This window comes from Ramlibacter sp. PS4R-6, assembly GCF_037572775.1.
Taxonomy (GTDB): Bacteria; Pseudomonadota; Gammaproteobacteria; order Burkholderiales; family Burkholderiaceae_C; genus Ramlibacter.
Genome location: NZ_JBBHKA010000001.1, coordinates 3,325,085 through 3,380,794, shown reverse-complemented (window position 1 = coordinate 3,380,794; position 55,710 = coordinate 3,325,085). Strand labels below are relative to the sequence as shown.

52 protein-coding genes and 1 tRNA gene (2 of these 53 only partly in view) are annotated in these 55,710 nt (G+C 68.3%); 26 read left to right on the top strand and 27 right to left on the bottom strand.

Annotated elements, in window-relative coordinates; genetic code table 11:
- A protein-coding gene (locus WG903_RS16760; protein WP_340077498.1) for an undecaprenyl-diphosphate phosphatase crosses the window boundary here: on the top strand, positions 1-733 show its 3' portion. 92 nt of this gene lie to the left of the window's left edge; 733 of the gene's 825 nt are visible here — the last part of the coding sequence; the start codon falls outside the window, past its left edge; it ends in the stop codon at positions 731-733.
- Positions 721-1,608 carry a dienelactone hydrolase family protein gene (locus WG903_RS16755; RefSeq protein ID WP_340077496.1) on the top strand — a complete coding sequence of 296 codons (888 nt, stop codon included), beginning with the start codon at positions 721-723 and terminating at the stop codon, positions 1,606-1,608. Before WG903_RS16760 ends, WG903_RS16755 begins: the two co-directional genes overlap by 13 nt.
- Here WG903_RS16755 and WG903_RS16750 read toward each other — a convergent pair.
- The 5 genes from WG903_RS16750 to mutS all read right to left on the bottom strand — a co-directional run bounded on the left by WG903_RS16750 (position 1,605) and on the right by mutS (position 8,002).
- The gene (locus WG903_RS16750) at positions 1,605-2,363 is read right to left on the bottom strand and encodes an alpha/beta hydrolase (RefSeq protein ID WP_340077494.1); all 759 of its coding nucleotides are present in this window, start codon (positions 2,361-2,363) and stop codon (positions 1,605-1,607) included. The two genes, WG903_RS16755 and WG903_RS16750, sit on opposite strands and share 4 nt — an antisense overlap.
- 81 nt (positions 2,364-2,444) lie before the next feature.
- Entirely contained in the window at positions 2,445-3,386 is a 942-nt protein-coding gene (locus tag WG903_RS16745; protein ID WP_340077492.1) for a CAP domain-containing protein, read from the bottom strand.
- Positions 3,387-3,444: 58 nt separating this feature from the next.
- Entirely contained in the window at positions 3,445-4,560 is a 1,116-nt protein-coding gene (locus tag WG903_RS16740) for a hypothetical protein (RefSeq protein WP_340077490.1), read from the bottom strand.
- Positions 4,561-4,565: 5 nt separating this feature from the next.
- Positions 4,566-5,387 carry a proteasome-type protease gene (locus WG903_RS16735; RefSeq protein ID WP_340077488.1) on the bottom strand — a complete coding sequence of 274 codons (822 nt, stop codon included), beginning with the start codon at positions 5,385-5,387 and terminating at the stop codon, positions 4,566-4,568.
- Entirely contained in the window at positions 5,384-8,002 is a 2,619-nt protein-coding gene (gene mutS, locus WG903_RS16730) for a DNA mismatch repair protein MutS (protein WP_340077486.1), read from the bottom strand. The genes WG903_RS16735 and mutS overlap by 4 nt, the downstream gene beginning before the upstream one ends.
- A 101-nt stretch (positions 8,003-8,103) precedes the next feature.
- Between mutS and WG903_RS16725 the strand changes: the two genes are divergently transcribed.
- Positions 8,104-9,696 (top strand): M20/M25/M40 family metallo-hydrolase, encoded by a 1,593-nt coding sequence (locus tag WG903_RS16725; protein ID WP_340077484.1) that lies wholly within the window; start codon positions 8,104-8,106, stop codon positions 9,694-9,696.
- On the opposite strand, the gene WG903_RS16720 is transcribed toward WG903_RS16725, so the two are convergent.
- Positions 9,697-10,614, bottom strand: coding sequence for an inositol monophosphatase family protein (locus WG903_RS16720; RefSeq protein ID WP_340077482.1), 918 nt, complete (start codon positions 10,612-10,614; stop codon positions 9,697-9,699).
- Positions 10,615-10,695: 81 nt separating this feature from the next.
- Here WG903_RS16720 and WG903_RS16715 point away from each other — a divergent pair, with 81 nt between their 5' ends.
- Positions 10,696-11,421 (top strand): RNA methyltransferase, encoded by a 726-nt coding sequence (locus WG903_RS16715; RefSeq protein ID WP_340077480.1) that lies wholly within the window; start codon positions 10,696-10,698, stop codon positions 11,419-11,421.
- Between the two features lie 26 nt (positions 11,422-11,447).
- Positions 11,448-12,218 (top strand): serine O-acetyltransferase, encoded by a 771-nt coding sequence (cysE, locus tag WG903_RS16710; RefSeq protein WP_340077478.1) that lies wholly within the window; start codon positions 11,448-11,450, stop codon positions 12,216-12,218.
- A 6-nt stretch (positions 12,219-12,224) separates the two neighbouring features.
- Here the strand turns inward: cysE and WG903_RS16705 are convergent, their stop codons facing one another.
- The 3 genes from WG903_RS16705 to yjgA are packed head-to-tail and all read right to left on the bottom strand — an operon-like array spanning position 12,225 to position 14,005.
- On the bottom strand, positions 12,225-12,743 hold the full coding sequence (locus WG903_RS16705; RefSeq protein ID WP_340077476.1) for a Crp/Fnr family transcriptional regulator: 519 nt from the start codon (positions 12,741-12,743) through the stop codon (positions 12,225-12,227).
- A 40-nt stretch (positions 12,744-12,783) separates the two neighbouring features.
- Complete coding sequence (gene mog / locus WG903_RS16700; RefSeq protein WP_340077474.1) at positions 12,784-13,395, bottom strand: molybdopterin adenylyltransferase; 612 nt, start codon at positions 13,393-13,395, stop codon at positions 12,784-12,786.
- A complete protein-coding gene (gene yjgA / locus WG903_RS16695; RefSeq protein ID WP_340077472.1) occupies positions 13,370-14,005 on the bottom strand; it encodes a ribosome biogenesis factor YjgA in 636 nt (211 codons plus the stop codon). The genes mog and yjgA overlap by 26 nt, the downstream gene beginning before the upstream one ends.
- A gap of 26 nt (positions 14,006-14,031) precedes the next feature.
- Here yjgA and pmbA point away from each other — a divergent pair, with 26 nt between their 5' ends.
- Positions 14,032-15,405 (top strand): metalloprotease PmbA, encoded by a 1,374-nt coding sequence (gene pmbA / locus WG903_RS16690; protein WP_340077470.1) that lies wholly within the window; start codon positions 14,032-14,034, stop codon positions 15,403-15,405.
- Here pmbA and WG903_RS16685 read toward each other — a convergent pair.
- From WG903_RS16685 to nirB, 8 genes are all read right to left on the bottom strand, one after another.
- Complete coding sequence (locus tag WG903_RS16685) at positions 15,402-15,848, bottom strand: GatB/YqeY domain-containing protein (protein WP_340077468.1); 447 nt, start codon at positions 15,846-15,848, stop codon at positions 15,402-15,404. The two genes, pmbA and WG903_RS16685, sit on opposite strands and share 4 nt — an antisense overlap.
- A 76-nt stretch (positions 15,849-15,924) precedes the next feature.
- Positions 15,925-16,137 carry a 30S ribosomal protein S21 gene (rpsU, locus tag WG903_RS16680; RefSeq protein ID WP_012346814.1) on the bottom strand — a complete coding sequence of 71 codons (213 nt, stop codon included), beginning with the start codon at positions 16,135-16,137 and terminating at the stop codon, positions 15,925-15,927.
- 135 nt (positions 16,138-16,272) lie between these two features.
- Positions 16,273-18,153, bottom strand: coding sequence for an acyl CoA:acetate/3-ketoacid CoA transferase (locus tag WG903_RS16675; RefSeq protein WP_340077466.1), 1,881 nt, complete (start codon positions 18,151-18,153; stop codon positions 16,273-16,275).
- 49 nt (positions 18,154-18,202) lie between these two features.
- On the bottom strand, positions 18,203-18,988 hold the full coding sequence (cobA, locus tag WG903_RS16670) for a uroporphyrinogen-III C-methyltransferase (RefSeq protein ID WP_340077464.1): 786 nt from the start codon (positions 18,986-18,988) through the stop codon (positions 18,203-18,205).
- Positions 18,985-19,911 carry a DNA-binding protein YbiB gene (gene ybiB, locus WG903_RS16665; RefSeq protein ID WP_340077462.1) on the bottom strand — a complete coding sequence of 309 codons (927 nt, stop codon included), beginning with the start codon at positions 19,909-19,911 and terminating at the stop codon, positions 18,985-18,987. Before ybiB ends, cobA begins: the two co-directional genes overlap by 4 nt.
- A 35-nt stretch (positions 19,912-19,946) precedes the next feature.
- Positions 19,947-22,712: a nitrate reductase gene (locus WG903_RS16660; protein ID WP_340077460.1), complete on the bottom strand. Its 2,766-nt coding sequence runs from the start codon at positions 22,710-22,712 to the stop codon at positions 19,947-19,949.
- 1 nt (position 22,713) lies between these two features.
- A complete protein-coding gene (nirD, locus tag WG903_RS16655) occupies positions 22,714-23,082 on the bottom strand; it encodes a nitrite reductase small subunit NirD (RefSeq protein WP_340078269.1) in 369 nt (122 codons plus the stop codon).
- A gap of 2 nt (positions 23,083-23,084) precedes the next feature.
- Positions 23,085-25,532, bottom strand: coding sequence for a nitrite reductase large subunit NirB (gene nirB / locus WG903_RS16650; RefSeq protein WP_340077458.1), 2,448 nt, complete (start codon positions 25,530-25,532; stop codon positions 23,085-23,087).
- A gap of 44 nt (positions 25,533-25,576) precedes the next feature.
- On the opposite strand from nirB, the gene WG903_RS16645 reads away from it, so the two are divergent.
- Entirely contained in the window at positions 25,577-27,271 is a 1,695-nt protein-coding gene (locus WG903_RS16645; RefSeq protein WP_340077456.1) for a bifunctional protein-serine/threonine kinase/phosphatase, read from the top strand.
- Positions 27,272-27,278: 7 nt separating this feature from the next.
- Here the strand turns inward: WG903_RS16645 and WG903_RS16640 are convergent, their stop codons facing one another.
- Positions 27,279-28,535 carry an MFS transporter gene (locus tag WG903_RS16640; RefSeq protein WP_340077454.1) on the bottom strand — a complete coding sequence of 419 codons (1,257 nt, stop codon included), beginning with the start codon at positions 28,533-28,535 and terminating at the stop codon, positions 27,279-27,281.
- A 190-nt stretch (positions 28,536-28,725) separates the two neighbouring features.
- Here WG903_RS16640 and WG903_RS16635 point away from each other — a divergent pair, with 190 nt between their 5' ends.
- Positions 28,726-29,970, top strand: coding sequence for a type IV pili methyl-accepting chemotaxis transducer N-terminal domain-containing protein (locus WG903_RS16635; protein WP_340077452.1), 1,245 nt, complete (start codon positions 28,726-28,728; stop codon positions 29,968-29,970).
- A 15-nt stretch (positions 29,971-29,985) separates the two neighbouring features.
- On the opposite strand, the gene WG903_RS16630 is transcribed toward WG903_RS16635, so the two are convergent.
- The 7 genes from WG903_RS16630 to WG903_RS16600 all read right to left on the bottom strand — a co-directional run bounded on the left by WG903_RS16630 (position 29,986) and on the right by WG903_RS16600 (position 37,431).
- On the bottom strand, positions 29,986-30,444 hold the full coding sequence (locus tag WG903_RS16630; protein ID WP_340077450.1) for a chemotaxis protein CheX: 459 nt from the start codon (positions 30,442-30,444) through the stop codon (positions 29,986-29,988).
- Positions 30,445-30,448: 4 nt separating this feature from the next.
- Positions 30,449-30,820, bottom strand: coding sequence for a response regulator transcription factor (locus tag WG903_RS16625; protein ID WP_340077448.1), 372 nt, complete (start codon positions 30,818-30,820; stop codon positions 30,449-30,451).
- A 16-nt stretch (positions 30,821-30,836) separates the two neighbouring features.
- Positions 30,837-32,942, bottom strand: a complete 2,106-nt coding sequence (locus tag WG903_RS16620; RefSeq protein WP_340077446.1) for an ATP-binding protein — start codon at positions 32,940-32,942, stop codon at positions 30,837-30,839.
- A gap of 45 nt (positions 32,943-32,987) precedes the next feature.
- Positions 32,988-33,824: an ABC transporter ATP-binding protein gene (locus tag WG903_RS16615; protein WP_445263612.1), complete on the bottom strand. Its 837-nt coding sequence runs from the start codon at positions 33,822-33,824 to the stop codon at positions 32,988-32,990.
- A gap of 12 nt (positions 33,825-33,836) precedes the next feature.
- A complete protein-coding gene (gene ntrB / locus WG903_RS16610) occupies positions 33,837-34,697 on the bottom strand; it encodes a nitrate ABC transporter permease (RefSeq protein ID WP_340077444.1) in 861 nt (286 codons plus the stop codon).
- 10 nt (positions 34,698-34,707) lie between these two features.
- Entirely contained in the window at positions 34,708-36,021 is a 1,314-nt protein-coding gene (locus WG903_RS16605) for a CmpA/NrtA family ABC transporter substrate-binding protein (RefSeq protein ID WP_340077442.1), read from the bottom strand.
- A 195-nt stretch (positions 36,022-36,216) separates the two neighbouring features.
- Entirely contained in the window at positions 36,217-37,431 is a 1,215-nt protein-coding gene (locus tag WG903_RS16600; RefSeq protein ID WP_340077440.1) for a nitrate- and nitrite sensing domain-containing protein, read from the bottom strand.
- A gap of 41 nt (positions 37,432-37,472) precedes the next feature.
- On the opposite strand from WG903_RS16600, the gene tsaD reads away from it, so the two are divergent.
- A complete protein-coding gene (gene tsaD / locus WG903_RS16595) occupies positions 37,473-38,534 on the top strand; it encodes a tRNA (adenosine(37)-N6)-threonylcarbamoyltransferase complex transferase subunit TsaD (protein WP_340077438.1) in 1,062 nt (353 codons plus the stop codon).
- Positions 38,535-38,537: 3 nt separating this feature from the next.
- Here tsaD and WG903_RS16590 read toward each other — a convergent pair whose 3' ends face one another.
- On the bottom strand, positions 38,538-38,897 hold the full coding sequence (locus tag WG903_RS16590) for an Hsp20 family protein (protein WP_340077436.1): 360 nt from the start codon (positions 38,895-38,897) through the stop codon (positions 38,538-38,540).
- Positions 38,898-39,002: 105 nt separating this feature from the next.
- Between WG903_RS16590 and WG903_RS16585 the strand changes: the two genes are divergently transcribed.
- Positions 39,003-40,265: a branched-chain amino acid ABC transporter substrate-binding protein gene (locus tag WG903_RS16585; protein WP_340077434.1), complete on the top strand. Its 1,263-nt coding sequence runs from the start codon at positions 39,003-39,005 to the stop codon at positions 40,263-40,265.
- Here WG903_RS16585 and WG903_RS16580 read toward each other — a convergent pair.
- Positions 40,262-40,981 carry a hypothetical protein gene (locus tag WG903_RS16580; protein WP_340077432.1) on the bottom strand — a complete coding sequence of 240 codons (720 nt, stop codon included), beginning with the start codon at positions 40,979-40,981 and terminating at the stop codon, positions 40,262-40,264. The two genes, WG903_RS16585 and WG903_RS16580, sit on opposite strands and share 4 nt — an antisense overlap.
- A 67-nt stretch (positions 40,982-41,048) precedes the next feature.
- On the opposite strand from WG903_RS16580, the gene WG903_RS16575 reads away from it, so the two are divergent.
- From WG903_RS16575 to nuoI, 16 genes are all read left to right on the top strand, one after another.
- A complete protein-coding gene (locus WG903_RS16575) occupies positions 41,049-42,200 on the top strand; it encodes a pyridoxal phosphate-dependent aminotransferase (protein WP_340077430.1) in 1,152 nt (383 codons plus the stop codon).
- 95 nt (positions 42,201-42,295) lie between these two features.
- Positions 42,296-42,559 carry a 30S ribosomal protein S15 gene (gene rpsO / locus WG903_RS16570; protein ID WP_340077428.1) on the top strand — a complete coding sequence of 88 codons (264 nt, stop codon included), beginning with the start codon at positions 42,296-42,298 and terminating at the stop codon, positions 42,557-42,559.
- Between the two features lie 201 nt (positions 42,560-42,760).
- Positions 42,761-45,106 (top strand): polyribonucleotide nucleotidyltransferase, encoded by a 2,346-nt coding sequence (gene pnp / locus WG903_RS16565; RefSeq protein ID WP_340077426.1) that lies wholly within the window; start codon positions 42,761-42,763, stop codon positions 45,104-45,106.
- The gene (locus WG903_RS16560) at positions 45,103-46,092 is read left to right on the top strand and encodes an NAD(P)H-quinone oxidoreductase (protein WP_340077424.1); all 990 of its coding nucleotides are present in this window, start codon (positions 45,103-45,105) and stop codon (positions 46,090-46,092) included. The genes pnp and WG903_RS16560 overlap by 4 nt, the downstream gene beginning before the upstream one ends.
- A complete protein-coding gene (gene tpiA, locus WG903_RS16555; RefSeq protein WP_340077422.1) occupies positions 46,089-46,844 on the top strand; it encodes a triose-phosphate isomerase in 756 nt (251 codons plus the stop codon). The genes WG903_RS16560 and tpiA overlap by 4 nt, the downstream gene beginning before the upstream one ends.
- A gap of 19 nt (positions 46,845-46,863) precedes the next feature.
- On the top strand, positions 46,864-47,277 hold the full coding sequence (gene secG, locus WG903_RS16550; RefSeq protein ID WP_340077420.1) for a preprotein translocase subunit SecG: 414 nt from the start codon (positions 46,864-46,866) through the stop codon (positions 47,275-47,277).
- A 112-nt stretch (positions 47,278-47,389) separates the two neighbouring features.
- Positions 47,390-47,474: transfer RNA gene (locus tag WG903_RS16545), tRNA-Leu, on the top strand.
- Positions 47,475-47,529: 55 nt separating this feature from the next.
- The gene (locus WG903_RS16540; protein WP_340077418.1) at positions 47,530-47,901 is read left to right on the top strand and encodes an NADH-quinone oxidoreductase subunit A; all 372 of its coding nucleotides are present in this window, start codon (positions 47,530-47,532) and stop codon (positions 47,899-47,901) included.
- 27 nt (positions 47,902-47,928) lie between these two features.
- Positions 47,929-48,408 (top strand): NuoB/complex I 20 kDa subunit family protein, encoded by a 480-nt coding sequence (locus WG903_RS16535; protein ID WP_340077416.1) that lies wholly within the window; start codon positions 47,929-47,931, stop codon positions 48,406-48,408.
- Positions 48,408-49,034: an NADH-quinone oxidoreductase subunit C gene (locus tag WG903_RS16530; protein ID WP_340077415.1), complete on the top strand. Its 627-nt coding sequence runs from the start codon at positions 48,408-48,410 to the stop codon at positions 49,032-49,034. Before WG903_RS16535 ends, WG903_RS16530 begins: the two co-directional genes overlap by 1 nt.
- Positions 49,035-49,036: 2 nt before the next feature.
- Positions 49,037-50,290 carry an NADH-quinone oxidoreductase subunit D gene (locus WG903_RS16525; RefSeq protein ID WP_340077413.1) on the top strand — a complete coding sequence of 418 codons (1,254 nt, stop codon included), beginning with the start codon at positions 49,037-49,039 and terminating at the stop codon, positions 50,288-50,290.
- Positions 50,287-50,784: an NADH-quinone oxidoreductase subunit NuoE gene (nuoE, locus tag WG903_RS16520; protein ID WP_445263611.1), complete on the top strand. Its 498-nt coding sequence runs from the start codon at positions 50,287-50,289 to the stop codon at positions 50,782-50,784. The genes WG903_RS16525 and nuoE overlap by 4 nt, the downstream gene beginning before the upstream one ends.
- Entirely contained in the window at positions 50,781-52,133 is a 1,353-nt protein-coding gene (gene nuoF, locus WG903_RS16515; protein ID WP_340077411.1) for an NADH-quinone oxidoreductase subunit NuoF, read from the top strand. Before nuoE ends, nuoF begins: the two co-directional genes overlap by 4 nt.
- Positions 52,130-54,265 (top strand): NADH-quinone oxidoreductase subunit NuoG, encoded by a 2,136-nt coding sequence (nuoG, locus tag WG903_RS16510; protein ID WP_340077409.1) that lies wholly within the window; start codon positions 52,130-52,132, stop codon positions 54,263-54,265. The genes nuoF and nuoG overlap by 4 nt, the downstream gene beginning before the upstream one ends.
- Positions 54,262-55,338, top strand: a complete 1,077-nt coding sequence (nuoH, locus tag WG903_RS16505; RefSeq protein ID WP_340077407.1) for an NADH-quinone oxidoreductase subunit NuoH — start codon at positions 54,262-54,264, stop codon at positions 55,336-55,338. Before nuoG ends, nuoH begins: the two co-directional genes overlap by 4 nt.
- 1 nt (position 55,339) lies before the next feature.
- On the top strand, positions 55,340-55,710 hold the 5' portion of the coding sequence (gene nuoI / locus WG903_RS16500; RefSeq protein ID WP_340077405.1) for an NADH-quinone oxidoreductase subunit NuoI. Its footprint extends 142 nt past the window's final position; only the first 371 of its 513 coding nucleotides appear in the window; the start codon lies at positions 55,340-55,342; the stop codon falls past the right edge of the window.

The window sequence follows — 55,710 nt, the reverse complement described above, 5'->3', positions numbered from 1 at the left end:
CCTTGCGGGCGCACTGCTGGGCTTCGACGACGAGAAGGCCAAGGTCTTCGACATCGCGATCCAGACCGGCGCCATCCTCGCGGTGATCATCGTGTACTGGCAGAAGATCCGCGAGACGCTGGTGCAACTGCCTTCACAGGAGAAGGCCCAGCGCTTCGCGCTGAACGTGCTCATCGCCTTCATCCCCGCCGTGGTACTGGGCCTGCTCTTCGGCAAGGCGATCAAGGCGCACCTGTTCAACGCCTGGGTGGTGGCGACCACCTTCATCGTCGGCGGCTTCATCATCCTGTGGGCCGAGCGGCGCCAGCAGGCCACCGCGCGCATCCAGGACGTGGACGACATGCGCTGGACCGACGCGCTGAAGGTGGGCCTGGTGCAGTGCCTGGCGATGATCCCGGGCACGAGCCGCAGCGGCGCCACCATCATCGGCGGCATGTTCCTGGGGCTGTCGCGCAAGGCGGCCACCGACTTCTCGTTCTACCTCGCGATCCCGACGCTGATCGGCGCCGGCGCGTACAGCCTGTTCAAGGAGCGTGCGTCGCTCACGGCGGCCGACCTGCCGATGTTCCTCGTCGGCCTGGTGTTCTCGTTCCTCTTCGCGTGGCTGTGCGTGCGCTGGCTGCTGCGCTACATCTCCACGCACAGCTTCACGCCGTTCGCCTGGTACCGCATCGCTTTCGGGATCGTGGTGCTGGCCACCGCGCTCACCGGGACCGTGCATTGGGCCGACTGATCGCGTTCCTTCTCGCGCTGCTGGCCGGCGCGGCGCAGGCGGAGCCGGTCGAGTTTCCTTCCGCCGACGGCAAGCTGCAGTTGCAAGGCGAGTGGTACCGCGCCAAGGGCACGGCGCCGCGGCCGGCGGTCCTCGCGCTGCACGGCTGCAACGGCATGCGCGATGCGCAGGGGCGCGTGGACTTGTCGCGGCGCCGCTACGCGGCGTATTTCAATGCGGAAGGCATGCACGTGCTGGCGCTCGACAGCTTCACGCCGCGCGGGCTGCGCTCGATCTGCGCAACGCCGGAACGCCAGCGCACGGTGAACGAGGAAGACAGGCGGCGCGACGTGTACTCGGCGCTGCAATGGCTGGCGGCGCAGCCGGGCGTCGACGCGACGAAGCTCGCCATCGTGGGCTGGTCGCACGGGGCGCAAGCGGTGCTCAGTTCGCTCGATGCGACCGAACAGCTTGTACAGTCCCAGCCCGTGAAGCCGCGCGTGGCGGTGGCGTTCTACCCGGGCTGCATCAAGTTCAACCGCATGCTGCGCTACGAACTGGCCGCGCCGCTGCTGGTCCTGATCGGCGAGGCCGACGACTGGACACCCTCGGCACCGTGCGTGCAGCTTCATAGCCGACTCGGCGGCTCGGGTGCGATGCCGTTCGAGCTGAAGGTCTACCCGGGCGCGTACCACGGCTTCGACGGCACGGCGCCCGTCACGGTCCACGAAGGTCTGGGCAACGTGAGGTTCGGCAAGGCGCACGTGGGGGGTGACCCGGAAGCGCGGGCGCAGTCGCATGCGCGCATGTTCGAGTTCCTGTCGGCCCAGTTCGGGCAGCCGCTGCTGCTCTCGCACGACGAGCGGCTGCAGCTGAAGGCAAAGCCGGCGCGCTAGGCGCGGCCGAGGCGCTCGCGGCGCTTGAGCGGCCGCCACGTGCCCTCGGGCTGCGCGAGACGGTTGGCGATGATGCGCAGCACTTGCGGGTGGGTCACCATGCCCAGGTGGCTGGCGTGCACCTCCACGCTTTCGGAAGCGGGGCCGCGCTTTTCGATGCAGCCTTGCCAGCAGACGATGCCGTCGGACTTGCTGTAGACCGAGGTCGTGGGCACCGGCGGGCAGTCGCTGATGCGTTCCTGCATGTCCGGCGGCAGGTGCGCGCGGTCGCGGTTGAGGATCTTGAAGACCGTGCCGGCATGGTTGCCGTGCGCGAGTGCGTTGAACGGCGTGCCCAGCGTGATCACCTGCCGCACCGATTGCGGGCTGCGCTTGGCGAGCTCGCGGGCGTACACACCGCCCAGGCTCCAGCCGATGAGGCTGACCTTGCGGCCGTGCAGCGCGTGCAGTTGCTGGACGCGCTCTTCGAGTGAGCCGAGCCAGTCGTCGAACACGCCTTCGGGGCCGGTGTTCACGCCGCCCTCCCAGTCGTGCACGGAGAAGTTGCAATCCTTCAGGAAGCGGCGCAGGTGCGACGTGGTGATCGCGCCGCCACCCAGTCCCGGGTAGACGATGACCGGATGGCCGTCACCCTGGGGCTTGGGTACCGAGGCGACGCGGGATGCGCAATAGTCGAGCGCGGCGCGCAGCGGCTCGGTCGCGAGAAGGCCGAGCGAAGGCGCGCGGAAGGCGGTGAGCGCTTGAGTCGTTTGCATGCATCCGACTTTGGCCGAGGTCGTGCCTCGGCCGCTGTGGGTGCATGAGGGGCACGCCTGTAGGACGGCGCCACCCGGGGCTTACTGCGCGCTGAACGACCAGTTGCGCGCGACGGCCACGCCGTCCACCGTGCCGGTGAAATGCACGTCATAGGTGGTACCCGGGACCAGCGCCGACAGCGGGATCGCCGCAGCCGCCGACGTGGGCGTGTTGCCGTCGGTGGCGTGCGTCAGGAGGCGCGTGGCCAGCGCGGCGCCCCCGCGCGGGGTGATCGTGAGCGCCTGCACGGTGAGCGTGGAGCCCAGGTTGCCGTGCACGCTCACGGGGTAGCCCACGCGGTTCTGGCCGGGGACGGGGTCGGGCGACTCCTGGTCGCTGTTCACGCTGGCGGGCACGTCGGACTGCCCGTTGAACGGGTACACCGCCACGTTGCCGCGCGACAGGATGCGGTCCAGCCCGTTGGCCGCGAAATCGATGGTGACGTAGGTCAGGCCGCCGCCTGCGGCCGTGCCGGACCCCGCGCCGGCTTCCTTGAACATCGGCTCGAAGACGATGAAGCGGTGGTAGATGGCGCCGATCAGGTCGTCGGCCGCGACCACGCCCTGCGTGCCGCCCTGGCTTGCGATGACCTCGCCGTACGCGTAGCCCGCGCTGGCCGACAGCGAGTAGCCCGCAGCCTGCAAGCGGTCCGCTGCGCCTGCGCCCGTGAAGCCCGCCTTGCCGGCTTCCTCGAAGTGCGTGATGGTGTTGTTCAGGCCCTGGTAGTTGGAGTGGGCCTGCGCTGCGCGGTCGATCGCGGCGTTGCGCGACACCGCCAGCAGGCCGATCTGCTGGCGCCGCCAGTTGAAGCGGTTGATCGCGTCGGTGGCCGTGTCGCCCGTGACCGCGGGCGCGTTGGGATCGGTGGCACCGCTGACCGGCTGCGTGGCGACTGCGGCAGTGGAGTCACCGCCGCCGCCGCATGCGGCGAGTGCGAGCGAGAGTGCGGTGGCACAGGAGAGGGCGAGGTACCGATACTGCATGGTCGGCGCAGGATAAGGGACGCGCCGCCTGTAACTGAAAACCCCGTGCCGCGATTTGTTAGTGCATGCAACTGCTGTTGGTCCACGCGGCGACCTGGCAGATGGCGAGGAACACCGCACCCACTGCAGCGCCACCGACGGTACCGCCCGCCATCTTGGCGCGCTGCACCAGCGTGAGCGAGCCGCCGCGCTCCTGCAGCGAGCGCTGGATCGCCAGCGCCCCGGCGTCGTTGCCGATCAAATGGCTTTCCGCATAAGCGGAGTGGCCGCCGCCGAAGCCCTTGTTCGGGTCGGCGCCGGCGTCCAGCAGGATGCGGATGTTCTCGGCCTTGCGCGAGTGCACGGCGAAATACAGCGGCGTGCCCCACGGGGCGGGCTTGAAGCGCAGGGCGTCCTTGCCGGTGCCGAGCCGCACGCCGGGGAGCGACGCGATGTCCTGGTTCGGGTCCGCGCCCAGGGCCAGGAGCGCGCGCAGGCACTGCGTCGATCCGTGCGCGGCGCCGTGCAGCGCGGATGCCGGCTTCGCGCCGGCGGTGGCGAGGACGCGAGCGATGCCGGCCTTGTCCGTCCTGGCGTTGTCTTCCCACTGGCACGCGTGATTGAGCGCGGCTTCGAGCGAATCGACGTCGTACTTCTGCGTGGCCAGCGCTTTCGCCACATCGGCCGGGCTTTCCTCCACGGCGACGATGAGGCGATCCATGTCGGACGCGATGGCGCGAACCTTGAGCGGCAGCGATTTCGCGGGCGCGACGCCGGCATCGTTCGGGACCTCGAGTTCCACGGTGTAGTCGCCGGGCGGCAGGCGGCCCACGATGAGTTCGAACCCATTGGCCGATGCCGCGAGCGGGTTCGCGCACGGCACCGCCGGCACGCTGACCTTGATGCGGGCGCCTTCGCGGGTGAGCGACGTGCTGGGGCCGTCGGCGCAATGCCCTTCGGGCACGGCGCCCGTGATGACGCCGCCCTTGAGGCGCACGGTGTGCCCTTCGGTCGGCTGCATCGGCAGCGCCTCGATGCGCGAGAGCGAAACCGCGTAGCGCACGGACTGCAGCTTGCTGGCCTTCTCGCGTTCCGCCATGCGGCGGTAGTAGTCGCCGTCGACTGCGCGCACTTCCTGCGCCGCGGCACTCATTGCCGCGAACAGCGAGAGGGCGAAGACCAGTGCGCGGCGCACGGCTTTCAGATCAGGCGTTCGTCCGGGCGTGTGATTTTTTTCAGCGGCGGGGTGCGGCCAGCCGACTTCAGCGGGATGTCGGTGTGCTTGTCGTCCCACACCGGGTCTTCCAGGCTGTCGAACACCTCGCGCAGCTTCTGCCCCCAGCTGGTGTGCAGCATGCGGTAGTAGGGGTTGGCCGAATCGATGCAGACGACCTGGTCGGTCTGGAAGGCATTGACCTGGTAGACCACGAGGTCCAGCGGCGGGCCCACCGACAGGTTGGACTTCATCGTCGAGTCCATGGACACCAGCGCGCACTTGGCGGCTTCGTCCAGCGGCGTGTCGGGCGTGATCACGCGGTCGAGCACCGGCTTGCCGTACTTGTACTCGCCGACCTGGAAGTAGGGCGTCTCCGCCGTGGCCTCGATGAAGTTGCCCGCCGAGTACACCTGGAACAGGCGCATGCCTTCGCCGCGGATCTGGCCGCCGAAGATCAGGTTGACGTTGAACTCCACGCCCGCGCGCTCCAGCGACTTGGCGTCGCGGTCGTACACGTGGCGCACCGCGTTGCCCAGCACGCGCGCGGCATCGAACATGCTCTTGGCGTTCCAGATCGTGAGCGTCTCGTCGTTGCCTTCCTTCAGCTGCTCGACCTGCAGGATCTCGCGCACCGACTGCGAGATGCTCAGGTTGCCGGCGGACAGCAGCACCATGAAGCGGTCGCCCGGCTTCTCGTAGACGATCATCTTGCGGTAGGTACTGATGTTGTCCACGCCCGCATTGGTGCGCGAATCGGACAGGAACACGAGCCCCGCATTGAGCTTGATGCCGACGCAATAGGTCATGGTTTCGTGTCTCCTAGCTTCTTCTTCAGCGCATAGAGCGCATCCAGCGCCTCGCGCGGGCTGAGCGCGTCGGGATCGAGCGCGCCCAGGGCCGCTTCCACGGCGCTGGGCGCCGGCGCCTGCGCGGCGGGAGGCGGCGCGAACAAGTCTACCTGCTCGCGGCTTTGTTCCTGGTGTTTCTCCAATGCCGACAGCGCGTGGCGCGCGTGGTTGACCACGCCCGTGGGCATGCCGGCCAGGCGCGCCACCTGGATGCCGTAGCTGCGGCTGGCCGGGCCCGGCTGGATCTCGTGCAGGAACACGATGTCCGCGCCCGATTCGACGGCGCTCACGTGCACGTTCACGGCGGCGTGGTGCTTGGCCGGGAACTCCGTCAGCTCGAAATAGTGCGTCGCGAACAAGGTGAAGGCCTGGGTCTTGTCGTGCAGGTGCGCCGCGATGCCCGATGCAAGAGCCAGGCCATCGAAGGTGGAGGTGCCGCGGCCGATCTCGTCCATCAGCACCAGCGATTGCGCCGTGGCCGAATGCAGGATCTGCGCGGCCTCGGTCATCTCCAGCATGAAGGTCGACTGCGCATTGGCCAGGTCGTCGGCGGCGCCGATGCGCGTGTGGATCGCGTCCATGGGCCCCAGGCGGCAGCTCGCCGCCGGCACGAACGAACCCATGGAGGCCAGCAGGCAAACGATCGCCACCTGGCGCATGTACGTGGACTTGCCGCCCATGTTGGGGCCCGTGATGACCTGCATGCGCTGTTTCGGGCCCAGGCGCGTGTCGTTGGGGATGAAGGCGCCGGCGCCGGTTTCGGCCAGGCGCGCTTCGACCACCGGGTGGCGGCCCTTGTCGATCTCGATGCCGGGCTCCTTCATGAACTGCGGGCGGCACCAGTTCAAGGTCAGGGAGCGTTCGGCCAGCGTCGCAAGCGCATCGAGCGAGGAGATGGCGCGGGCGAGGCGGCCCAGCGCCGGCACGTGGGCCTGCAGCTCGTCGAGCAGCTGCTCGTACAGGAATTTCTCGCGGGCCAGCGCGCGGTCCTGCGCCGACAGCGCCTTGTCCTCGAAGGCCTTGAGCTCCGGCGTAATGAAGCGCTCGGCGTTCTTGAGCGTCTGGCGGCGGCGGTAGTCCGCCGGCACCTTGTCCAGCTGGCCCTGCGTGACCTCGATGTAGAAGCCGTGCACCTTGTTGAACTGCACGCGCAGGTTGGCGATACCCGTGCGCGCACGCTCGCGGCCCTCCAGGTCCAGCAGGAAGCCGTCGCAGTTGTCCGCGATGGCGCGCAGCTCGTCGAGCTCGCCGTCGTGGCCGGTGGCGATGACGCCGCCGTCGCGCACCATCGCCGCGGGTTCTTCCATCAGCGTGCGCTTGAGCAACTCCTCGCAGCCCGCGGGCGGCGTGAGGTGCGCGCGGATCTCGGCCAGCAGGCCGTCGCGTGCCTCCAACCGGTGGGCCAGGGCCGTGGCCTTCTCCAGCGAGTAGCGCAGGCCGACGAGTTCGCGCGGGCGCACCTGGCGCAGGGCAATGCGTGCGGTGATGCGCTCGACATCGCTGCAGCCCTTCAGGTCGTTGCGCAGCACCTGCCACAGGCCTTCGCGCAGCACGTCGATCGCGTCGTGCCGCTGCGTGGCTTGCGAGCGCTCGCGGCGCGGCTCGAGCAGCCAGCACTTGAGGGCGCGGCTGCCCATGCCGGTCATGCAGGTGTCGAGCAGCGAGAACAGCGTGGGCGAATCCTCGCCGCGCAGGGTCTGCACGAGCTCCAGGTTGCGGCGCGTGGTGACGGGCAGGTCGATGAGCTCGTCGTCGCGCTGCACCTGCAGGCTTTGCACGTGCGAGAGCGCGCGTCCCTGCGTGTGCTCGGCGTACGAGAGCAGGGCGGCCGCGGCGGCGTGCGCGCAGAACATCTCGTCGGCGCGCCACGCGGTGAGGGTCGCGCTATTGAGCTGCTCCAGCAGCTTGCGCAGGCCCAGGCCCTCGTCGAAGCTCCACGCGGGGCGCTGGGCCAGGGAGAAGCCGCCGTTCGACTTAGCGGTCTTCAGCCGCTGCTCGAACGTGGGCGTTGCATCGGCGCTGTAGAGGACTTCGCTCGGCCCGATGCGGGCGATCCACGATTCCAGCTCGTCGCCCGCGCACTCGGCCAGTTGCAGCGCGCCTTGCGTCACGCTGAGCCACGCCAGGCCCAGCTTGTGGCGCGAGCCCTGGTGGACGGCCAGCAGCATCGCCTCGGCCTTGTCGTTCATCAGCTCGGTGTCGGTGAGCGTGCCGGGCGTGACGACGCGCACCACCTTGCGTTCGACCGGGCCCTTGCTGGTGGCGACGTCGCCGACCTGTTCGCAGATCGCGACCGATTCTCCCTGCTTGATCAGGCGCGCGAGGTAACCCTCGACGGAATGAAACGGCACGCCGGCCATCACCACCGGCTCGCCGCCCGACGAGCCGCGCTTGGTCAGCGTGATGTCCAGCAGGCGCGCGGCCTTTTCGGCGTCGCTGTAGAACAGCTCGTAGAAATCGCCCATCCGGTAGAAGACGAGCGTGTCGGGATGCTCCGCCTTCACCCGCAGGTACTGCGCCATGACGGGCGTGTGCTGCGGCTGCGGGGGCGCCGCGAGGTCGGTGGCTTTCATGCGGAAACGGGCGTAGGCTTTCCGGAATCTATCAGTTGCGGGCGCCGGCCCGGTCAAGGGCCCGCTGCCGGCGTGACGGACTTGTCTTCGAGGAGGGGTGGATGAAACGCGTGGTGGCCGCAATTTGCGCGGCCTTGCTGGTTGCGTGCAGTGCGGTGCCGGGCGGGCCGGCGCCGGCGCCGGCGGTGCGCATCGACCCGGCCGCGCTCCTGGCCCACATCGAAACACTGGCGTCCGGGCGTTTCGGCGGACGCCGGCCGGGCACCGAGGGCGAGGAGCTCACGGTGGCCTACCTGGCCGACACCTTCCGGCGCTACGGCCTGGCCCCGGGCAACCCCGACGGCACCTATGTGCAGGAGGTGCCCATCACGGGCATCCGCTCGACGGTCACGGCTTCCATTGCGGTGGGCGGCGGGCGCATCGACTGGGAACCCCGGCGCGACTTCGCGGGCGGCTCCGCGCAGCCGCGCGAGCACGTCGCCGTCGGCGCGTCGGAGCTCGTGTTCGTGGGCCACGGCATCGTGGCGCCCGAATACGGGTGGGACGACTACAAGCAGGCCGACGTGCGCGGCAAGACGGTGGTGTACCTGCTGGGCGAACCCGCCTTCCGTCCCGACCGCCGCACCTACTACACCACCCGCGACCACAGGCGGCGCATGGCGCTCGAGCGCGGCGCGGTGGCCTCCATCGCGGTGCACGAGCTGCAGCGCGCGGGCGGCGTGCCTTTCAGTGCCTTCGCCAGCCAGGTGGGCACGGAAAGGCCGGTGCTCATGCCGGCGGCGCAGCAGGAATTGCAGGTGGAGCTGGTCGTTCCCGTCGAACGCGTGCGCGAGCTTTTCGCCCGCGCCGGCCACGACTTCGAGGCGCTGCACGCGGCCGCGCAGCGCAGGGACTTCGCGCCGGTGCGGCTCGGCGCCGCGGTGGACTTCGACGTGCGCTCGACCTTGCGCACCTTCACCTCGCGCAACGTCGTCGCGCGCGTCGAAGGCCGCGACCCGCGGCTCAAGGGCGACGTGGTGATCTACACGGCGCATTGGGACCACCTGGGCGCCGCTGCGGCCGGCGGCATCTACCACGGCGCGCTGGACAACGCGTCCGGCACCGCGGCGATCCTGGAGATCGCGCGGGTCTTCGCGGCCTTGCCGCAGGCGCCGCCGCGCACCGTGCTCTTCATCGCGACGACGGCCGAGGAGTCGGGCCTGCTCGGTGCGAAGCACTACGTGGCCCACCCGTTCTTCCCGCTGGCGCGCACGGTGGCGGCCCTCAACCTGGACATCCTGAACGTGTGGGGACGCACCGAGGACTTCCAGGTGCCGGGCCTGGGCGACTCGGAGATCGACGACGCGCTGCACCTCGCCGCCGCGCTGCGCGGCCTGCGGGTCGTCGCCGACCGCACGCCGGAAGCCTTGTCGTACTACCGCGTCGATGCGTTCGAGTTCGCGCGCGCGGGCGTGCCCGTGGCGCACATCCGCACCGGCTACGACTTCATCGGCAAGCCGGCCGACCACCGGCAGCAAACCGTGGGCGCGTACGTCGCGAAGGACTACCACCAGGTGAGCGACACCGTCCGCGCCGACTGGGACATGGTCGGGGCCGCGGAGCACGCCGAGTTCGGCTTCGCCGTGGGCTGGCGGCTGGCGCAGGGCGGCCCCCTGCCGCAGTGGCGGCCGGGCGCCGAATTCCGGCGCCGTTGATTACTCGTCGCCCTGCGGAAGGTCGTCTTCGACCTGGGTGCCGGGCCGCGTCTTCGGGTCGACGAGGTTCAGCTTGTTCTGGCGCAGCTCGCGCTTTTCGGCGACGCTGGCGAACTTGCTGTACTTGTGCAGGATGGAAACGAGCTGCGCGTACACCTTGGGGTTGCCGGCCACGCACTCGCGCTGCTCGAAGAAATCGGGCTCGCCCGTGAAGTTGCCGATCAGGCCGCCCGCTTCGGTGACCAGCAGCGAGCCCGCGGCCACGTCCCAGGGCGACAGGCCCGTTTCGAAGAAGCCGTCGGTGAAGCCCGCGGCGACGTAGGCGAGGTCGAGCGCCGCCGCGCCCGGGCGGCGCAGGCCGGCGGTGCGCTGCATCACCTCGGCCATCATGCGCAGGTAGTTGTTGAAGTTGTCGCCGGGCCGGAAGGGAAAGCCGGTGGACACCAGGCTGTTCTTCAGGTCGATGCGCTTGGAGACGCGGATGCGCCGCTCGTTCATGTAGGCGCCGCGGCCCTTGGTGGCGGTGAAGAGGTCGTTGCGCGTGGGGTCGTAGATGACGGCCTGCTCCACGCGGCCCTTCACCTGCAAGGCGATGCTGATGCAGTAGACGGGGAAGCCGTGGATGAAGTTGGTGGTGCCGTCCAGCGGGTCGATGATCCAGATGTGGTCGCTGGACTGCTGGCCATGCGTCTTCCCGGATTCCTCGGCCCAGATCGCGTGGCCGGGGTAGGCGCCGAGCAGCGTCTCGATGATGGCCGCTTCGCTGGCGTGGTCCACCTCGGTGACGAAGTCGTTCACCTGCTTCTGCGACACGCGCACGGCTTCGACATCGAGCGCGGCGCGGTTGATGATGGCGCCGGCGGCGCGGGCGGCCTTGATGGCCACGTTGAGCATGGGATGCAGGTTGGGAGACGACATGGATTGTGGGAAGAACAAGTTGCGCCGGAGGCGGCCCGTCCACCGGCGATGCGGGGCGGCGAGAATGGGCGTGATTTTACCGTGACCTCCACCCGCTTCATCCTCATCAACACCAGCCACGCCGGCAACGTGGGCGCCGCCGCTCGGGCGATGAAGGTGATGGGCTTCGACGACCTGGTGCTGGTGGCCCCGCGCTGGCCCGATGTGCTGCAAAAGCCGGAAGCGATCGAACGGGCAAGCGGGGCGACGGACATCCTCGAAAAGGCTCGCATCGTGGGCACGCTGGCCGAGGCCGGCGACGGCATTTCGTACCTGTGCGCCACGGCGATGACGCCGCGCGACTTCGGGCCGCCGACGCAAACGCCGCGCGAGCACCTGCCGCCGCTGGCGCGGTCGCAGCATGGCGTGGGGTTCGTATTCGGCTCGGAGCGCTACGGCCTGTCCAACGAGGACGTGTACCGCTGCCACGTCGCGCTCTCGATCCCGACGAACCCCGAATACGGCTCGCTGAACATCGCCTCGGCGATCCAGGTGATCGCCTACGAGTGGCGCATGGCGCTCGGGGGGTTCGGCGTCGCCCCGTCGCCGCCGTCGCCGCACGCGGACGCCCAGGCCGTGCAGGGCATGCTCGATCACTGGGAACAGGCGCTGGTGGCCATCGGCTTCCTCGACCCCGCGGCGCCCAAGAAGCTCATGCCCCGGCTGAACCAGTTGTTCAACCGCGCGCAACCCACCCCCGAGGAAATCCACATCCTGCGTGGTGTCGCCAAGGCCATGGGCCAAGCGGGCACTAAAACAAAAAGCTAGACTGGCGTGGCATAAGCAAATACGCCATGTCCAGCATCCGTTCCGACATCCAGTGCATCCTCGACCGCGATCCTGCCGCGCGCAGCACGTGGGAGGTGATCACGTGTTACCCGGGGCTGCACGCGCTGGTCATGCATCGCATGGCGCACTGGTTCTGGACGCACGGGCTGCGCTGGCTGGGGCGCTTCACCTCGCACCTGTCGCGCTTCTTCACGGGCATCGAGATCCACCCGGGCGCCAAGATCGGGCAGGGCGTGTTCATCGACCACGGCATGGGCGTCGTCGTCGGCGAGACGGCCGAGATCGGCGACGGCTGCACGATCTACCAGGGCGTGACGCTGGGCGGCACCTCGCTGTACAAGGGCGCCAAGCGCCATCCCACGCTGGGGAAGAACGTCGTGGTGAGCGCCGGCGCCAAGGTGCTGGGCGGCTTCACGGTGGGCGACAACGCGCGCATCGGCAGCAACGCGGTGGTGATCAAGCCGGTGCCCGCGGGCGCGACCGCTGTGGGGATTCCCGCGCGCATCATCCAGGCCGAAGACACGGCGAGGCGTGAGCTGGCCGCGGCCAAGATGGGGTTCTCGGCCTACGGGATCACCGAGAACGACGACCCGCTGTCGCAGGCCATGAAGGGCCTGATCGACAACGCCGCCGGGCAGGAGCACCAGATCGCGCTGCTGTGGCAGGCGATCGAGAAGCTCTCGGAAGGTGGGCGGCAGGGCGATTGCGTGCCGGACGAAGCGGCCCTCAAGGAACACTTCCAGAAAGAGAAGCTGACGCAGCTCGTGGGCAAATAGGGGCGCTCAGCCCCCGCGCAGCTTCCGGTTTTCTTCCACCAGCTCCATCACGCGCGCATTGGTGGCGCGCAGGCGTTCCGCCACGCGCACCATCACCGCCGAGAGCAGGCCCACGGCGACGCCCGGCATCTCGTCGATCAGGCGCGAGAGCGACTGGCGGTCCAGCACGGCGATGTCCATGTCGGTGACGGCCGTGACGGTAGCCGAGCGCGGCTTGCCGTCGAGAATGCCCATCTCGCCGAACACGGCGCCGGGGCCTATCTCGCCCAGCACCACCGCCTCGCCGCTGGTGATCGCGTTGGCCACGATGGCCTCGCCCTCCAGCACCAGCGCCATGAAGCCCGTGCTGGTGACGCCCTCTTCTATGAGGACGGTGCCGGCGGCGACGTGTTCGGGCTTGAGCAGCTGCGCGATGTCCTGGGCGGCTTCGCGCTTGAGTTCGGTGAGGGCCGTCCGGGAGATCAGGAGCTCGGCGATCTCCAGCCGGGTCCATTCGCGTGTTTCGGTGACGATCGTTCCAGCCATGTGCGCCCCTCCTCTCGAGGCCGGCCCGGAACTGCTCCGGTCAGGTGCGTGCCGGGCGTAAGGCGGATTTTGGCCGGAATGCCTTGCAAACGCCATCGTCCGTTTCCAGGTACGGCCCGCCCACCAGGTCGATGCAATAGGGCACCGCGGCGAAGATGCCGGGCACCACCTGTGCGCCGCCTTCGGCCTTCAGGCCTTCCAGCGTCTCCTGGATGGACTTGGGCTGGCCCGGCAGGTTCATCACCAGGCTCTTGCCACGGATCACGGCAACCTGGCGCGAGAGGATGGCGGTGGGCACGAAGCGCAAGCTGATCTGGCGCATCTGCTCGCCGAAGCCGGGCATTTCCTTGTCGGCGATGGCCAGCGTGGCCTCGGGCGTCACGTCGCGCGGCGCCGGGCCCGTGCCGCCGGTGGTGAGCACGAGCGAGCAGCCCGCGTCGCACAGCTCCACGAGAGCCTTGCTGATCACTTCCTTCTCGTCGGGGATCAGGCGCGACTCAAAGGTGATGGGGTTCTTCAGCGCGCGCGTGAGCCAGTCCTGCAGCGCGGGCAGGCCCTTGTCCTCGTAGACGCCGCTGGAGGCGCGGTCGCTCACCGACACGATGCCGATCTTCACGGGGTCGAATTCACTCGTCGTGTTCGTCGCCGTCATGGCTCACCTCGCTCAAGTGCTGCTTGACGATCTGGAAGATGTCGCGGTACGCGCGGCCGTGGCGCGGCGCCAGGCCTTTCGACACCGCCTCCGCATCGGCCGGTGTTTCCTTGCGCGCCTGGCGCACCAGCGCGCGCAGCTGCTGCGTGTCGGTGCCGGGGTGCTGCGTGATCCAGCGCTGCACGGCCTCGTCGTCGGCGATCAGGTCGTCGCGCCACTTCTCGGCCAGGTGCAGCGACAAGGCTTCCTTCGCCGAACCCTTGTTCTGCTCCTCCAGCGCGTCGCGGATCGCCTGCAATTCTTCCGGCTCCAGCCCGCGCATCAACTTGCCGACGTACTGCGACTGGCGGCGGCGGCCCTCGAAATTGGTGATGCGCTTCATCTCGGCGAGCGCTTCGACGAGTTTTTCGGGCAACTGCAGGCGGTCGAACAGGCCGGCGCGCAGCGTGAGCAGCTGTTCGCCGAGCTTCTGCACCTCTTCGCTCTCGCGCTTGAGGTCGGTCTTGCTGGTTTCACCCTTGAGCTCAGCCTTGAGCTGCAGGTCGAGCTCGCTGCCTTCCGCGACGAAAGTGCCGCGGACCCAGTAGCCCTTCTTCGGTTTGCGTGACATAGGCGACGGCTATCATAGTCGCCGCAATGAAAACAACAGACCAGCCCGGGCGGGGATTCACCTACAGCCGCGCGCAATTCGAACAACTCGTCGACGCCGCGCTCGCGCACGCCAGGAAGCTGGGCGCCACCGACGCCGGCGCGGAAGCCTCCGAGGGCTGCGGCCTGTCGGTGTCCGTGCGCAAGGGCGAGCTGGAAAACGTCGAGCGCAACCGCGACAAGTCGCTGGGCGTGACGGTGTACGTGGGCAAGCGGCGCGGCAACGCCAGCACGTCGGATTTCTCCGCCGCGGCGATCGAGCAGACGGTGCAGGCCGCCTACGACATCGCGCGCTTCACGGCCGAAGACCCCTTCGCGGGCCTGCCGGAGGCGGGTGACATCGCGGGCGCCGACGAACAGCCCGACCTGGACCTGTTCCACCCCTGGGACATCACCAGCGAAAAGGCCGCGCAGATCGCGCTCGAATGCGAGGCCGCCGCCTTCAAGACCGACAAGCGCATCACCAACAGCGAAGGCGCCGGCGTGTCGGCGCAGCAAAGCCATTTCTTCTCGGCCCATTCGCGCGGCTTCCGCGGCGGCTATGCGAGCTCGCGCCATTCGGTGTCTGTGGCGCCCATCGCGGGCAAGGGCGACGACATGCAGCGCGACGCCTGGTACACCTCCATGCGCGACTCGCGCGAGTTGGCCGATCCGAAGGCGGTGGGCCGCTATGCGGCGGAGCGTGCGCTGTCGCGCCTGAAGTCCCGCAAGATCACCACGCGCGAGTGCCCGGTGCTGTTCGAATCGCCTGTGGCCGCTGGCCTCATCGGCGCGTACGTCCAGGGCACCAGCGGCGGGGCGCTGTACCGCCGCAGCAGCTTCCTGGTCGATTCACTGGGCAAGAAGGTCTTCCCGGACCACGTGGACCTGGTCGAGGACCCGCACGTGCGCCGCGGGAAGGGCAGTTCGGCGTTCGACGAAGAGGGTGTGCGCACCAAGGCGCGCAAGGTCGTCGACGCCGGGGTGGTGCAAGGCTATTTCCTCTCGAGCTACTCGGCGCGCAAGCTGGGGATGAAGACCACGGGCAACGCGGGCGGCTCGCACAACCTCACGCTCACGTCCAAGCGCACGCAGCGCGGCGACGACCTCGACGAGATGCTGCGCAAGCTGGGGCGCGGCCTGTTCGTCATCGAGCTGATGGGGCAGGGCGTGAACTACGTGACCGGCGACTACTCGCGCGGCGCGAGCGGCTTCTGGGTGGAGAACGGGAAGATCGCGTACCCCGTGCACGAGATCACGATCGCCGGGAACCTGAAGGACATGCTCGGCGGCATCCAGGCGATCGGTTCGGACACCTACAACTACGGCGCGAAGACCGTGGGGTCGGTGCTCGTCGGGAAGATGAAAATCGCCGGCTCTTAGCCGGCAAGCGCTGCCTTCACGGCCGCCGACACCTGCCCCATGTCGGCCTTGCCGGCCAGGCGCTGCTTGGCGGCGCCCATCACCTTGCCCATGTCGCCCGGGCCCTTGGCGCCGACTTCCGCGACGATGGCCTTGACCTCGGCGGCGACTTCCTCGGCCGACAGGCGCGCGGGCAGGTAGGCCTGCAGGACGGCGGCTTCGGCCTTTTCCTTGTCGACCAGGTCGGTGCGGCCGGCCTTCTCGAAGGCCTCGATCGAGTCCTTGCGCTGCTTGAGCATCTTGTCCACGATGCCCACGATGGCGGCGTCGTCCAGCGTGATGCGCTCGTCCACTTCCTTCTGCTTCATCGCGGCCGTCAGCAGGCGGATGGCGCCCAGGCGATCGGTGTCCTTGGCGCGCATGGCGGCCTTCATGTCGTCGGTGATGCGGTCCTTGAGGCTCATGGTCATCCTTGGCTGAAAAGAAAAAACCTGCCGCGAGCGTCCCCGGGGCAGGTTTCCTGGGGCAGGGCCCCGGTGCTTAGTAGAGCTTCTTCGGAAGCTGCATGCTGCGAACGCGCTTGTAGTGGCGCTTCACGGCGGCCGCCTTCTTGCGCTTGCGCTCGGCGGTGGGCTTCTCGTAGAACTCGCGGGCGCGCAGTTCGGTCAGCAGGCCCAGCTTCTCGATGGTGCGCTTGAAGCGGCGCAGCGCCACGTCAAACGGCTCGTTTTCCTTCACTCGAATGGTCGTCATTCAAATCCTGAATTCAGTGCGCCGGGGGGAAGATCGAGGAACCCCGGCTGGGGGTCCCCACCACATGATCGATCGAGGCCGGTGGGGGATTGCCAGCAAAGCCCGAGATTATAGCCGCAGCGCGGCAGCCGGCAACTAGGCCTCCAGCTTGGCCTTGAGGAACCCGCCGTGGCCGTACCGGGTGACGGCGCTGTAGTAGCGGGTCGTCAGCCGGTCGACCATGGCCGACCAGGCGTCCACCAGGCCGGGCGAGATCGTGAAATTGTCATAGTTCACGACGGCGGCCACCTTGTCCTCGGGCGTCTTCACCACCGGGTCGAGCAGCTGCTGCACGGCCGCCTCGACCTCATCCACGCCCGAATGGGTGTGGACGGACATGCCTTCGAAATCGATGAAGAGCATCTTCTGCGCATCGTCCAGCTGCAGGCGCTGGGCCAGGGGCTTGGCCAGCAGCCGGTCGCGCAGGCCCAGCGGCGCCGAGCCGAAGATGGCGAAATCCATGGGCTTCATCTGGGGGCTCACGGCCGGCTTGAAGGCCATCTTGGCCAGGATGTCGCGCTCCAGGTCCAGGCCCGGCGCGATCTCGATGAGCTCCAGCCCGCCTTGGGGCGCCAGCTGGAAGACGCAGCGCTCGGTCACGTACAGCACGCGCTGGCCGCGGCGCAGGGCCTCGCGGCCGCTGAAGGTGCGGTGCTCGACCTCCTTGACGAACTTCGGCTGGTCGCCGGCGAGGAAGGTGCCGACGAAACACACGGTCTTGGCGTTCTGGCTGATGTTGATGAAGCCACCGGCGCCCGCGAGACGCTTGCCGAACTTGCTGACGTTCAGGTTGCCCTCGGCGTCGGCCTGCGCCAGGCCCAGCACCGCCAGGTCCAGCCCGCCGCCGTCGTAGAAGTCGAACTGGTTCGGCTGGTCGATGATGGCCTGTGCGTTGACGGCGGCGCCGAAGGACAGGCCGCTGGCGGGGATGCCGCCGATCACGCCCGGTTCGGCGGTGAGCGTGACGAGGTCGATCACGCGCTCCTCCGCCGCGACGGAGGCCACGCCCTCGGGCATGCCGATGCCCAGGTTCACCACGCTGTTCGCCTTGAGCTCCAGCGCGGCGCGCCTTGCGATGACCTTGCGCTCGCTCATGGGCATGGGCGCGAGCGTGTCCATCGGCACGCGGATCTCGCCGGCGTATGCGGGGTTGTAGGGCTCGGCGAAGGTCTGCATGTGGTGGGCCGGGTCGGTGGCGACCACCACCGCGTCGACCATCACGCCGGGCACCTTGACCTGCCGCGGGTTGAGCGTGCCGCGCTCGGCGATGCGCTCGACCTGCGCGATGACGATGCCGCCGCTGTTGCGCGCGGCCATGGCGATGGCCAGCGCCTCCAGCGTCAGCGCCTCGCGCTCCATCGTGAGGTTGCCGTCGGGGTCGGCGGTGGTCGCGCGGATGATCCCCACCGAGATCGGGAAGGCCTTGTAGAACAGGTACTCCTGCCCGTCGATCTCCATCAGCCGCACGATGTCGCCCGTCGTGCGGGCGTTGATCTTGCCGCCGCCGTGGCGCGGGTCGACGAAGGTGTCCAGGCCCACGCGCGTGAGCGTGCCGGGCTTGCCGGCCGCGATGTCGCGGAACAGGTGCGCGATCACGCCCTGCGGCAGGTTGTAGGCCTCGATCTCATTGGCCACCGCCAGCTTCTGCAGCGCCGGCACCAGGCCCCAGTGCCCGCCGATCACGCGCTTGACCATGCCGGCATGGCCGAAGTGGTTGAGGCCGCGCTCCTTCCCGTCGCCCTGGCCTGCGGCGTAGACCAGCGTCAGGTCGCGCGGCGATCCCGTGCCGGTTTCGGAGCTGGCCGCGAGGAAGCGCTGCTCCAGCGCCACGGCGATCTCCTCCGCGAAACCGATCCCCACGAAGCCGCCGGTGGCCACGGTGTCGCCGTCGTGGACCAAGCGGACGGCCTCGGCGGCCGTGACGACCTTGTTGCGGCGGGCGCCGGGGGTCGCCTGTTCGTGCAGGTTGGTGTGCATGCGCCGATGATGGGCCGCCGGGCGGCCGGGGCGCAAGCCAGTAGTCTTACTAGCCGGTAGAAGCCCGTTTGGCGGGCGATTCGGCGACGGCAGCCACGCCGCGGAGGACGTCGCCGACGACGATCACCGAGGGGCTGGCCAGTTGTTCGCGCTCGATGGTGGCCTGCAGCTGGCCCAGGGTGGTGACGGCCTCGCGCTGGTCGGGCAGCGTGGCGCGCTGGATGATCGCAACCGGCGTGGCCGCGGGCAGGCCCGTGAGCAGCTCCTGCTGGATGCGGCCCGCGCCGCTGACACCCATGTAGATCACCAGCGTGAGCTTGGCGTCGCGCGCCGCCTGGGCGAGCGCCTTCCAGTCGATGCCTTCGGCCCCCGGGTGCGCATGGCCGGTGACGAACACCACGCCGTGCGCGTGCTCGCGGTGCGTGAGCGGGACGCCCAGCGACGTGGCGGCGGCCAGGCCCGAGGTGATGCCGTTGACCACCTCCACCTGGACGCCGGCTTCGCGCAGGTGCTCCACCTCCTCGCCGCCGCGGCCGAAGATGAAGGGGTCGCCGCCCTTCAAGCGCACGACGTTCTCGCCTTCGCGCGCGGCCATGACCATGAGTTTCTCGATGAAGGCCTGCGGCGTGCTCTTGCAGCCGCCGCGCTTGCCGACCTGCACGACGCGTGCCCCGGGCGCCGCGAGGGCGGCGACTTCGGGGCTGACGAGGTCGTCCACCAGCAGCACCGTGGCGGCCTGGATGGCCTTCACGGCCTTGATGGTGAGCAGTTCGGGATCGCCGGGGCCGGCCCCGACGAGGGTGACCTTCCCGGGCTTGAAAGTGTCGGCATTCACGGCCTTGTCTCCTGTTCTTGGGATGCCTTCGCCAGACGCAAGATATGTTCCACCTGAAGGGTGATCGGCGCAGGGACGGGCCGCTTGCCCGACAGGAGGTCGCGGATATAGGCCGCGGTGGTGTGGGGGGCCGTGTCCGCCGGCAGGTCGGGCAGTTCCGTGACCGTGCCGGGCTGATCTTCCTCCAGCAGGCGGCGCTTGCCGCGCAGGAAACCCTCGAGCTTGCGCACGCGGCGCGGGTCGGCCACCGGCTCGCCCTCGGTGCCGCGCAGGAGCAGGGCCGTCGAGCCCATCAGCTCGTAGACCTCGCCCATCGAGACGGCGTACTCCGGGTGCGTGTAGCTGCCCACGACGATGGCTTCGCCGGCGCTGGGGTTCATCAGCTTCACCAGGCTGTGCGAGGAGTTGCGCAGGCCCACCGTGCGGCGGACCTCCAGCAGGCGCTGCAGGCCGGGCGACAGCACATGGGTCGGCACATAGGCGAGTTCACCGGGAGCGATCGCATGCACTTGCGACGAGGGCTTTATGTCGAGCGCCTCGAGCACGTGCGACACGAACACGCGCGTGCCCTCGGTCTGTGCGCCGTGGATCAGGACCGGCAGGCCTTCGCGCGCCACGAGCAAGGCCAGCAGCGGCGTGAGCAGCGGCAGCTTGCGCGCGCCGTTGTAGCTCGGCAGCACCACCAGGGGCGCGGGACCGGCGGGGATGCGGGTCATGCGTTCGTACGTCGCTTCCAGGAAGCCCGCCATCTCCTCGGGCGTTTCGCCCTTCACGCGCATCGCGATGCAGAAGGCGCCGAGCTCGAGGTCGGTGACCGAGCCATCCAGCACCTGCCCGAAGAGGTCGCGCGCCTGCACGCGGCCCAGCGCTCGCGCGCCGTCCTTGCCTCGGCCGATCTCCCGGATGTACTGGCTGATGCCCATGGAAGTCATTGTCCCAGAGCACTGATGACTTGCGGCTATATGCTGAATTGCGGCTGGCCCGCGCGGACCATGCGTTTCAGCTCGGGCACGCACGAGCCGCAGTTGGTGCCGCACTTCAGCGTCGCTTGCAGTTGCGCGAGGCGCTGGTCGTCGTCGCCCTCCGCTTGCGCCAGACACGACTGGATCTGCGCATCGGTCACGTTGAAGCACGTGCAGATCGCGCGGCCGCGGGATGCCACGGCGACGGGCGGCTTCGCACCGGGCGCGAGCAGCGCGCGGCCGTACGACTGCGCCGGCAGCTCGTCTTCGAGCAGCGTCTTCATCCACGCCTGCGCGCTGGTGTCGCCCGCCAGCAGGAAGGCTTCGAGCTTCGCATCGGCGCCTTGCCGCACCAGCCGCACCGTGCGGCGTTGCCCCTTGCGCTTGTCGGCGTAGCGCAGTGCGTCGGCTGCATCGAGGCCGAACAGGGCCTCGATGCGCGCGACGATCTCCTCGGGTGGTGCTTCGTAAGCGGCGGCGCGCAGCAGCAGGCCGGTGCGGGCGTGCCCGAAAGGCACGCAGGACGCGAAGGGGAACATGCCGGCGGCGCGGCGCAGTTCCTCGCGCGCGGCAAGCGCACGGTCTTCCGGCAGCCAGCCGATCACCAGCATCGACCACGGCAGGTCGGCCTTCAGGATCTTGACGGCGGTGTGCTTCAGCTCCGGCTGCTTCGACGTGGGGCAGTACGCGCCAGTGGTGAGCGCGTTCACGCCCGCGACGCGCTCGCCGGTGCTGCTGCAACCGGACAGGTACTCGGCGCCCCAGTGCATGGCGATGAAAGCCTGGCTCAGCGGCACCTCGTCGCTGGCCTGCGCGGGCAGCAGCAGCGAGCCGCGGCGGCTCGTCACGTGCACCAGGTCGCCTTCGCCGATGCCGCGGCGGTCCATGTCCTGGGCGTGCAGTTGCACGGCCGGCTCGGGGACGTGACCGAACAGACGCCCCAGCGTGCCGGTGCGGCTCATGCCGTGCCACTGGTCGCGCAGGCGCCCCGTCGTGAGCGCGAAAGGGTAGCGGGCATCGCGCGGCTCCGCGACCGGCGCATAGCGCACGTTAGCGAACTTCGCCTTGCCGTCGGCGGTGGGGAACACGCCGTCCTCGTACAGGCGCGCCTTGCCTTCGGTCTCGCCTTCGCGCATCGGCCATTGCAGCGGCGACGCATCGAGCCGCGCGTAGCTCATGCCGGTGATGTCGAGGTCACGCCCGCGCGTGGTCTCGCGGTGTTCGTTCCACACCGACTCGGGCGTGTCGTAGGCAAACAGCCTGGTGCCCTTGCCGAGCCGGCCTTCGAGGCGCCGCGCGAATTCGACGGCGATCTCCCAGTCGTGGCGCGTGCTGCCGGGCTTGGCGATCGCGGGCCGCACGCGGCTGACGCGACGCTCGCTGTTGGTGACGGTGCCGTCCTTCTCGCCCCAGGTCGTCGCGGGCAGCAGCAAATCGGCGTAGTCGCAGGTGGCCGTCGTGGCAAACGCTTCCTGCACGACGACGAACTCGGCGCGCTCCAGCGCGCGGCGCACGGTGGCCTGGTCGGGCATGGACTGCGCGGGGTTGGTGCAGGCGATCCACAGCGCCTTGATTTCGCCGTCGGCGGCGGCCTGGAACATGTCCACGGCCGTCTTGCCGGGCTTTTCGGGTACCGAGGGCACGCCCCAGAACGCGGCGACTTCGGCGCGGTGCTGCGGGTTGGCCAGGTCGCGGTGTGCGGACATCAAATTGGCCAGGCCGCCCACTTCGCGCCCGCCCATTGCATTGGGCTGGCCCGTGAGCGAGAAGGGGCCGGCGCCGGGGCGGCCGATCTGCGCGGTGGCCAGGTGCAGGTTCACCAGCGCCGCGTTCTTGGCGGTGCCGCTGCTGGACTGGTTCAGGCCCTGGCAGTACAGACTCAAGGTGGCCTTCGAGGTGGCGAAGAGCTTGGCCGCCTCGAAGAGCGCGTCCTTGCCGACGCCGCAGGTCTGGGTGACGACCTCGGGCGTGCAGTCGCGCACCGTGGCCTTGAGTTCGTCGAAGCCGTTGGTGTGCGCGGCGATCCAGTCGGGCTTCGTCCAGCCTTCCCACAGCATCACGTGCAGCATGCCGTTGAACAGCATGACGTCGGTGCCGGGCTGGATGGCCAGGTGCAGGTCGGCCACGCCGGCCGTTTCGGTGCGGCGCGGGTCGACCACGACGATCTTCAGCGCCGGGTTCGCCGCTCTTGCGTCCTCGATGCGGCGGAACAGGATGGGATGCGCGTAAGCCGTGTTGCTGCCCGCGATGAACAGGCAGTCGGCGTGTTTTACGTCGTCGTAGCAGGCCGGCGGGGCGTCGGCGCCCAGCGTCTGCTTGTAGCCCGCCACCGCGCTCGACATGCACAGGCGCGAGTTGGTGTCGACGTTGTTGGTGCCGATCAGGCCCTTGGCCAGCTTGTTGAAGACGTAGTAGTCCTCGGTGAGCAGCTGGCCGGAGATGTAGAAGCCCACCGCGTCCGGGCCATGGTCGCGGATCACGCGCGCGAAGCGGTCGGCGGCGATGTGCATCGCCGAGTCCCACGTGATGCGCACCGGTTTCTCGCTGCGGGCTTCGCGCAGCATCGGGTGCATCAGGCGCACCTGTTTCGTCACCGGCGCCGAGGCCGTGAGGTGCAGCGTCGAGCCCTTGGTGCACAGGCGGCCGAAGTTCGCGGGGTGGTCGGGGTCGCCGCGCACGCCGGTGATCTGGTCGCCTTGCGACGTGATGATCACGCCGCAGCCCACCCCGCAGTACGGGCAGGTGGACTTCGTTTCCTTCATCTCACTTCACCGGCCCGGCCTTGGGCGGCTCGACGTCGATGGCGAGGGTGGCCAGTTCCACGGGGTCCAGCAGCACGTCACCGCCTTCGACGCGGCACGAGAACTTCGTCGTGCAGCCTTCGTCCGGCGATTTTGCGCAGCCGTCGTCCAGGCCGATGGTCCAGTTGTGCAGCGGGCACGCGACGCTGGTGCCGAAGACGATGCCCTGCGACAGCGGCCCGCCCTTGTGCGGGCAGCGGTCCAGCAGCGCGAAGACCTGGTCCTGGTCGTTGCGGAACACGGCAACGGGCATGCCTTGCGGACGCGCGACGCGGCGCGCGCCGAGCACGGGGATTTCGTCGACGCGGCAGATCACGGTCCAGTCGTTCATTTTCATGCGGCCTCCGTCACCGGCTGGATCGGGATGAACTGCCGCTTGTCGACTGCGGCCTTGTCATGCTCGAACCACGGGTCGGGTTCGCCGTCCAGCGAGAACTGCAGCTGCGCCCACAGCGCCTTGCGCCCTTCGGCGTCGTCGAGGATCTTCTTCTTGACGTAGTCGAGCCCGACGCGGTTGATGTAGTGCACGGTGCGCTCCAGGTACCAGCCTTCCTCGCGGTACAGCTGCAGGAACGCGCCCGAGTATTCGAGGACTTCCTCGGACGACTTCACCTTCACGAGGAAGTGCGCGACTTCGGTCTTGATGCCGCCGTTGCCGCCCACGTAGATCTCCCAGCCGGAATCCACGCCGATCACGCCGACGTCCTTGATGCCCGATTCGGCGCAGTTGCGCGGGCAGCCGGAGACGGCCAGCTTGACCTTGTGCGGGGCGTACATGCGCCACAGGGCGCGCTCCAGGTCCTTGCCCATCTGCGTGGAGTCCTGCGTGCCGAAGCGGCACCACTCCGATCCGACACAGGTCTTCACCGTGCGCAGCGCCTTGGCATACGCATGGCCGGAAGGCATGCCGATGTCCTTCCAGACGTTCTGCAGGTCTTCCTTCTTCACGCCCAGCAGGTCGATGCGCTGGCCGCCGGTGACCTTCACCGTCGGGATCTTGTACTTGTCGACCACGTCGGCGATGCGGCGCAGCTCGTCGGCCGTGGTTTCGCCGCCCCACATGCGCGGGATGACGGAGTACGTGCCGTCCTTCTGGATGTTGGCGTGGCTGCGCTCGTTGATGAAGCGCGATTGCGGGTCGTCCTTGGCCTCCTTCGGCCAGGTGGAAATGAGGTAGTAGTTGACCGCCGGGCGGCAGGTGGCGCAGCCGTTGGGCGTGCGCCAATCCATGAAGCGCATCGTGTCGGCGATGGTGAGCAGCTTGTTGGCCTTGATCGCGTCGCGCACGTCCTGGTGGCTGTGGTCGGTGCAGCCGCACAGCGCCTTCTTCTTGGGCGCGGCGGAATAGTCGCCGCCGGCCTGGAACATCAGGATCTGCTCGACCAGGCCCGTGCACGAGCCGCAGGAGGCACTGGCCTTGGTGTGCTTGCGCACCTCGTCCAGCGTGAACAGGCCCTTGTCCTTGATCGCCTTGCAGATCGAGCCCTTGGTCACTCCGTTGCAGCCGCAGACCTCGTCGGTGTCGGCCATGGCGGCCGCCTTGCTCTGGCCCTGGTGGCCGGTGTCGCCGATGTTCGACTCGCCGAACATCAACTTGTCGCGCAGGTCGGTGACGTTGCGGCCTTCGCGCAGCAGCTTGAAGTACCAGCTGCCGTCGACCGTGTCGCCGTACAGGCACGCGCCGACCAGCTTGTCATCCTTGATCACGAGCTTCTTGTAGACGCCGCCGAAGGGATCGCTCATCACGATCTCCTCGCAGCCGTCGCCGCCCATGAAGTCGCCGGCGGAGAACAGGTCGATGCCTGTGACCTTGAGCTTGGTCGACGTGAGCGACCCGGTGTAGCGGCCGATGCCGAACTGCGCCAGGTGGTTCGCGGCAACCTTGGCCTGCTCGAAGAGCGGCGCGACCAGGCCGTACGCGATGCCCCGGTGGGCCGCGCATTCGCCCACGGCGTAGATTCGCGCGTCGGTCACGGTCTGCATCGTGTCGTTGACGACGATGCCGCGGTTGCAGTGCAGGCGCGCGCTCTCGGCAAGCTCCGTGTTGGGGCGGATGCCGACCGCCATCACGACGAGGTCGGCATCGGCCACGGTGCCATCCTTGAACTTCACCGCTTTCACGCGGCCGTCTTCCCCGCCCACCAGCTCCTGCGTCTGCGCGCCGATTATGAACTTCAGGCCGCGCTCCTCCAGCGACTTCTGCAGCAGCTTGCCGGCCACGTCGTCCAGCTGGCGCTCCATCAGCCACGGCATGACGTGCACCACGGTGACGTCCATGCCGCGCTTCATCAGGCCGTTGGCCGCTTCCAGGCCCAGCAGGCCGCCGCCGATCACCACCGCCTTCCTGTACTGCGTGGCGGCTTCGATCATCGTGTTCGTGTCCGCGATGTCGCGGTACGCGATCACGCCCTTCAGGTCCTTGCCCGGCACGGGCAGGATGAAGGGGTTGGACCCGGTGGCCAGCAGCAACCGGTCGTATGTCTCCTCGGTCCCGTCTTCTGCGCGCACGACGCGGCGGATGCGGTCGATCTCGACCACCTTCTTGCCGGTGTGCAGCTTGATCTGGTTCTGCTCGTACCACTCCCACGAGTTCAGGACGATCTCGTCGAGCGTCTGCTCGCCCGCCAGCACGGGCGACAGCAGGATGCGGTTGTAGTTGGGGTGCGGCTCGGCGCCGAACACCGTGATCTCGTGCAGGTCGGGCGCGATCTTGCGCAGCTCCTCGAGCGTTCGCACGCCCGCCATGCCGTTGCCGATCATCACCAGCTTGGATTTCTTCATGCCTGGACTCCTTCAAATTCGATTCGCGCCGTTACGATCCCGCCATGGCCCTGGACGTGGACATCGGCTGGCACAGCGCGCGCGGACCTCGCGAGAACAACGAGGACTTCGTCGCCGCGCTGCGCCCGGACGCCCGTGACGAGGCGCGCGGCCTGATCGCCGCGATCGCCGACGGCGTGTCGGCCGGCGGCGGCGGGCGCGAAGCCGCGCAGACCACCGTGATGACGCTGCTGCAGGATTACTTCGGCACGCCGGAAACCTGGGACACGAGCGTGTCGCTGGACCGCCTGATCGCCGCCCAGAACGCGTGGCTGGCCGCCCGCAACCGCCGCAACCCCGGCGACAGCGCGATGACGACGCTCACGGCGATCGCCCTGCGCGGCCACAGCTACACGCTGGCCCACGTGGGCGATTGCCGCGCCTGGCTGCTGCGCGGCGGGCAGTGCGAGGTGCTGACGCAGGACCATGTGTTCGACCACCCCGACATGCGCAGCCGCGTGACGCGCGCCGTCGGCCTCGACGAGCACGTGCATCCCGACTACGCCTCGGGCGAGCTGCGCCCCGGCGACGTGTTCGTGCTGACCAGCGACGGCGTGCACGGCGCCTTGCGCACGGCGCGCATCGCGACGCTGCTCAAGGCCGAGGGCGGGGCGCAGGTCATGAGCGAGGCGCTCGTCGGTGCCGCGGTGGAAGCGGGCACACGCGACAACGCGAGTGCCCTGGTGATCCAGGTGCGCGAACTCGCCAGCGCCGACTTGCCCGACGCGATGCTGCGCGCGCACAGCCTGCCGGCCGCGCCGCGCCTGAAGGTGGGCGACGAGCTCGACGGCTTCGTCGTGACGGCGCTGCTGCGCGACACCGGCTTGCACCGCCTCTACCAGGCCCGTGACAGCGCCACCGGCCAGCTGGTCGCGATCAAGACGCTGCACGAGTCGCGGGTGAACGACCCCGAGGAGCGCGCGATGCTGGCGCACGAGGCCTGGCTGGGCCAACGCCTGGCCGACGTCGAAGGCTTCGTCGCCGTGCGCGAACAGGCCGGTGCCAGCGCGCTCTATGCCGTGTTCGACTGGCATGGCGGCACCACGTTGCAGCAGGCCTTCGAGCAGAAGCAGGTTTTCACCGTCTCGCAGGTGGCGCAGGGCGCGATCGCCATCGCGCGCGCACTGGGGCGATTGCACCGGCTGGGTGTGGTGCACCGGGACGTCAAGCCCGGCAACCTGCACCTGGGCGACGACGGCGTGTGGCGCGTGCTCGATCTCGGTGTGGCCATCTCCGGCCGCGAACCCGTGGAGCAGCGCAGCCTGCATGCCGGCACGCCCAGCTACATGAACCCGGAACAGTGGGACGGGGAGGCCGCCCATGCGGCCAGCGACCTGTACGCGCTGGGCGTCACGCTGTACCAGTGGCTCACCGGCCACCTGCCTTACGGCGAGATCGAGCCCTACCAGCGCGCGCGCTTCAAGCGCGACCCGCGCGCGCCCTCGCGCCTGCGGCCCGACGTGCCGATCTGGCTGGACCACGTGGTGCTGAAGGCCGTCGCGCTCGATGCGCGCCAGCGGTTCGAGACCGCGGAGGAATTCGTGCTGGCCCTGGAACGCGGCGCCTCGCGCCCGCTCGACGCGGCGCGCGCCACGCCGCTCATCGCGCGCGATCCGGCGAGCCTGTGGAAGGTGGCGCTCGGCCTCTCGGTGGCGCTCAACCTCCTGCTCGTGTACTGGCTGCTGTTCCTGCCGCGCTGAAGTCATTTCAGGCGCTCCGTTCCCTGTGAATGGGTGCAGAGGGCGAGGGGGCGGCGGGACGCGCGCGCCCGCCCTTCTCGGCCCAGGTGCGCGTCCAGCGGATCTGCATCATGCGCATCACCGCGAGGACGACCAGGGCCGCCACCGCGAAGACCAGGAAGCCCCAGCTGTAGCTGCCCATGTTCTGCTTGGCCGCGCCCATCACGTTGGGCACGAAGCCGCCGCCCAGCGCGCCGACCTCGCCGATCATCGAGCCGGCCACGGCCGTGGTCGTCGGCCAGCGCAGCGGCACCAGCTGGAACACCGCGCCGTTGCCCGCACCCAGCGCCGCGAAGCACAGCATCAGCAGCAGCGTCGTCGCGGCGAGCGAGCGGTCGAAGAAGGCCACGCCGAAGAGCGATGCCGCGACCACCAATAGCACCACGGTCAGCGTGTTCACGCCGCCCCAGCGGTCCGACAGCCAGCCGCCGACGACGCGCAACGCAGCCCCGGTGAATGCCGCGAGCATGGTGAGCTGGCCCGCCTGCACCTTGCTGACGCCGAACTGGTCGAAGTAGTAGGAGGGCAGGAAGCTCGTGAGGCCGATGAAGCCGCCGAAGGTGATGGCGTAGATCAGGTTGAAGGCCCAGCCGTCGCGCTCGAACAGGCAGGCGATGTGCTCGCGGAAGGAAGCGTGCGGGTCCACGTCGTCCGGCTCGCGCGCGAAGACGACCATCACCACCATCGGGATGAGGATGGCGACCGCGGCCACGCCATAGACCGCCTGCCAGCCGAGCCACTGCGCCAGCGGCGGGGCCACCAGCACCGAAACCGCCGTGCCCACGTTGCCCGCGCCGACGATGCCCATCGCCAGGCCCTTGTGCTGCGGCGAGAACGAGCCCGCGCCCAGGGACAGGGCCACGCCGAAGCTCGCGCCCGCGATCCCCAGCAGCACGCCCATGGCCAGCAGGTCGTTGAAGCTCTTGACGAAGAACAGGCCGAACAGCATGGCCACGCAGATCATGGCCATCTCGACCAGCGTGGCCTTCTTGCGGCCGATGTACTGGGCGAGCACGCCCAGGGGAAAGCGCATCAGCGCGCCGGCGAAGATCGGGATCGACAGCATCAGCCCCTTCTGCGCCGGGGAAAGCGCATAGGTCTCGCTGATGAAGGGCGCCATTGCGCCGTTCAGCACCCAGATGCCGCAGGAGAACCCGAAGTACAGGAACGCCGCGAAGAGCGTGGGTGCGTGGCCGTTGCGAAGAAAGAGTTTGAAGGTGCCCATGGTGTGTGTCCGAGTCCGATTGCCGGATGGAAACCACCCGGCCCCCTTGCGGGGACTCGCCAGCACACACCGTCGTGCGCACGACCGCCGTTGCGATGCACGGTCCGGGTGCAGCATCGCACCCTCGACCTTGTTGGCTGCACGAAACGTGCCAGCTTTGGTGACTCGGCCATGCCCTATGCTGCGAGGCGTGACGACCGTCTTGTTGATCCAGCCAACGCAAGGCCCGCTGCCCTCGCTGGCGGCCGACTGCGCCGCAGCCGGGTTTGGTGTGCTCGGCCCCGTCGAGTGCGCGGACATGGTGCGCGATGCGCTGCGCAACGACCCCGACGTCGTGCTGTGCTGGCAGCCGCGCGCCGATGCGGCGTTCCTCGATGCGCTGCGAACGTTGCGGGCGCAACGACCGCTGCCCGTGGCCGTCTTCACCCAGGATGCGGACGCGCAGTGGATGAACGATGCCCTGGAGGCGGGCGCCGATGCCTGGGTGGTGCAAGGCTATGCGCCGCAGCGCCTGCGGCCGCTGGTGCAACTGGCGCAGGCGCGGCACGCGCGCGAACGCAAGCTGCGCGAGGAACTGGCCGAGGTCGGCGCGCGCCTCGAGGAACGCAAGCTCGTCGACAAGGCCAAGGGCATCCTGATGCGCTCGCGCCAGATGTCGGAAGACGAGGCCTTCCAGCTGCTGCGCACCGCATCGATGCAGGGCAAGCAGCGCGTGGGGCAGGTGTCGCAGCACGTGATCGACGCGGCGCTCGCGGCCGGCGCGATCAACCGCGCGGGCCAGCAGCGCATGCTGTCGCAGCGGCTGGTGAAGCTTTACGCGCTGGCCTGCAGCGGTACCGAGGCGGCTTCCGCGGCGTTGTTGATGAAGCAATCGGTGGCCCGCGTCGACGAGAACCTGGCCCACCTCGACAAGGCGCTGTCCGCGGCGACCTACGGTGACCTGCTCGCCGCCGCGCGCACGGGCTGGGCCCCGCTGAAGAAGATGCTCTCGGCCGCGCCGGCCGCCGCGCAGCTGCCCGACCTCGACGCCAGGGCCGAGGCGATGCTGCAGCAGGCCGACGCGCTGGTCGCCGCGCTCGAAGCCTCGGGCCTCGCGGCCACCGCGGGCGTGGTCAACGTGTCGGGCCGCCAGCGCATGCTGTCGCAGCGCTTTGCCAAGTGCGCGCTGCTCGGCTCGAGTGAGGGCGCGCGCGCCGCCGCGGCGGCGTTCGAGGAAGGCATGGCGGCGCTGGCCGAAGCGCCGCTCACCAGCACGCAGATCCGCCAGGGCATGGGCGATGCGCGCGAGGCGTGGGTGCGCCTGCAGGAGGGCGTGCGCCAGGCAGGCCAGCCGGCCGGGCGCCTGGCCATCGCCTCCGCGAGCGAGGAGCTGTTGGCCCTGTTCGACCAGCTGACGGAAGCGTACGAACACAGCCTGCAGGTCCTCCTGGGCTAGACGCGCTTTTGCGCGCTACGCGCGCTTCTCCATGTCGATCACCACCAGCGCCGGCTGGCGGTTCCAGCGCAGCGTGATGACGCAAGGCCGCTTGCGCACGCGGGCCCGGATGCCCGAGGTGCCGAGCAGCTTCACCGGCACCGAAATCTCCAGCGCCGGGCCGAGCTCCTTGCGCGCGTTGCCGCCCAGCGTGTTGGCGATCTCGCCTGCGGCGTCCAGGAGGTTGCCGTCGGACAGGTCGGTCTCGCCCTGCAGGATCAGCAGCTCGCGCAGCAGCTGCTGCGGCATCGAGACCATGACGTGGCCATGGTACGAACCGGAGAACGTCACGATGCCGTTGAAGTCGAAAGCCTCGACGTCGCCGGTGTCGAGGAAGGCCGAGGTGATCTGCGGCTCCTCCTTCGTGCTCACCCGGAAGTAGTGCCGCACGGAATCCACGAAGAGCTTCAGCTCGGTATCGCGCAGGTTGTCCATGGCTTCAGCGCTGCTCGGCGACTTCGAGCAGCGCCAGGCGCAGCTCGTCGTCGGTGAAGGGTTTGGAGACGAAGCCGCGGGCGCCGAGTTTCAGCGCCGCGATCGCGGTGGACTTGTCCGACAGCGCGCTCACCACGAGGATGTTCAGCTTCGGCTGGTTGCGCAGCAGCTGCGTGATGCACTGCACGCCGTCCATCTCGGGCATCGTCAGGTCCATCGTGACCACGTCCGGGCGCGTGGAATTGGCGATGCGCACGGCTTCGAGGCCGTTGCGCGCGAGGCCGACCAGCGTGACGTTGGTCATGCCGCCGGTGGAGACGACGCGCGAGATCCGCGAGCGGATCATGTTGGAGTCGTCGACGATGAGCAGTCGCATGGTGCGGCGCGCGCCTTCAGGCAAAGCGGATTCGGAACTCGGTGAACTGGCCCGGCGTCGAGCTCAGGACGATGCGCGCCGCCAGCCGGCGCACGCTCTCCTGCACCACGTCCAGGCCCACGCCGCGGCCGGCGTGCATCGACACGGCAGGGGCGGTGGAGAAGCCGGGCTTGAAGATGTGCGCGACGATCTGGCGGTCGTCGAAGCTCGCCAGCTGCTCCGACGTGTACCAGCCCAGTTGCAGGAGCTTCTCGCGCACGCGATCGGCCGACAGCCCGGCCCCGTCGTCGCGCACGGCGAGCGTCCATTCCGATTCGGCGCGCAGCAACTGCACCTGGACCTTGCCGGGGCCCGGCTTGCCGGCGGTGGCGCGCACCGCCGGCGTCTCGATCCCGTGGGCGACGGCGTTGCGCACGAGCTGGACGGCGACATCGCGCACCAACGCGGCCGTGGTGGGTTCGAGATCGGCCAGGGCGGACATGCGCACCATCGGCTCGACCTCCTTGCCTTGCCCGGCGGCCGTTTCGCAGGCGAGGCGCGCGAGCGCATCGTTGACGGCTTCCGGCGCCGCAGGGGCCTCCGTGCGCGTCGCGGTCATGGCCTTCAGCGCGCCGACGCGGGCGAGAAGCTCCTCCAGCGGCAGGGGCAGCGCGAGCAGGCCCGCACCCAGGTCGCTGCCGGAGTCGCGCAGTCGCTGCAGCTCGGTCTCGAAGGCGTGCGCCTGGATCGCGATCATCTCCAGGCCCAACGCCGCGGCGTCGCCCTTGATCGTGTGCATGCGGCGCGCGATCTCGTTCATGCGGACAAGGATCCCGGCCTCGCCGTGCGCCGCCGACGTGCTGCGCATCAGGTCGTTGATCTCCAGCAGCGAGGTCTCGGCGGCGGCGACGAACTGGCGCAGCAGCGCCGGGTCGGCGTCGACCGCCTTGAGCAGCATGCCGAATTCCTTCTGCGAGCGCTGCCGCTCGGCCCGCAGCTTGGCCAGCAGCTCGATGCGCTCGGAGATGTCCTGCACGGTGACGAGCAGGTGGATCACCGCGTCGCCTTCCTGCACGCGGTTGAAGTGGAACGAGAGGTGGCGCGCCGTGTCCTGGCCGAGGCGGTTGCGCACCGTGGCCTCGACCTCGGAGAGCGGGTTGATGCCCTGCACCAGCGCCTCCTTCACGTGCGGCGAGAACAGCAGCTGCACGTAGTCGCGCGCATCGCCCAGCGTCTTGGCGGAGACCAGCGGCTGCAGCAGCGCGAAGAAGTCGTCGCCGGGCGCGAGCGGGCGCCCGAACAACGCGTGCGCGGACTGCGACAGCTGCGAGCCGAGGCGGAAGTCGGGCGTGATGAGGAACAGGCCCTCGCGCACGCTGGCGAGGATTTCGCGGTTCTCCTCGTTCGCGGCCTCGATGGCCGCGTCCGACGTCTGCAGCCGGCCCAGGAACTTGAACAGGATGAACACGAAGTTGAGCAGGGCCAGCAGCACGCCGGCGGTCTGCACCATCCGCAAGGTGCTGGCGCGCGAGGCGCCCAGCGCCTGCGTTTCGGTGACGAACTCGTTGGCCTTGTTGAGAAGGGCGATGTTGTTCGCCTGGCTGTACGCGAGCGCCGAGGCCAGCTCGTCGAGGCTGAAGCCGTCGGCCATGAGCGGTTGCAGCTTGGCGTAATACGGGACCCACAGCGCGTCCATGGCGGCTTCGAGCTCGCGGCCGCGCGGCGACGTCACGGGCTCCAGCCGCACGGGCTTGCCGTCGCCGCCCGGGATGGTCGCGCCTTCGCGGAAGGCGATGTGCGAGGCCTGCCAGATCTTCGTGCCGGCGCGCAGTTCGGAGAGTGTTTCGGGCTTGTACGGGCGGCCCGCCACGCGTGCCGCGTCCAGCTCAAGCAGGGTGCGCGCTATGCGCTGCGAGACGTAGCGCTGGCGGCCGGCCAGGTTGATGGCCACCGTGTCCTGGTCGATCTTGAACGACGTGTAGAAGTTCAGCACCAGCACGCCGATGTCGAACAGCAGGAAGAAGGCGACCGCGATGATGATCTCGCGGTACTTGCCGAACGAGAACCGCGCGCGGCTGCGCTGCCGCGGGCGGGCGGGCGCGGCCGGAAGCGCCGCGCCTTCGAGGGGTAGGACTGCTGCCATGGGGTTCCTCCTTTGTTCTTGTCTCCCCGGGACCTGCGACAACGCTCAGGCGCGGGCGACCCGTTCCTTCGCGGCCTTGACCGGCTTGGCGACGATGGATTCCACCTTGCGCTGCTTCTCGTACAGGAACGACAGGATTTCCTGCCGGCAGTGGTTGTAGGTGGCGTTCTCGGCCAGCTGGATGCGGTTGCGCGGGCGCGGTAGGTCGATGGCGAGGATCTGCCCGATCGTGGCCGACGGCCCGTTCGTCATCATCACCACGCGGTCCGACAGCAGCACGGCCTCGTCCACGTCGTGCGTGATCATCAGCACGGTGTTGCCCAGCTCGGACTGGATGCGGATCACCTCGTCCTGCAGGTGGGCGCGCGTCAGGGCGTCGAGCGCGCCGAAGGGCTCGTCGAGCAGCAGCACCTTCGGCTCCATCGCCAGCGCCCGGGCGATGCCCACGCGCTGCTTCATGCCGCCGGAGATCTGCGAGGGCAGGCGGTCCAGCGCGTGCTCCATGTGCACCATGCGCAGGTTGTGCAGGATCCACTCGCGGCGCTCGGCGCGGGTCTTGGTGTCGCGGAAGATCTTGTCGACCGCGATCTCCACGTTCTGGTAGACCGTGAGCCAGGGCAGCAGCGAATGGTTCTGGAACACGACGGCGCGGTCGGGGCCCGGCGCGTTCACTTCGCGGCCGTCGAGGATCACGCCGCCGCTGGTGGCCTTGAGCAGCCCCGCGACGATGTTCAGCACGGTGGACTTGCCGCATCCCGAGTGGCCGATGAGCGAGATGAATTCGCCTTGCCGGACCTGCAGGTCGATGCCGCTCAGCACCGGGTTGGCCGTGGGGCCCGTGCCGAACACCATGTCGACCTGCGAGAGCGTGAGGTAGGACATTGCCGTTTCTCCTTAGCTGGCCGCGGTGCCGCGGGTGACCTTGCGGCCGATGAAGGCGACGATGCGGTCCAGCGTGAAGCCGACCAGGCCCACGTACAGGAGCGCCAGGATGATGTCGCTGATGCGCGAGCTGTTCCACGCGTCCCAGATGAAGAAGCCGATGCCCACGCCGCCGATCAGCATCTCGGCGGCGATGATCGCCAGCCACGACAGGCCGACGCCGATGCGCAGCCCCGAGAAGATGAAGGGCGCCGCCGCCGGCAGCATGATCTTGATGAAGTACTCCACGCCGTTCAGGCGCACCACCTTGGCGACGTTGCGGTAGTCGTCGGGGATGTTGCGGATGCCGATGGAGGTGTTGATGATGATCGGCCAGATCGACGTGATGAAGATGACGAAGATCGCGCTGGGATGGCCGTCGCGGAAGCCGGCGAGCGAAATCGGCAGCCACGCGAGCGGCGGCACGGTGCGCAGCACCTGGAAGATCGGGTCGAGGCCGCGCAGCGCCCAGGTCGACTGGCCCACCAGCACACCCAGGCTCACCCCTGCGATCACCGCCAGCGAGTAGCCGTAGGCCACGCGCTTGAGGCTGGCCAGCAGCTGCCACGCGATGCCCACGTCGTTGCCGCCGCGGTCGTAGAACGGGTGGGCGATCAGCTCCCAGCAGTCCTGGACGACCTTGGTGGGCGCCGGCAGCGCGGCGCCCGGGCGCGAGCCCAGCATCTGCCAGATCGCCAGCAGCAGGCCGATGACGACCAGGGGCGGCAGCACGTGCGTCATGAACACGCGCGCCGTGTTGCGCAGGGCCTGCACCACCGCGCCGGGGCCCGCGGGCGCGAGCGGCAGCATCTCGATCGTTTCAGCGGTCTGCATCGCGTCCTCCTCAGGCCGACTTGATGTACTTGATGGACAGGCTGTCGAGGTACTTCTTCGGGTTGGCCGGATCGAACACCTTGCCGTCGAAGAACTTCTCGATGCCGCGCGACGTGGACTTCGGGATGTCCTTGTCCGCCACGCCCAGTTCCTTGGCCGCGGTGCGCCAGATGTCCTCGCGGTTCACCTTGGCGATGAGCGACTTGGTGTCGAGGTTGGGCGGCAGGTAGCCCCAGCGCTGGTTCTCGGTGAGGAACCACAGGTCGTGCGACTGGTACGGGTAGCTCGCGTTGTCGGCCCAGTAGCGCATCTGGAACTTGCTGTTCTTCTCGACGCGGCCCGTGCCGTAGTCGAAGTCGCCCTTCAGGCGGTCGACGATGTCTTCCAGCGGCGCGTTGATCCAGCGGCGGCGCGAGCAGATCTCGGCGACCTCGGCGCGGTTCTTCGGGTCTTCGCAGAACATCTGCGCTTCCATGATCGCCTTGAGCAGCGCCTTGGTCGCGTTCGGGTTGGCCTGCACGTAGTCGGCGCGCATCGCGAACGCCTTCTCCGGGTGGTTCATCCACAGCTCGCTGGTGGTGAGCGCCGTGTAGCCGATCTTCTGGTGGATCAATTGCAGGTTCCACGGCTCGCACACGCAGAAGGTGTCCATGCTGCCCACCTTCATGTTCGCCACCATCTGGGGCGGCGGCACCGTGATGGTGTTGATGTCGCGGTTGGGGTCCACGCCGTTCGCGGCCATCCAGTAGCGCATCCACATGTCGTGCGTGCCGCCGGGGAAGGTCATCGCCGCGTTCACCGGCTTGCCGGTCTTCAGGCGCTTGGCCAGCAGGGCCTTGCCAAACTCCTTGGCGTCGAGGCCGACCTTGAGGGCCTTGTATTCGTCGGCCACCGAAATGCACTGGCCGCCCAGGTTCAGGCGCGCCAGGATGTTGATCGGCACCTGCACGTTGTTGGCCGTTGTCGCACCCGTGGTGATCAGGTAGGGCATTGGCGTGAGGATGTGCGCGCCGTCGATGCCGCTGGCCTTCGAGCCGAGCACGAGGTTGTCGCGCGTGGCGCCCCACGAGGATTGCTTGGCGACCTCGACTTCCGTCATGCCGTGCTTCTTGAAGAAGCCCTTCTCGTCGGCGACGAAGAGCGGGGCGGCGTCGGTGAGCGCGATGAAGCCGAGCTTGGCGGCCTTGGTTTCCAGCGCCGTGCCTTGTGCGCGCGCGCGCAGCGGGACGAGTGCGCCGATCGTGCCGGCTGCGCCGAGCGCGGCCGCGCCCTTGATGATCGAGCGGCGCGAAAGGTTCGCGGCGCGGGTGTCGGTCTTTTCCATCGTCGATGCTCCGTAGTGCCAAGAAAGCGAAAGGCGTCCACCCCTGCCGCCGCGCGTGTGCACGCGTGCGAAGGAATGGACGCCGTTGTCCTGCGACCCTTGCCAAGTGCGGGACGGCTCCATTGCCGCCTGGGTCCTTGCTGCATCACTGCAGGGACCGTGCCAGCTTTTGTGCACCGCAACAGTGCGCGGGATTCAGCGGCCGGGGAGGACCTCGGCCATGGCGAGCAGGGCCTGCGCGATGTCGGCCACGCGGCGCTTCTGGTTCATCGCCATCTGGCGCAGCGTGCGGTGCGCCTCCTCCTCGCTGATGTGGCGGTGGGCCATGAGGATGCCCTTGGCGCGCTCGATGAGCTTGCGCTCGTTCAATGCGCTGCGCGCGGTTTCGAGCTCGTCGTGCATCTCCTGCAGGCGCAAGGCCTGCTCGTGCACCATGTCGATCACCGAGCGTTCCAGTTGCGGGCCGATCGGCGGGCCCGACGGGCCGCCGGCCGCCTCGCGGTGCAGGCTGTCGAGCGTGGACTGCTCGTCGCGCAGCGCGTCGCGCGCCTCGCCGACCTTGCGTCCGCACAGCACGCGCAGGTGGCCGGCCAGCACGTCCTCCACCGTGCGCATGGCGTCCAGGCGCTCCGTGCAGCACTCGTACCAGGCGTCGACGAGCGACTCGTCCATGGGCATGCCGCCCAGCGACTGCCCGATGCGCCGCATGCGCTCGATTTGCACGAGCGTGCGGTGGTCGCAGCTGGCGAGCTCGGCGGCGGTGACCTTGGGGTCGGCGAACTCCTGGAAGACGTCCAGGCAGTGCTGCTGCTGGTCGATCAGCAGGCGCCAGCGCTCGTGGCCCGGGGCGTCGATGCGCCCCACGGCGAACACGGCCGCGCCGTGCGCGCGCTCCTGGCCGGCGTACTCCTTGCCTTGCATGAAATGGAACATCGCCACCAGTGCGCGCGAGATCTCGGCGTCGCCGGCGCTGTCAACCGCCTCGAACACCACGCCCAGAAGGCTTGCGATGAGGCGGACCAGGACGGCGGTGGCATCGCGCGCCGAGATGGCGCGCGCCGCGATGCGCGTGCGCAGCTGCGGCAGGCCGTCGAGCGCATCGAGCGCGATGGCGATGCGGTTGAACACGCGCGCACCGTTGCGCACCGCGCCGGCATCCAGCGCGAGGCGGTCGAAGCTGGCCACCACCACGGCCTGCAGCGCGTCGCACTCGGGGATCTGCTCCAGGCGCATGGCCGCGAAGCGTTCCCCGCGCGAGGCCAGGAAGATGTTCGACATGCCGCGCTCGCGCTGCAGGGCATGGATGAAGCGGCCGATCACGCCGACGAGCTCGCTGGTGTGCGCGAGCCTTTCGAGCTCGTCGATTTCGCAGCGGCGGGCGGCGAGCAGGTGGCTGAGGGCGGACTTCACGCACCCCTTCCAGCAACATCCGTGCCGCTAAACTGGGCGCGGTGAAAGTCCTGGGAATCGAATCGTCGTGCGACGAGACCGGCGTGGCGCTCGTCGAGGGCGGCGGTGCGGGCGTGCCGCGGTTGCTGGCGGATGCCTTGCACAGCCAGGTCGAGATGCACCAGGCCTACGGCGGCGTGGTGCCGGAGCTGGCGAGTCGCGACCACATCCGCCGCGTGCTGCCGCTGGCGGAGTCGGTGCTGGCGAAGGCGCAAGCCGATGTGCGTGACATCGATGTCGTTGCCTACACGCGCGGCCCCGGCCTTGCGGGCGCGCTGCTGGTGGGCGCGGGCGTTGCCTGCGCGCTCGGCGCGGCGCTGGGCAAGCCGGTGCTGGGCGTGCATCACCTGGAGGGGCACTTGCTGTCGCCCTTCCTGTCGCAGGACCCGCCGCAGTTTCCCTTCGTCGCGCTGCTGGTTTCGGGCGGCCACACGCAACTGATGCGCGTCGACGGCGTCGGGCGCTACGAGATGCTCGGCGAGACCATCGACGATGCGGCGGGCGAGGCGTTCGACAAGACGGCGAAGCTGCTCGGCCTGGGTTACCCGGGCGGGCCGGCGCTGGCGAAGCTCGCGGAGCAGGGTGACCCGCAGGCCTTCAAGCTGCCGCGCCCGCTGATGCACAGCGGCGACCTCGACTTCTCATTCGCGGGCCTGAAGACGGCCGTGCTCACGCAGGTGAAGAAGCTGGGCGCGGACCTGGAAGCGCGCAAGGCCGACCTGGCGGCGTCGACGCAGGCCGCGATCGTGGACGTGCTGGTGCGCAAGTCGATCGATGCGCTGGAGCGCAGCGCGATGAACCGGCTGGTGGTGGCGGGCGGCGTCGGCGCCAACGCGCTGTTGCGCACGCGCCTGGATGCGGAGTGCGCGCGGCGCAGCGTGCGCGTGCACTACCCCGAGCTGCGCCTGTGCACCGACAACGGCGCGATGATCGCGATGGCCGCCGCGATGCGCCTGGACGCGGGCGTGGAAAGGGCCACGGAGGTTTACGCGTTCGACGTGAAACCCCGGTGGCCCTTGAGCGAGCTGTCGAAAGACACTGGATCCCGGCCTTCGCCGGGATGACCCTTACTTGACCTCGATCGTGCGGGCGTTGCTCACCGGCACCTTCTTGCCCAGCGTCAGCGTCAGCACGCCGTTCTCGAGCCTGGCCGTGGTGGCTTCCGCGTCGATTTCCTCGGGCAGTTCATAGGCCGCCTTGTACTGGCGCTTGGCTTCGGCCTTGGTCTCCAGGCGCACGACCGTGCCTTCGACGGTGATGGCCAGGTCTTCACGCGCGATGCCGGGCAGGTCGAACGACAGCGTCCAGGACTTCTCGTCCTGCTGGACGTCGAAGCCCAGGGTGTTGAAGAAGCGCTCGAAGCTGCGATCGAACGAGCGATACGACGGGGCGACGGCGCGGGTGCGAAGAACGGGTGCGAAAAACATGGTCATCTCCTTGATTACACTGCGCGGCTTTCGTCGTGATCGCCGCATGCTCCCCAGATACGCGCGGCGGTCCTCTTTTCAAGTGTCCCGGAGGGAAAAACAAGGATGAAAATTTCGCGTCGGCAGGTCTTGAAAACGGTGGCGGCAACGCTATCTCTTCCGGCTTTCGCGCAAGCCGCACCCGCGGTGAAGCTCGCGATGATCGAGGGCTTCTCGGGCGGCAACGCCAACGGCGGGGAGGCCGTCTTCCGCAACCTGGTGTGGGCGGTCGAACGCGTCAATGCCCGCGGCGGCGTGCGCACCGCGCAGGGCGCCCGGCCGCTGGAGCTGGTGCGCCACGACAGCAAGGGCCAGATCGAGGAGGCGTTGTCGGCGCTGCGCTCGGCCGTCGACGACGGCGCGCAGTTCATCCTGCAGGGCAATTCGTCGGCCGTGACGGCGGCGCTGGCCGAAGCCATCGCCAAGCACAACGAGCGCGAGCCGCAGCGGCGCGTGCTGCTGCTGAACTACGCGGCCGTGGACCCGGCGCTGACCAACGAGAAGTGCAGCTTCTGGCATTTCCGCTTCGACGCCCATGCCGAAATGCGCATGGCGGCGCTGGTCTCCGTGCTGCGCGAGGACAAGGCGCTGAAGTCGGTGTACCTCATCAATCCCGATTACAGCTTCGGGCAAGCGGTGCAGCGCGAAGCCCGGCGCCAGCTGGCTGCGCAGCGGCCCGACGTCGAGATCGTCGCGGAGGAACTGCACCCGCTGCTGCGCATCAAGGATTTCGCGCCGTACGCGACGAAGATCAAGGCGAGCGGGGCGCAGGCGGTGGTCACCGGCAACTTCTCCAGCGACCTCACGCTGCTGGTGAAGGCGGCGCGCGAGATCGGCTACGAAGGCAAGTTCTACACGTTCTACGGCAACGCGCTGGGCGCGCCGGCGGCGATGGGCGAGGCGGGCATCGGCAAGGTGATCGCCGTGGCCGACTGGCTGCCCAACGTGCCGACCGCGGCCAGCGAGGCCTTCTACAAGTCCTTCCGCCAGCGCTACCCGAACCCTGCCGACGACTACGTGCACATGCGCATGCAACTGATGATCGAGGCGCTCGCGCAGGCGATCGAGAAGGCCGGCACGACGCAGGCCGTGCCGGTGGCCAACGCGCTCGAGCGCGTGTCGGTGCAGTTCAGCGGGCAGGGCGGGGCGATGCGCGCGGCGGACCACCAGTTCCAGCAGCCGCTGGTGGTGGGCGTGATGGACAAGGTGGGAACGCCCGGCGTGAAGTTCGACGTCGAAGGCTCGGGCTACGGCTTTCGCGTGATCAAGCAGCTCGCGCCGGCGCAGGCCGAGATGCCCACCGCCTGCAAGATGGCACGGGTCGACTAGGTCTTCGGCGGCTCGAGGGGCCGGCGCAGGTCGATGACCGGCCGCGCCAGGTTCTCGACGGGTTTCTCGGGTGGGGCGGTGTCCTGGTAGTCGGCCACGACCTCGCCCGGGTTGGTGTCGGAGAAATGCTTTTCGAGGGATTCGCGGTCCCACTCCGCCGCGCCTTTCTGGCGCGCCGTGAGCAGCCGGTCGGCCTGCACGTGTTCCCAGTATTCGGGCTGGGGCATCGGCATTTCGTAGATGGCGTCCGGCGTGATCTTCCAGGTGATGCCCGAGAGCCAGTAGCGCACGTCGGGCGCGGCGGCGAGCAGCCGCCTTTCCAGGTCGGCCTGGAAGGACGAGATGTAGGTGAGGAAGCGCGGCTCGTCCACCTGCACCGACAGGCGCACCTCGATCCACTCCTCGCCTTCTGGCGTGACCATGGTGTTGAGCTCACCGCTGATCCAGGCCGCCGGCACGTTGGTCTTCTGCACGGTCTTGGCCAGCACCACGCGCAGCATCTCCTTGCGCAGCTCGTGCTTCGCGGCCTTGGCCTTGGCCTCGGTGGCCTCGCGCGCCGACGCGCGCGCTTCCGCCTTGGCTTCCACCTCGTCGTCGTCCGCGGGCAGCAGCGACTGCAGCTTGGAGTCGTTGCTGGCGCGCGAGATGGGGCCCGATCGCGTGTCCGGGGCTGCCGAATCCTTCGCCTCGGCCTGGCGGGAGCGGAAGAATTTCATCGCCGCAATTTAGTCTCCCATCGCCGCCTTGTCACGGGGGCTTCCGGCACTGGGCATACTCGGCCGCATGCGAAGCGCCATCCAGAACCTCGAAGAATCGAAGATCCGCGAAGTCGCCAACGCCGGGATGGGGCGGGCGGACGTGCTGGCCTTCTGGTTCGGGGAAAGCGACGAGGCCACGCCGGAATTCATCCGGGAAGCGGCTATCGAGTCGCTGCGCAAGGGCGAAACTTTCTATGCCCACAACCTCGGGTTGCCCGAGCTGCGCCAGGCGATCTCCGCTTACACCAGCCGGCTGCACCCGGGCGTCAAGGCCGATCGCATCGCCGTGACCTCGGGCGGGGTCAACGCGCTGATGCTGGCGGTGCAGGCGCTCGTGGACGCCGGCAACGAAGTCGTGGCCGTCACGCCGGTCTGGCCGAACCTCACCGCGCAGCCGCTGATCATGGGCGCCAACCTGCGCCGCGTCTCGCTCGTGCCCAAAGACGGTGCATGGGCGCTGGACCTGCAGAAGCTGCTGGAGGCCATCACCCCGGCGACGAAACTGCTGGTGGTCAACGCCCCCAACAACCCGACCGGGTGGACGCTCACCCGCGCCGAGCAGCAGGCGATCCTGGACCATTGCCGGCGCACCGGCACCTGGATCCTGGCCGACGAGGTGTACGAACGTCTGTATTACGAGGCGACGCCCAACGCCTGCGCCCCCAGCTTCCTGGACATCGCCTCGCCCGACGACCGGCTGGTGGTCGCCCACAGCTTTTCCAAAAGCTTCCTGATGACCGGCTGGCGCCTGGGCTGGCTGGTGATGCCGGCGAGCCTGACGCAGCACATGGGCAAGCTGATCGAATTCAACACCTCGTGCGCCAGCGTCTTCACCCAGCGGGCCGCCCAGGTGGCCATGGAGCGCACGGACGAGGTCACGCCGCGGGTGGTGGCGCACCTGAAGGCGTGCCGGGACACCCTGGTGCCGCGGCTGCAGGCGCTGGACCGGGTCGAGGTGGCCTCGGCCAAGGGCGGCATGTACGCGTTTTTCAAGCTCAGCGGTTTCGGGGATTCGCTGGAGGTGGCCAAGCGGCTGGTGGCCGAGGCCGGGCTGGGCCTGGCGCCCGGCAACGCCTTTGCCCCGCAGGCGCAAGGCTGGCTGAGGTGGTGTTTCGCCTCGAAGGACGCCTCGCGCCTGGAGGAGGGCGTCGCCCGCCTGGAGCGCTGGCTGGGGTGACGGGCTATAATCTTCGGGTTCCGCGTCTTGCGGATCGCACGTTGGAGGCCCTTCCAGCCACCAACGCAAGTCAAACCTCAAATTAGGAAACCCCGATGACCGCCATCAACAAGGCCGACATCGTCCGCGACAACGCGCGCGGCACGAACGACACCGGCAGCCCCGAAGTGCAGGTTGCGCTGCTCACCGCGCGCATCAACGAACTCACGCCGCACTTCAAGACGCACCTGAAGGACCACCATGGCCGCCGCGGCCTGCTGCGCATGGTGAACCGCCGCAAGAACCTGCTGGCGTACCTGAAGGAAAACGACGCCGACCGCTATACGGCGCTGATCAACAAGCTCGGCCTGCGCAAGTAAGAAGCGCACGCAGGGCTGCTCGAATGCAACACGCCTGGGCCAGCTAAGCCGCTTGTCCAGGCGTTTGCACATCGGAAGGGCGAAGAAGACGACCACGCGCTGTGTCATTCCACCAGCGGCCCGCGAGGGGCCCTTGATGGAATGGCATCGTGTTCGGCCTTCATCTCCTGCCACTCCAAAACCAAAAGCAAGGAGCCGAACATGACCATGTTCAACAAAGTCACCAAGACCTTCCAGTGGGGGTCGCACACCGTCACGCTCGAAACGGGCGAAATCGCGCGCCAGGCATCCGGCGCGGTCATCGTCGACATCGAGGGCACCGTGATCCTCGCCACCGTCGCCGCGTCCAAGAACGCGAAGCCGGGCCAGGACTTCTTCCCGCTCACGGTGGACTACATCGAGAAGACGTACGCCGCCGGCAAGATCCCCGGCAGCTTCTTCAAGCGTGAAGCCAAGCCGAGCGAGCACGAGACGCTCACCTCGCGCCTGATCGACCGCCCGATCCGCCCGCTGTTCCCCGAAGGCTTCTTCAACGAAGTGCACGTCGTGATCCACACGATGTCGCTGAACCCCGAAGTCGACGCTGACATCGCCGCCATGATCGGCACGTCGGCCGCGCTGGCCATCTCCGGCCTGCCGTTCGCGGGCCCCATCGGCGCCGCGCGCGTGGGCTACGTCAACGGCGAGTACGTGCTGAACCCGGGCCAGACCGCCCGCAAGATGTCCGACCTGGACCTGATCGTCGCCGGCACGGAAGCCGCGGTGCTGATGGTCGAGTCCGAGGCGCAGCAGCTGTCCGAGGAGATCATGCTCGGCGGCGTGGTGTTCGGCCACGAGCAGGCCAAGGTCGCGATCAACGCCATCCACGACCTGGTCCGCGAAGGCGGCAAGCCCGTGTGGGACTGGAAGCCGGCCGACAAGGACGAGCCCTTCATCGCCAAGGTCAAGGGCCTGGCCGAAGAGAAGTTCCGCGCCGCCTACCAGATCCGCAGCAAGCAGGCCCGCACGCAGGCCCTGCGCGAAGCCTCGGCGTCCGTCAAGGAAGCCCTGAAGGCCGAAGGCACCGAATTCGATTCCGTGGCCGTGGACGACCTGCTGTTCGGCGTCGAGTCGAACATCGTGCGCAGCCAGATCCTCAACGGCGAGCCGCGCATCGACGGCCGCGACACGCGCACCGTGCGCCAGATCGAGATCCGCACCGGCGTGCTGCCCCGCACCCACGGCTCGGCGCTGTTCACGCGCGGCGAGACGCAGGCGATGGTCGTCACCACGCTCGGCACCGAGCGCGACGCGCAGCGCATCGACGCGCTGATGGGCGAGTACGAAGACCGCTTCATGTTCCACTACAACATGCCCCCCTTCGCCACCGGTGAAGTGGGCCGCATGGGCTCCACCAAGCGCCGCGAGATCGGCCACGGCCGCCTCGCCAAGCGCGCGCTGATCCCGGTGCTGCCGACCAAGGAAGAGTTCCCCTACACGATGCGCGTCGTGTCGGAAATCCTCGAGTCGAACGGCTCGTCGTCGATGGCTTCGGTCTGCGGCGGCTGCCTGTCGCTGATGGATGCCGGCGTGCCGGTGAAGGCGCACGTGGCGGGCATCGCCATGGGCCTGATCAAGGAAGGCAACCGCTTCGCGGTGCTGACCGACATCCTGGGCGACGAGGACCACCTCGGCGACATGGACTTCAAGGTGGCCGGCACGGCCAACGGCGTGACGGCCCTGCAGATGGACATCAAGATCCAGGGCATCACCAAGGAGATCATGCAGGTCGCCCTGGCGCAGGCCAAGGAAGCGCGCATGCACATCCTGGGCAAGATGCAGGAAGCGCTGGGCGAGGCGAAGACCGAGGTGAGCAACTTCGCGCCGCGCCTGTACACGATGAAGATCAACCCCGAGAAGATCCGCGACGTGATCGGCAAGGGCGGCTCCACCATCCGCGCGCTGACGGAAGAAACCGGCTGCACGATCGACATCGCCGAAGACGGCACGATCACCATCGCATCGACCGAAGCCGAGAAGGCCGAGTTCGCGAAGCAGCGCATCACCGAGATCACGGCGGAAGTCGAAGTGGGCAAGGTCTACGAAGGCCCGATCACCAAGATCCTGGACTTCGGCGCGCTGGTGAACCTGCTGCCCAGCAAGGACGGCCTGCTGCACATCTCGCAGATCGCGCACGAGCGCGTCGAGAAGGTCACCGACTACCTGAGCGAAGGCCAGGTCGTGAAGGTCAAGGTCCTCGAGACCGACGACAAGGGCCGCGTGAAGCTGTCGATGAAGGCGCTGCTCGAGCGTCCCGCCGGCATGCCCGAAGAGCAGCCGCGCGAGCGCCGCGAGCGCAGCGACCGCCCGCCGCGCGGCGAATACCGCGGTGACCGCGGCGATCGCGGTGACCGTGGCGACAGGGGTGACCGCGGCGATCGCGGCGAGCACCGCGGTGACCGTGGCGAACAGCGCGGCGAGAACCTGCCGCCCGAGCAGCGCGAGCAACAGGCCCCGCGCGAGCCGCTGCCGCAGGTCGACGCCGTCGACACGCCGCCGCACCAGTGAGAGCCGTCGAGATCACGACGCCGGGCGCCCCTGGCGTCCTGAAGCTGGGCGAGCGCCCGGACCCCAAGCCGGGCGCGGGTGAACTGCTCATTCGCGTCACGGCCAGCGGCGTGAACCGCCCCGACGTCCTGCAGCGCACGGGCAACTACCCCGTGCCGCCGGGCGCTTCGGACATCCCGGGCCTGGAAGTCGCGGGCGAGATCGTCGCCGGCGACGACAAGGAACTCGCGGCGGCAGGCTTCAGGAAGGGTGACCGAGTCTGCGCGCTGGTCGCCGGTGGCGGTTACGCGGATCTCTGCGCGGCGCCCATCGGCCAGTGCCTGCCGGTGCCCAAGGGCTTCAGCGACATCGAGGCCGCTTCGCTGCCGGAGACGTTCTTCACCGTGTGGAGCAACGTGTTCGACCGCGGCCGCCTGCAAAAGGGCGAGACCTTCATGGTGCAAGGCGGCACCAGCGGCATCGGCGTCACCGCGATCCAGATGGCCAAGGCCTTCGGCGCGAAGGTGATCGCGACGGCCGGCAGCGACGACAAGACGGCCGCGTGCCTGAAGCTCGGCGCCGACCATGCCATCAACTACAAGACGCAGGATTTCGCCGAAGAGGCGAAGGCGATCACCGGCGGCAAGGGTGTCGACGTGATCCTCGACATGGTGGCCGGCGGCTACGTCACGCGCGAGGTGAACTGCCTCGCCGAAGACGGGCGGCTCGTGATCATCGCCGTGCAAGGCGGCACCAAGAGCGAATTCAATTCGGGGCTGGTGCTGCGCAAGCGCCTGCACATCACGGGCTCCACGCTGCGCCCGCGTCCCGTCGCCTTCAAGGCGGCGATCGCCGCCGCGCTGAAGACGCACGTGTGGCCGCTGCTGGAAACCAAGGCGATCCAGCCCGTGATCTACAAGACCTTCGCGGCCGCCGAGGCCGCGCAAGCCCATGAACTGATGGAATCGAACCAGCACATCGGCAAGATCGTGCTCACCTGGCCATGACGAGAAAGCTGATCGCAGGCAACTGGAAGATGAACGGCAGCCTGGCCGCGAACGAGGCGCTGGTGCGCGCGGTCGCGCAAGGCATGGGCAACGCGCAGTGCGACGTCGCCGTGTGCGTGCCCGCGCCGTACCTCGCGCAGGTCGCGCAGCTGCGTGCCGGCACGAAGCTGGAGCTGGGTGCACAGGACGTGTCGAAGCACGAGCAGGGCGCGTACACCGGCGAGGTGTCCGCGGCGATGCTGCGCGAACTCGGCGTGCGCTACGCCATCGTCGGCCATTCCGAGCGCCGCCAGTACCACGGCGAGACCGACGAACTCGTGGCCGACAAGGCCAAGGCGGCACTCGCGCACGGCGTGACGCCCATCGTCTGCGTCGGCGAAACCCTCGCGGAGCGCGAAGCGGGCCAGACCGCCGACGTGGTCAAGCGCCAGATGGCGGCCGTGATCCACGTCAACGGCCATTGCATCAGCGAGATCGTCGTTGCCTACGAACCCGTGTGGGCCATCGGCACCGGCAAGACCGCCACGCCCGAACAGGCGCAGGAAGTGCACGCCCTCTTGCGTGCGCAGCTGAAGGCCGCAAGTACGCATCCGGAGCGGGTGCACATCCTGTACGGCGGCAGCATGAACGCGGCGAATGCCGCCACGCTGCTGGCCCAGCCCGACATCGACGGCGGCCTGATCGGCGGCGCGTCGCTGAAGGCCCCCGATTTTTTGCAGATCATCGCGGCCGCCTCGGCGGCCTCGAAATGAAGTTAACGGAGAACTCGAAATGAACGTGTTGCTGACGGTCGTCCTCGCGGTGCAGATGCTCACCGCGATCGCCATGATCGGGCTCATCCTCATCCAGCACGGCAAGGGCGCCGACATGGGCGCGGCCTTCGGCAGCGGCTCGTCGGGCAGCCTCTTCGGCGCCAGCGGCAGCGCGAACTTCCTCTCGCGCACGACGGCCGTGCTCGCCACCGTGTTCTTCGTCTGCACGCTGGCGCTGGCGTACTTCGGCAACCTGCGCGCGCCGACGTCCGGCTCGATCCTCGAGCGTGCCCAGCAAAGCGCGCCGGCCGCACCGGCTGCGTCAGGCGCCGCTCAGATTCCGGGCACGTCCACGCCGCCTGCGGCATCCACCACGCCCGCACCCGCGGCAGCCCCCGCAGCCTCCGGCGCGGCGCAAATCCCGGCTAAGTAACTCGTCAGGGTCAGCCCTGGAATCGGGGTAAACTTCAAGGCTGTCCGGAAGGCAACAAAGCGCAAATTCCTCGCGCCGAAAGCCTGGTTAAACCGGGCAGCAGTGCGTACACGCCGTCGTGGTGAAATTGGTAGACACGCTATCTTGAGGGGGTAGTGGCGAAAGCTGTGCGAGTTCGAGTCTCGCCGACGGCACCAAACAAGAAAGCTGGCCCGCTGCGCGCCAAGCGGACCGGGTGACGAGAGCCCCAAGATGAGCCTTAACGAGTACCTGCCCGTCCTCCTGTTCATCCTGGTGGGCATAGGCGTCGGGGTCGCTCCTCAAGTCCTCGGCTGGCTCTTCTCCAAGGGGCTGGGCTTCAATAAGCCCGACGCCGCCAAGAACTCCCCCTACGAATGCGGCTTCGAGGCCTTCGAAGATGCGCGCATGAAATTCGACGTGCGCTATTACCTCGTCGCCATCCTCTTCATCCTCTTCGACCTGGAGATCGCCTTCCTCTTCCCCTGGGCCGTGGCGCTCAAGGAGATCGGGGCCGTGGGCTTCTGGTCGATGATGGTCTTCCTCGCCATCCTGGTGGTGGGGTTCGTGTACGAATGGAAGAAGGGCGCGCTGGACTGGGAGTGATCCCGTTCGCGTCCCGCAAGAAAACTTATGGCTGCTGAAGGCATTCTCGACAAGGGCATGTTGACCACGACCGTGGACTCGGTCGTCAACTGGGCCAAGACCGGCTCGCTGTGGCCGATGACGTTCGGCCTGGCCTGCTGCGCGGTGGAGATGATGCACGCGGGCGCCGCGCGCTACGACATCGACCGCTTCGGCATGCTCTTCCGCCCGAGCCCGCGCCAGTCCGACCTGATGATCGTGGCCGGCACGCTGTGCAACAAGATGGCGCCGGCGCTGCGCAAGGTGTACGACCAGATGCCCGAGCCGCGCTGGGTGCTGTCGATGGGCTCGTGCGCCAACGGCGGCGGCTACTACCACTACAGCTACTCGGTGGTGCGCGGCTGCGACCGCATCGTGCCGGTGGACGTGTACGTGCCCGGCTGCCCCCCGACGGCCGAGGCGCTGCTGTACGGGATCATCCAGCTGCAGCAGAAGATCCGCCGCACGCAAACGATCGCGAGGGCCTGATGGCGGAAACGACCATTTACGCCGTCGACCCGGCGGCGCTCAAAGACACGCTCGCGAGCGCGCTCGGCGATCTCGCCAAGCGCATCGACCTGGCGCTCGGCGAAGTGACGGTCACCGTCGTGCCCGCCAACTACATCGCGGCGGCGACGATGCTGAAGGAAGCGCCGGGCCTGAAGTTCGAGCAGCTCCTGGACGTGTGCGGCGTCGACTACTCCGACTACCGCAACGGCGAATACGACGGCCCGCGCTACGCGGTGGTGTCGCACCTGCTGTCCATCAGCCTGAACCAGCGCGTGCGCCTGAAGGTGTTCTGCGCCGACGACGACCTGCCGGTGGTCGACTCGCTGAACGGCCTGTGGAACTCCGCCAACTGGTTCGAGCGCGAGGCCTTCGACCTGTACGGCATCGTGTTCGAGGGCCACAACGACCTGCGCCGCATCCTGACGGACTACGGCTTCATCGGCCACCCGTTCCGCAAGGACTTCCCGGTGTCCGGCTATACCGAGATGCGCTACGACGCCGAGCGCGGCCGCGTCATCTACCAGCCGGTGACCATCGAGCCGCGCGAGATCACGCCGCGCATCATCCGCGAAGACGACTACGGCCGCCCCGCGACCAAGCATTGAACATGGCGGAAATCAAGAACTACACGCTCAACTTCGGCCCGCAGCACCCGGCCGCGCACGGCGTGCTGCGCCTGGTGCTGGAACTGGACGGCGAGGTCATCCAGCGCGCCGACCCGCACATCGGCCTGCTCCACCGCGCCACGGAAAAGCTGGCGGAGACGCGCACGTACATCCAGTCGCTGCCCTACATGGACCGGCTGGACTACGTCTCGATGATGTGCAACGAGCACGCGTACTGCCTGGCCATCGAGAAGCTCACCGGCATCGACGTGCCGATCCGCGCGCAGTACATCCGCGTCATGTTCGCCGAGATCACGCGATTGCTGAACCACCTGCTGTGGCTCGGCGCGCACGGCCTGGACTGCGGCGCGATGAACATGCTGATCTACTGCTTCCGCGAGCGGGAAGACCTCTTCGACATGTACGAAGCGGTGTCCGGCGCGCGCATGCACGCGGCGTACTTCCGCCCGGGCGGCGTGTACCGCGACCTGCCGGATTCGATGCCGCAGTACAAGGCGAACAAGATCCGCAACGAGCGCGAGATCCGCCGCATGAACGAGGACCGCCAGGGAACGCTGCTCGATTTCATCGAGTCGTTCACCAAGCGCTTCCCGCACTACGTCGACGAGTACGAGACCCTGCTCACCGAAAACCGCATCTGGAAGCAGCGCACGGTGGGTGTCGGCGTCGTCACGCCCGAGCGCGCGCTCAACCTGGGCTTCACCGGCCCGATGCTGCGCGGCTCCGGCATCGCGTGGGACCTGCGCAAGAAGCAGCCCTACGAGGTCTACGCGAAGATGGCGTTCGACATCCCGCTCGGGAAGACCGGCGACTGCTACGACCGCTACCTGGTCCGCGTGCAGGAGATGCGCGAGGCCAACAAGATCATCCAGCAGTGCGTGGCCTGGCTGCGCGCGAACCCGGGCCCGGTGATCACCGACAACCACAAGGTGGCGCCGCCGGACCGCGAATCCATGAAGTCCAACATGGAGGAGCTGATCCACCACTTCAAGCTGTTCTCCGAAGGCATGCGCGTGCCGGAAGGCGAGGCGTATGCCGCCGTGGAGCACCCGAAGGGCGAGTTCGGCATCTACATCGTGAGCGACGGCGCCAACAAGCCGTACCGCCTGAAGATCCGCCCGCCGGGCTTCGCGCACCTGGCCGCGATGGACGAAATGTCGCGCGGCCACATGATCGCGGACGCGGTGGCGGTGATCGGCACGATGGACATCGTGTTCGGGGAGATCGATCGATGAGCATCATCACGCAAGAGATGCGCATGAAGATGGACCGCGAGGTCGCCAAGTACCCGGCCGACCAGAAGCAGTCGGCCGTGATGGCCTGCCTGGCCATCGTGCAGCACGCTCAGGGCTTCGTCTCGCGCGAGAGCGAGCAGGAAATCGCCGACTACCTCGGCATGCCCGCGATCGCGGTGCACGAGGTCACGACCTTCTACAACATGTACAACCAGCGGCCGGTCGGCAAGTACAAGCTGAACGTCTGCACCAACCTGCCGTGCCAGCTGCGCGACGGCGCCAAGGCGCTGCACCACCTCGAGAAGAAGCTGGGCATCGCGATGGGCGAGACCACCGCCGACGGCATGTTCACGCTGCAGCAAAGCGAGTGCCTGGGCGCTTGCGCCGACTCGCCGGTGATGCTGGTGAACGACCGAACCATGTGCAGCTTCATGAGCAACGACAAGCTCGACCAGCTGGTCGACGGTCTTCGCAGTGCGGAGGCAACGAAGTGACCCCCCAACAAGTCCTGCAGCAGTTCCAGGCGACGGGCGTCCAGACCTGTTTCCACGACCGCCACATCAACCCGCAGATCTACGTGGGCCTGGACGGCACCAACTGGCGCCTGAAGGACTACGAGGCGCGCGACGGCTACAAGGCGCTGAAGAAGATCATCGCCGACGGCCTGACGCCGGACCAGGTGATCGCCACGGTGAAGGAATCGGCGCTGCGCGGCCGGGGCGGCGCGGGCTTCCCGACGGGCCTCAAGTGGTCCTTCATGCCGCGCCAGTTCCCGGGCCAGAAGTACCTGGTGTGCAACTCGGACGAGGGCGAGCCGGGCACCTGCAAGGACCGCGACATCCTCGCGTACAACCCGCACATCGTCATCGAGGGCATGATCATCGCGGCCTACGCGATGGGCATCACCGTGGGCTACAACTACATCCACGGCGAGATCTTCCAGGTGTACGAGCGCTTCGAGGAAGCGCTGGAAGAGGCGAGGGCGGCCGGATATCTCGGCAACAACATCCTCGGCTCGAACTTCACGTTCCAGCTGCACGGCTTCCACGGCTTCGGCGCCTACATCTGCGGCGAGGAGACGGCGCTGCTGGAATCGCTCGAGGGCAAGAAGGGCCAGCCGCGCTTCAAGCCGCCGTTCCCGGCGAGCTTCGGCGTGTACGGCAAGCCCACCACGATCAACAACACCGAGACCTTCGCGGCGGTGCCCTGGATCATCCGCAACGGCGGCCAGGCCTACCTCGAATGCGGCAAGCCGAACAACGGCGGCACCAAGATCTTCTCGATCTCCGGCGACGTCGAGCTGCCGGGCAACTACGAGATTCCGCTCGGTACCCCGTTCAGCAAATTGCTCGAACTGGCCGGTGGCGTGCGCGGCGGCAAGAAGCTCAAGGCGGTGATCCCCGGCGGCTCCTCCGCGCCGGTGCTGCCTGCCGACATCATGATGAATTGCACGATGGACTACGACTCCATCGCGAAGGCGGGCTCCATGCTCGGCTCGGGCGCGGTGATCGTGATGGACGAGACGCGCGACATGGTCGAAAGCCTGTTGCGCCTGTCGTACTTCTACATGCACGAGTCCTGCGGCCAGTGCACGCCCTGCCGCGAAGGCACGGGCTGGCTGTGGCGCATCGTCGACCGCATCCAGAACGGCCACGGCAAGGCGGGTGACCTCGCCTTGCTCGACAACGTGGCCGACAACATCCAGGGCCGCACGATCTGCGCGCTGGGCGACGCGGCGGCCATGCCGGTGCGCGCCATGCTCAAGCACTTCCGCCACGAGTTCGCGGCAAAAATCGAGAAGGCGCAAGCGCCTGTCGAATCCGCCCCGAAGGTTTCCGCATGATCGAAATCAACATCGACGGACAGAAGGTGGAAGTCGCCGAAGGCAGCATGGTGATGCATGCGGCCGACAAGGCGGACATCTACATCCCCCACTTCTGCTACCACAAGAAGCTGTCCATCGCGGCCAACTGCCGCATGTGCCTGGTCGACGTCGAGAAGGCGCCCAAGCCCATGCCCGCCTGCGCCACGCCCGTGACCAACGGGATGATCGTGCGCACCAAGAGCGACAAGGCCGTGAAGGCCCAGCAGTCGGTGATGGAGTTCCTGCTGATCAACCACCCGCTCGACTGCCCGATCTGCGACCAGGGCGGCGAGTGCCAGCTGCAGGACCTGGCCGTCGGCTATGGCGGCTCGGCTTCGCGCTACGAGGAAGAAAAGCGCGTCGTGCTGCACAAGGACGTCGGCCCGCTGATCTCCATGGAGGAGATGAGCCGCTGCATCCACTGCACCCGCTGCGTGCGCTTCGGCCAGGAAGTGGCCGGCGTGATGGAGCTGGGCATGATCCACCGCGGCGAGCACAGCGAGATCACCACGGTGCTGGGCGACACGGTCGATTCCGAAGTCTCCGGCAACATGATCGACCTGTGCCCGGTGGGCGCGCTCACGAGCAAGCCCTTCCGCTACCAGGCGCGTCCTTGGGAGTTGTCGCGCCGCAAGTCGGTGAGCCCCCACGATTCGACCGGCGCCAACCTGATCGTGCAGGTCAAGAACAACAAGGTCCTGCGCGTCCTGCCGCTGGAGAACGAAGAGGTCAACGAATGCTGGCTCGCCGACCGTGACCGCTTCTCGTACGAAGCGCTCAATGAAGACGGCCGCCTCACCGCGCCCATGCTCAAGCAGGGCGGCGAGTGGAAGACGGTGGATTGGCAGACGGCGCTGGAGTACGTCGCCAACGGCCTGAAGACCATCAAGACCGACCATGGCGCGAAGGCCCTCGGCGCGCTGGTGAGCCCGCACAGCACCGTCGAGGAACTGTTCCTCGCGCAGAAGCTCGTGCGCGCACTCGGCTCCGAGAACGTCGACTACCGGCTGCGCAACGCGCAGTTCGGCAAGGACGAAGGCGTGCGGTGGCTGGGCACGACGATCGCGTCGCTGTCCAACCTGCAGGGCGCGCTGGTCGTCGGCTCGAATCTGCGCAAGGACCATCCGCTGTTCGCGCTGCGCCTGCGCGCTGCCACGCGAAAGGGCTGCAAGGTGGCGGTCCTGCACGACCAGGACAACGACTGGGCGATGACCATCGCGGCCTCGCACGTCGCGCCCGCGTCCGACTGGCTCGGCGTGCTGGCGGACGTCGCCACGGCGGTCGGCGAGACGAAGGGCGGCACGCCGCCCCTCAAGGGCACCGCCACCGACAAGGCCAAGGCGATCGCGAAGTCGCTGATGTGGGGCGAGCGTCACGCGATCCTGCTCGGCAACGCCGCTGCGCATCATGCCAATGCGTCGTCGTTGCTCGCTCTGGCGAACTGGATCGCCGAGAAGACCGGTGCCTCCGTGGGCTACCTCACCGAAGCCGCCAACACCGTCGGCGCGCAGCTCGTGAAGGCGCTGCCGGGCGAGGGCGGCCTGAACGCCGGCCAGATGCTTTCCGGGTCGCTCAAGGCCGTGATCCTGCTGAACAACGAGCCCGAATTCGATTCCGCCGCGGGCGCCAAGGCCAAGGCTGCACTCGGCCAGGCCGAGATGGTCGTGAGCCTGAGCCCGTTCAAGGCCAACCTCGACGTCGCCGACGTGCTGCTGCCGATCGCGCCCTGGACCGAAACGCCCGGCACCTTCGTCAACGCCGAAGGCCGCGTGCAGTCCTTCCATGCCGTGGTGAAGCCCGCCGGCGAGGCACGTCCCGCGTGGAAGGTGCTGCGCGTGCTGGGCAACATGCTGGGCCTGCAGGGCTTCGAGTACGAATCGGCGCAGGAAGTCCTCGTCGCCGCGCGCGGCGAAGCCGACGCGCAGCAAGCCTTCGTGCAGGGCAACCTGCTGTCGAACAAGACGGCCGCGTCCATCGACGCGGGCGCGCAGGCCGGCAAGCCGGTGACCGCCGCCATCTACCAGCTCGACTCCATCGTGCGCCGCGCGCCGTCGCTGCAGCTCACCGCCGACGCGCAAGCGACGAAGGCGAGGGAAGGGGTTCCGGCATGATCGATTCGATCTACGGCTTCGGCAACGGCCTGATCGCCGCGCCCTGGTGGACGGCCGCGGGCTGGCCCGTGGTGTGGACGCTGGTCAAGATCATCCTGGTCGTGCTGCCGCTGATGGGCGCCGTAGCGTACCTCACGCTGTGGGAGCGCAAGGCCATCGGCTTCACGCAGATCCGCATCGGCCCCAACCGCGTCGGCCCGCTCGGCCTGCTGCAGCCGATCGCCGACGCGTTCAAGCTGCTCACCAAGGAAATCATCCTGCCGACGGTGGCGAGCAAGGGCCTGTACCTGCTCGGCCCGGTGATGACCATCATGCCGGCGCTGGCCGCATGGGCCGTGATCCCCTTCGGCCCCGACGTGGCGCTCGCGAACATCAACGCCGGCCTGCTGTTCCTGATGGCCATCACCTCGCTCGAGGTCTACGGCGTGATCATCGCCGGCTGGGCCTCGAACTCGAAGTACGCCTTCCTCGGCGCGCTGCGCGCATCGGCCCAGATGGTTAGCTACGAGATCGCGATGGGTTTCGCGCTGGTCGTGGTGCTGATGGTCACCGGCTCGCTCAACATGACGGACGTGGTCATGTCGCAGGCCAAGGGACGCTTCGCCGCGGAGGGCGTGAACTTCCTGTCGTGGAACTGGCTGCCGCTGCTGCCGATCTTCCTCGTCTACTTCATCTCGGGCCTGGCCGAAACCAACCGCCACCCCTTCGACGTGGTGGAAGGCGAATCGGAGATCGTCGCCGGCCACATGATCGAGTACTCGGGCATGAGCTTCGCGATGTTCTTCCTCGCGGAATACGCCAACATGTGGCTGGTCTCCATCCTGGCCGTCATCATGTTCCTGGGAGGCTGGATCTCGCCGATCGCGGCGCTCGACTTCATCCCCGGCTGGATCTGGCTGGGCATCAAGACGTTCATGGTCGTCACGGTCTTCCTGTGGGTGCGCTCGACGTTCCCGCGCTACCGCTACGACCAGATCATGCGCCTGGGCTGGAAGATCTTCATCCCCATCACCCTCGTGTGGCTGGTGGTGGTGGGCGCCTGGATGCAGACCCCCTACAACATCTGGAAGTGACATGGCTGCCATTGCCGCTCAATCGAACTTCTCGCTGAAGGACTTCCTCTCCAGCTTCGCGCTGGTGGAGCTGTTCAAGGGCATGGCGATCACCGGGAAGTACATGTTCGCCCGCAAGATCACCGTGCAGTTCCCGGAAGAGAAGACCCCGCTCAGCCCGCGTTTCCGCGGGCTGCACGCGCTGCGCCGCTACGAGAACGGCGAGGAGCGCTGCATCGCCTGCAAGCTGTGCGAGGCCGTGTGCCCGGCCCTTGCGATCACGATCGAGTCCGACCAGCGCGTCGACGGCACGCGCCGCACCACGCGCTACGACATCGACCTGACCAAGTGCATCTTCTGCGGCTTCTGCGAGGAAAGCTGCCCGGTCGACTC

Coding starts and splice junctions, on each gene's coding strand:
- WG903_RS16750 (WP_340077494.1), bottom strand. CDS start 2,363: ATGCAAACGACTCAAGCGCTCACCGCCTTCCGCGCGCCTTCGCTCGGC.
- WG903_RS16745 (WP_340077492.1), bottom strand. CDS start 3,386: ATGCAGTATCGGTACCTCGCCCTCTCCTGTGCCACCGCACTCTCGCTC.
- WG903_RS16735 (WP_340077488.1), bottom strand. CDS start 5,387: ATGACCTATTGCGTCGGCATCAAGCTCAATGCGGGGCTCGTGTTCCTG.
- mutS (WP_340077486.1), bottom strand. CDS start 8,002: ATGAAAGCCACCGACCTCGCGGCGCCCCCGCAGCCGCAGCACACGCCC.
- WG903_RS16725 (WP_340077484.1), top strand. CDS start 8,104: ATGAAACGCGTGGTGGCCGCAATTTGCGCGGCCTTGCTGGTTGCGTGC.
- WG903_RS16720 (WP_340077482.1), bottom strand. CDS start 10,614: ATGTCGTCTCCCAACCTGCATCCCATGCTCAACGTGGCCATCAAGGCC.
- cysE (WP_340077478.1), top strand. CDS start 11,448: ATGTCCAGCATCCGTTCCGACATCCAGTGCATCCTCGACCGCGATCCT.
- WG903_RS16705 (WP_340077476.1), bottom strand. CDS start 12,743: ATGGCTGGAACGATCGTCACCGAAACACGCGAATGGACCCGGCTGGAG.
- mog (WP_340077474.1), bottom strand. CDS start 13,395: ATGACGGCGACGAACACGACGAGTGAATTCGACCCCGTGAAGATCGGC.
- yjgA (WP_340077472.1), bottom strand. CDS start 14,005: ATGTCACGCAAACCGAAGAAGGGCTACTGGGTCCGCGGCACTTTCGTC.
- pmbA (WP_340077470.1), top strand. CDS start 14,032: ATGAAAACAACAGACCAGCCCGGGCGGGGATTCACCTACAGCCGCGCG.
- WG903_RS16685 (WP_340077468.1), bottom strand. CDS start 15,848: ATGAGCCTCAAGGACCGCATCACCGACGACATGAAGGCCGCCATGCGC.
- rpsU (WP_012346814.1), bottom strand. CDS start 16,137: ATGACGACCATTCGAGTGAAGGAAAACGAGCCGTTTGACGTGGCGCTG.
- WG903_RS16675 (WP_340077466.1), bottom strand. CDS start 18,153: ATGCACACCAACCTGCACGAACAGGCGACCCCCGGCGCCCGCCGCAAC.
- ybiB (WP_340077462.1), bottom strand. CDS start 19,911: ATGGGCATCAGCCAGTACATCCGGGAGATCGGCCGAGGCAAGGACGGC.
- WG903_RS16660 (WP_340077460.1), bottom strand. CDS start 22,712: ATGAAGGAAACGAAGTCCACCTGCCCGTACTGCGGGGTGGGCTGCGGC.
- nirD (WP_340078269.1), bottom strand. CDS start 23,082: ATGAACGACTGGACCGTGATCTGCCGCGTCGACGAAATCCCCGTGCTC.
- nirB (WP_340077458.1), bottom strand. CDS start 25,532: ATGAAGAAATCCAAGCTGGTGATGATCGGCAACGGCATGGCGGGCGTG.
- WG903_RS16645 (WP_340077456.1), top strand. CDS start 25,577: ATGGCCCTGGACGTGGACATCGGCTGGCACAGCGCGCGCGGACCTCGC.
- WG903_RS16640 (WP_340077454.1), bottom strand. CDS start 28,535: ATGGGCACCTTCAAACTCTTTCTTCGCAACGGCCACGCACCCACGCTC.
- WG903_RS16630 (WP_340077450.1), bottom strand. CDS start 30,444: ATGGACAACCTGCGCGATACCGAGCTGAAGCTCTTCGTGGATTCCGTG.
- WG903_RS16625 (WP_340077448.1), bottom strand. CDS start 30,820: ATGCGACTGCTCATCGTCGACGACTCCAACATGATCCGCTCGCGGATC.
- WG903_RS16620 (WP_340077446.1), bottom strand. CDS start 32,942: ATGGCAGCAGTCCTACCCCTCGAAGGCGCGGCGCTTCCGGCCGCGCCC.
- WG903_RS16615 (WP_445263612.1), bottom strand. CDS start 33,824: ATGTCCTACCTCACGCTCTCGCAGGTCGACATGGTGTTCGGCACGGGC.
- ntrB (WP_340077444.1), bottom strand. CDS start 34,697: ATGCAGACCGCTGAAACGATCGAGATGCTGCCGCTCGCGCCCGCGGGC.
- WG903_RS16605 (WP_340077442.1), bottom strand. CDS start 36,021: ATGGAAAAGACCGACACCCGCGCCGCGAACCTTTCGCGCCGCTCGATC.
- WG903_RS16590 (WP_340077436.1), bottom strand. CDS start 38,897: ATGTTTTTCGCACCCGTTCTTCGCACCCGCGCCGTCGCCCCGTCGTAT.
- WG903_RS16585 (WP_340077434.1), top strand. CDS start 39,003: ATGAAAATTTCGCGTCGGCAGGTCTTGAAAACGGTGGCGGCAACGCTA.
- WG903_RS16580 (WP_340077432.1), bottom strand. CDS start 40,981: ATGAAATTCTTCCGCTCCCGCCAGGCCGAGGCGAAGGATTCGGCAGCC.
- WG903_RS16575 (WP_340077430.1), top strand. CDS start 41,049: ATGCGAAGCGCCATCCAGAACCTCGAAGAATCGAAGATCCGCGAAGTC.
- rpsO (WP_340077428.1), top strand. CDS start 42,296: ATGACCGCCATCAACAAGGCCGACATCGTCCGCGACAACGCGCGCGGC.
- pnp (WP_340077426.1), top strand. CDS start 42,761: ATGACCATGTTCAACAAAGTCACCAAGACCTTCCAGTGGGGGTCGCAC.
- tpiA (WP_340077422.1), top strand. CDS start 46,089: ATGACGAGAAAGCTGATCGCAGGCAACTGGAAGATGAACGGCAGCCTG.
- secG (WP_340077420.1), top strand. CDS start 46,864: ATGAACGTGTTGCTGACGGTCGTCCTCGCGGTGCAGATGCTCACCGCG.
- WG903_RS16540 (WP_340077418.1), top strand. CDS start 47,530: ATGAGCCTTAACGAGTACCTGCCCGTCCTCCTGTTCATCCTGGTGGGC.
- WG903_RS16535 (WP_340077416.1), top strand. CDS start 47,929: ATGGCTGCTGAAGGCATTCTCGACAAGGGCATGTTGACCACGACCGTG.
- WG903_RS16530 (WP_340077415.1), top strand. CDS start 48,408: ATGGCGGAAACGACCATTTACGCCGTCGACCCGGCGGCGCTCAAAGAC.
- WG903_RS16525 (WP_340077413.1), top strand. CDS start 49,037: ATGGCGGAAATCAAGAACTACACGCTCAACTTCGGCCCGCAGCACCCG.
- nuoE (WP_445263611.1), top strand. CDS start 50,287: ATGAGCATCATCACGCAAGAGATGCGCATGAAGATGGACCGCGAGGTC.
- nuoG (WP_340077409.1), top strand. CDS start 52,130: ATGATCGAAATCAACATCGACGGACAGAAGGTGGAAGTCGCCGAAGGC.
- nuoH (WP_340077407.1), top strand. CDS start 54,262: ATGATCGATTCGATCTACGGCTTCGGCAACGGCCTGATCGCCGCGCCC.